Origin of the sequence: Pseudomonas izuensis (assembly GCF_009861505.1) — a bacterium.
GTDB lineage: Bacteria > Pseudomonadota > Gammaproteobacteria > Pseudomonadales > Pseudomonadaceae > Aquipseudomonas > Aquipseudomonas izuensis.
In genome coordinates, this window is the sequence record NZ_WTFT01000028.1 from 57,672 (window position 1) to 114,432 (window position 56,761).

The 56,761-nt window shown below is 58.7% G+C and carries 51 protein-coding genes and 1 pseudogene (2 of these 52 only partly in view); 22 read left to right on the plus strand and 30 right to left on the minus strand.

Features of this window, described 5'->3' with window-relative positions; translation table 11 throughout:
- Positions 1 to 81: the beginning of an alanine/glycine:cation symporter family protein gene (locus GPL81_RS22310; protein WP_160108473.1), read on the minus strand. 1,368 nt of this gene lie to the left of the window's left edge; the window shows 81 of its 1,449 coding nt (coding positions 1–81); it begins with the start codon at positions 79 to 81; the stop codon falls past the left edge of the window.
- Positions 82 to 473: 392 nt separating this feature from the next.
- On the minus strand, positions 474 to 1,898 hold the full coding sequence (gene aspA / locus GPL81_RS22315) for an aspartate ammonia-lyase (protein ID WP_096514181.1): 1,425 nt from the start codon (positions 1,896 to 1,898) through the stop codon (positions 474 to 476).
- Positions 1,899 to 2,078: 180 nt separating this feature from the next.
- Here aspA and GPL81_RS22320 point away from each other — a divergent pair, with 180 nt between their 5' ends.
- The 5 genes from GPL81_RS22320 to GPL81_RS22340 all read left to right on the plus strand — a co-directional run bounded on the left by GPL81_RS22320 (position 2,079) and on the right by GPL81_RS22340 (position 5,905).
- Complete coding sequence (locus GPL81_RS22320) at positions 2,079 to 2,996, plus strand: LysR substrate-binding domain-containing protein (RefSeq protein WP_160108474.1); 918 nt, start codon at positions 2,079 to 2,081, stop codon at positions 2,994 to 2,996.
- A 342-nt stretch (positions 2,997 to 3,338) separates the two neighbouring features.
- Positions 3,339 to 3,830 (plus strand): 5-(carboxyamino)imidazole ribonucleotide mutase, encoded by a 492-nt coding sequence (gene purE, locus GPL81_RS22325; RefSeq protein ID WP_007971731.1) that lies wholly within the window; start codon positions 3,339 to 3,341, stop codon positions 3,828 to 3,830.
- Between the two features lie 11 nt (positions 3,831 to 3,841).
- Entirely contained in the window at positions 3,842 to 4,924 is a 1,083-nt protein-coding gene (locus GPL81_RS22330; RefSeq protein WP_096514183.1) for a 5-(carboxyamino)imidazole ribonucleotide synthase, read from the plus strand.
- Positions 4,925 to 5,035: 111 nt separating this feature from the next.
- Positions 5,036 to 5,281: a GlsB/YeaQ/YmgE family stress response membrane protein gene (locus tag GPL81_RS22335; RefSeq protein WP_019580396.1), complete on the plus strand. Its 246-nt coding sequence runs from the start codon at positions 5,036 to 5,038 to the stop codon at positions 5,279 to 5,281.
- Positions 5,282 to 5,368: 87 nt separating this feature from the next.
- A complete protein-coding gene (locus GPL81_RS22340) occupies positions 5,369 to 5,905 on the plus strand; it encodes a DUF3299 domain-containing protein (RefSeq protein WP_096514184.1) in 537 nt (178 codons plus the stop codon).
- A 118-nt stretch (positions 5,906 to 6,023) separates the two neighbouring features.
- On the opposite strand, the gene GPL81_RS22345 is transcribed toward GPL81_RS22340, so the two are convergent.
- Entirely contained in the window at positions 6,024 to 6,923 is a 900-nt protein-coding gene (locus GPL81_RS22345; protein ID WP_160108475.1) for a D-hexose-6-phosphate mutarotase, read from the minus strand.
- A 69-nt stretch (positions 6,924 to 6,992) separates the two neighbouring features.
- Complete coding sequence (locus GPL81_RS22350; protein ID WP_096514186.1) at positions 6,993 to 7,397, minus strand: acyl-CoA thioesterase; 405 nt, start codon at positions 7,395 to 7,397, stop codon at positions 6,993 to 6,995.
- Between the two features lie 364 nt (positions 7,398 to 7,761).
- Between GPL81_RS22350 and GPL81_RS22355 the strand changes: the two genes are divergently transcribed.
- From GPL81_RS22355 to GPL81_RS22390, 8 genes are all read left to right on the plus strand, one after another.
- The gene (locus tag GPL81_RS22355) at positions 7,762 to 9,060 is read left to right on the plus strand and encodes an MFS transporter (RefSeq protein ID WP_160108476.1); all 1,299 of its coding nucleotides are present in this window, start codon (positions 7,762 to 7,764) and stop codon (positions 9,058 to 9,060) included.
- A 221-nt stretch (positions 9,061 to 9,281) separates the two neighbouring features.
- Complete coding sequence (locus GPL81_RS22360) at positions 9,282 to 10,283, plus strand: phosphate ABC transporter substrate-binding protein PstS family protein (protein ID WP_160108477.1); 1,002 nt, start codon at positions 9,282 to 9,284, stop codon at positions 10,281 to 10,283.
- A gap of 164 nt (positions 10,284 to 10,447) precedes the next feature.
- Positions 10,448 to 12,730, plus strand: coding sequence for an ABC transporter permease subunit (locus GPL81_RS22365; RefSeq protein WP_160108478.1), 2,283 nt, complete (start codon positions 10,448 to 10,450; stop codon positions 12,728 to 12,730).
- Positions 12,731 to 12,745: 15 nt separating this feature from the next.
- A complete protein-coding gene (gene pstA / locus GPL81_RS22370) occupies positions 12,746 to 14,416 on the plus strand; it encodes a phosphate ABC transporter permease PstA (RefSeq protein WP_160108479.1) in 1,671 nt (556 codons plus the stop codon).
- 155 nt (positions 14,417 to 14,571) lie between these two features.
- On the plus strand, positions 14,572 to 15,405 hold the full coding sequence (pstB, locus tag GPL81_RS22375; protein ID WP_160108480.1) for a phosphate ABC transporter ATP-binding protein PstB: 834 nt from the start codon (positions 14,572 to 14,574) through the stop codon (positions 15,403 to 15,405).
- Between the two features lie 71 nt (positions 15,406 to 15,476).
- Positions 15,477 to 16,238, plus strand: a complete 762-nt coding sequence (gene phoU, locus GPL81_RS22380) for a phosphate signaling complex protein PhoU (RefSeq protein ID WP_160108481.1) — start codon at positions 15,477 to 15,479, stop codon at positions 16,236 to 16,238.
- A gap of 168 nt (positions 16,239 to 16,406) precedes the next feature.
- On the plus strand, positions 16,407 to 17,318 hold the full coding sequence (locus tag GPL81_RS22385) for a response regulator (RefSeq protein WP_160108482.1): 912 nt from the start codon (positions 16,407 to 16,409) through the stop codon (positions 17,316 to 17,318).
- A 208-nt stretch (positions 17,319 to 17,526) separates the two neighbouring features.
- Positions 17,527 to 18,423 carry a peptidoglycan DD-metalloendopeptidase family protein gene (locus GPL81_RS22390; RefSeq protein WP_160108483.1) on the plus strand — a complete coding sequence of 299 codons (897 nt, stop codon included), beginning with the start codon at positions 17,527 to 17,529 and terminating at the stop codon, positions 18,421 to 18,423.
- A gap of 114 nt (positions 18,424 to 18,537) precedes the next feature.
- On the opposite strand, the gene GPL81_RS22395 is transcribed toward GPL81_RS22390, so the two are convergent.
- The 3 genes from GPL81_RS22395 to phoB form a co-directional block, all read right to left on the minus strand.
- Positions 18,538 to 19,878, minus strand: a complete 1,341-nt coding sequence (locus tag GPL81_RS22395) for a hemolysin family protein (protein ID WP_160108484.1) — start codon at positions 19,876 to 19,878, stop codon at positions 18,538 to 18,540.
- 124 nt (positions 19,879 to 20,002) lie between these two features.
- On the minus strand, positions 20,003 to 21,289 hold the full coding sequence (gene phoR, locus GPL81_RS22400) for a phosphate regulon sensor histidine kinase PhoR (RefSeq protein WP_246218966.1): 1,287 nt from the start codon (positions 21,287 to 21,289) through the stop codon (positions 20,003 to 20,005).
- Positions 21,290 to 21,370: 81 nt separating this feature from the next.
- Positions 21,371 to 22,060, minus strand: coding sequence for a phosphate regulon transcriptional regulator PhoB (gene phoB, locus GPL81_RS22405; protein WP_034149326.1), 690 nt, complete (start codon positions 22,058 to 22,060; stop codon positions 21,371 to 21,373).
- A gap of 153 nt (positions 22,061 to 22,213) precedes the next feature.
- Between phoB and GPL81_RS22410 the strand changes: the two genes are divergently transcribed.
- On the plus strand, positions 22,214 to 22,597 hold the full coding sequence (locus GPL81_RS22410; protein ID WP_160108486.1) for a COG4315 family predicted lipoprotein: 384 nt from the start codon (positions 22,214 to 22,216) through the stop codon (positions 22,595 to 22,597).
- 89 nt (positions 22,598 to 22,686) lie between these two features.
- On the opposite strand, the gene ubiA is transcribed toward GPL81_RS22410, so the two are convergent.
- Together ubiA and GPL81_RS22420 are read right to left on the minus strand one after the other, a co-directional pair.
- Positions 22,687 to 23,577: a 4-hydroxybenzoate octaprenyltransferase gene (gene ubiA / locus GPL81_RS22415; RefSeq protein ID WP_160108487.1), complete on the minus strand. Its 891-nt coding sequence runs from the start codon at positions 23,575 to 23,577 to the stop codon at positions 22,687 to 22,689.
- On the minus strand, positions 23,577 to 24,140 hold the full coding sequence (locus GPL81_RS22420; RefSeq protein WP_160108488.1) for a chorismate--pyruvate lyase family protein: 564 nt from the start codon (positions 24,138 to 24,140) through the stop codon (positions 23,577 to 23,579). Before GPL81_RS22420 ends, ubiA begins: the two co-directional genes overlap by 1 nt.
- 200 nt (positions 24,141 to 24,340) lie before the next feature.
- On the opposite strand from GPL81_RS22420, the gene GPL81_RS22425 reads away from it, so the two are divergent.
- The 3 genes from GPL81_RS22425 (at position 24,341) to GPL81_RS22435 (ending at position 26,147) form a co-directional block, all read left to right on the plus strand.
- Entirely contained in the window at positions 24,341 to 24,511 is a 171-nt protein-coding gene (locus GPL81_RS22425; RefSeq protein ID WP_160108489.1) for a rubredoxin, read from the plus strand.
- Between the two features lie 17 nt (positions 24,512 to 24,528).
- Entirely contained in the window at positions 24,529 to 25,677 is a 1,149-nt protein-coding gene (locus GPL81_RS22430) for an NAD(P)/FAD-dependent oxidoreductase (protein ID WP_160108490.1), read from the plus strand.
- 194 nt (positions 25,678 to 25,871) lie between these two features.
- Positions 25,872 to 26,147 carry an HU family DNA-binding protein gene (locus GPL81_RS22435; RefSeq protein WP_003195589.1) on the plus strand — a complete coding sequence of 92 codons (276 nt, stop codon included), beginning with the start codon at positions 25,872 to 25,874 and terminating at the stop codon, positions 26,145 to 26,147.
- Positions 26,148 to 26,371: 224 nt separating this feature from the next.
- Here GPL81_RS22435 and GPL81_RS22440 read toward each other — a convergent pair whose 3' ends face one another.
- The 4 genes from GPL81_RS22440 to GPL81_RS22455 all read right to left on the minus strand — a co-directional run bounded on the left by GPL81_RS22440 (position 26,372) and on the right by GPL81_RS22455 (position 34,935).
- Positions 26,372 to 27,061: a DUF2931 family protein gene (locus tag GPL81_RS22440; protein ID WP_160108491.1), complete on the minus strand. Its 690-nt coding sequence runs from the start codon at positions 27,059 to 27,061 to the stop codon at positions 26,372 to 26,374.
- A complete protein-coding gene (tssI, locus tag GPL81_RS22445) occupies positions 27,054 to 30,476 on the minus strand; it encodes a type VI secretion system tip protein TssI/VgrG (protein WP_160108492.1) in 3,423 nt (1,140 codons plus the stop codon). The genes GPL81_RS22440 and tssI overlap by 8 nt, the downstream gene beginning before the upstream one ends.
- 348 nt (positions 30,477 to 30,824) lie before the next feature.
- A complete protein-coding gene (locus GPL81_RS22450; protein ID WP_160108493.1) occupies positions 30,825 to 31,220 on the minus strand; it encodes a DUF6124 family protein in 396 nt (131 codons plus the stop codon).
- A gap of 601 nt (positions 31,221 to 31,821) precedes the next feature.
- The gene (locus tag GPL81_RS22455; RefSeq protein ID WP_160108494.1) at positions 31,822 to 34,935 is read right to left on the minus strand and encodes a metallophosphoesterase; all 3,114 of its coding nucleotides are present in this window, start codon (positions 34,933 to 34,935) and stop codon (positions 31,822 to 31,824) included.
- 688 nt (positions 34,936 to 35,623) lie between these two features.
- Here GPL81_RS22455 and GPL81_RS22460 point away from each other — a divergent pair.
- A complete protein-coding gene (locus GPL81_RS22460) occupies positions 35,624 to 36,007 on the plus strand; it encodes a helicase (protein WP_160108495.1) in 384 nt (127 codons plus the stop codon).
- 96 nt (positions 36,008 to 36,103) lie between these two features.
- Here the strand turns inward: GPL81_RS22460 and GPL81_RS22465 are convergent, their stop codons facing one another.
- The 6 genes from GPL81_RS22465 to exbB all read right to left on the minus strand — a co-directional run bounded on the left by GPL81_RS22465 (position 36,104) and on the right by exbB (position 43,019).
- On the minus strand, positions 36,104 to 37,504 hold the full coding sequence (locus GPL81_RS22465; RefSeq protein WP_160108496.1) for an aminoacyl-tRNA deacylase and HDOD domain-containing protein: 1,401 nt from the start codon (positions 37,502 to 37,504) through the stop codon (positions 36,104 to 36,106).
- 78 nt (positions 37,505 to 37,582) lie between these two features.
- Positions 37,583 to 39,658, minus strand: a complete 2,076-nt coding sequence (gene recG, locus GPL81_RS22470) for an ATP-dependent DNA helicase RecG (RefSeq protein ID WP_160108497.1) — start codon at positions 39,656 to 39,658, stop codon at positions 37,583 to 37,585.
- Between the two features lie 9 nt (positions 39,659 to 39,667).
- A complete protein-coding gene (locus GPL81_RS22475) occupies positions 39,668 to 40,597 on the minus strand; it encodes a hydrogen peroxide-inducible genes activator (RefSeq protein ID WP_160108498.1) in 930 nt (309 codons plus the stop codon).
- A 278-nt stretch (positions 40,598 to 40,875) separates the two neighbouring features.
- A complete protein-coding gene (locus tag GPL81_RS22480) occupies positions 40,876 to 41,625 on the minus strand; it encodes an energy transducer TonB family protein (RefSeq protein ID WP_096514224.1) in 750 nt (249 codons plus the stop codon).
- A complete protein-coding gene (gene exbD, locus GPL81_RS22485) occupies positions 41,622 to 42,050 on the minus strand; it encodes a TonB system transport protein ExbD (RefSeq protein WP_008018275.1) in 429 nt (142 codons plus the stop codon). The genes GPL81_RS22480 and exbD overlap by 4 nt, the downstream gene beginning before the upstream one ends.
- Positions 42,051 to 42,056: 6 nt before the next feature.
- On the minus strand, positions 42,057 to 43,019 hold the full coding sequence (gene exbB / locus GPL81_RS22490; protein WP_160108499.1) for a tonB-system energizer ExbB: 963 nt from the start codon (positions 43,017 to 43,019) through the stop codon (positions 42,057 to 42,059).
- 191 nt (positions 43,020 to 43,210) lie between these two features.
- On the opposite strand from exbB, the gene GPL81_RS22495 reads away from it, so the two are divergent.
- Positions 43,211 to 44,068 carry an SDR family oxidoreductase gene (locus tag GPL81_RS22495; protein ID WP_160108500.1) on the plus strand — a complete coding sequence of 286 codons (858 nt, stop codon included), beginning with the start codon at positions 43,211 to 43,213 and terminating at the stop codon, positions 44,066 to 44,068.
- A gap of 121 nt (positions 44,069 to 44,189) precedes the next feature.
- On the opposite strand, the gene GPL81_RS22500 is transcribed toward GPL81_RS22495, so the two are convergent.
- From GPL81_RS22500 to GPL81_RS22525, 6 genes are all read right to left on the minus strand, one after another.
- Positions 44,190 to 44,930 carry a hypothetical protein gene (locus GPL81_RS22500; protein WP_160108501.1) on the minus strand — a complete coding sequence of 247 codons (741 nt, stop codon included), beginning with the start codon at positions 44,928 to 44,930 and terminating at the stop codon, positions 44,190 to 44,192.
- 67 nt (positions 44,931 to 44,997) lie between these two features.
- Positions 44,998 to 45,378: a RidA family protein gene (locus GPL81_RS22505; RefSeq protein WP_003229509.1), complete on the minus strand. Its 381-nt coding sequence runs from the start codon at positions 45,376 to 45,378 to the stop codon at positions 44,998 to 45,000.
- Positions 45,379 to 45,404: 26 nt separating this feature from the next.
- Entirely contained in the window at positions 45,405 to 47,510 is a 2,106-nt protein-coding gene (spoT, locus tag GPL81_RS22510) for a bifunctional GTP diphosphokinase/guanosine-3',5'-bis pyrophosphate 3'-pyrophosphohydrolase (RefSeq protein WP_160108502.1), read from the minus strand.
- Between the two features lie 57 nt (positions 47,511 to 47,567).
- Positions 47,568 to 47,831, minus strand: coding sequence for a DNA-directed RNA polymerase subunit omega (gene rpoZ / locus GPL81_RS22515; RefSeq protein WP_007921129.1), 264 nt, complete (start codon positions 47,829 to 47,831; stop codon positions 47,568 to 47,570).
- A gap of 167 nt (positions 47,832 to 47,998) precedes the next feature.
- Entirely contained in the window at positions 47,999 to 48,619 is a 621-nt protein-coding gene (gene gmk, locus GPL81_RS22520) for a guanylate kinase (RefSeq protein WP_121104294.1), read from the minus strand.
- Positions 48,620 to 48,631: 12 nt separating this feature from the next.
- Positions 48,632 to 49,495: a YicC/YloC family endoribonuclease gene (locus GPL81_RS22525; RefSeq protein ID WP_096514229.1), complete on the minus strand. Its 864-nt coding sequence runs from the start codon at positions 49,493 to 49,495 to the stop codon at positions 48,632 to 48,634.
- Between the two features lie 267 nt (positions 49,496 to 49,762).
- Between GPL81_RS22525 and rph the strand changes: the two genes are divergently transcribed.
- Complete coding sequence (gene rph, locus GPL81_RS22530; RefSeq protein ID WP_047535109.1) at positions 49,763 to 50,485, plus strand: ribonuclease PH; 723 nt, start codon at positions 49,763 to 49,765, stop codon at positions 50,483 to 50,485.
- A gap of 28 nt (positions 50,486 to 50,513) precedes the next feature.
- Positions 50,514 to 50,882, plus strand: a complete 369-nt coding sequence (locus GPL81_RS22535; protein WP_096514230.1) for a DUF4870 domain-containing protein — start codon at positions 50,514 to 50,516, stop codon at positions 50,880 to 50,882.
- A 159-nt stretch (positions 50,883 to 51,041) separates the two neighbouring features.
- Here GPL81_RS22535 and GPL81_RS22540 read toward each other — a convergent pair whose 3' ends face one another.
- A complete protein-coding gene (locus GPL81_RS22540; protein ID WP_053163881.1) occupies positions 51,042 to 51,821 on the minus strand; it encodes an exodeoxyribonuclease III in 780 nt (259 codons plus the stop codon).
- Positions 51,822 to 51,903: 82 nt separating this feature from the next.
- Between GPL81_RS22540 and pyrE the strand changes: the two genes are divergently transcribed.
- The gene (pyrE, locus tag GPL81_RS22545; RefSeq protein ID WP_011336558.1) at positions 51,904 to 52,548 is read left to right on the plus strand and encodes an orotate phosphoribosyltransferase; all 645 of its coding nucleotides are present in this window, start codon (positions 51,904 to 51,906) and stop codon (positions 52,546 to 52,548) included.
- A gap of 167 nt (positions 52,549 to 52,715) precedes the next feature.
- Here pyrE and argB read toward each other — a convergent pair whose 3' ends face one another.
- From argB to coaBC, 4 genes and pseudogenes are all read right to left on the minus strand, one after another.
- Positions 52,716 to 53,621 (minus strand): acetylglutamate kinase, encoded by a 906-nt coding sequence (gene argB, locus GPL81_RS22550; RefSeq protein ID WP_110965528.1) that lies wholly within the window; start codon positions 53,619 to 53,621, stop codon positions 52,716 to 52,718.
- Between the two features lie 17 nt (positions 53,622 to 53,638).
- Positions 53,639 to 55,015, minus strand: a pseudogene (locus tag GPL81_RS22555) (phosphomannomutase/phosphoglucomutase); the annotation flags it as partial.
- 276 nt (positions 55,016 to 55,291) lie between these two features.
- Positions 55,292 to 55,747, minus strand: coding sequence for a dUTP diphosphatase (dut, locus tag GPL81_RS22560; RefSeq protein ID WP_160108504.1), 456 nt, complete (start codon positions 55,745 to 55,747; stop codon positions 55,292 to 55,294).
- A 5-nt stretch (positions 55,748 to 55,752) separates the two neighbouring features.
- Positions 55,753 to 56,761, minus strand: the 3' portion of a protein-coding gene (gene coaBC, locus GPL81_RS22565) for a bifunctional phosphopantothenoylcysteine decarboxylase/phosphopantothenate--cysteine ligase CoaBC (protein ID WP_121104290.1). 200 nt of this gene lie beyond the right edge of the window; only the last 1,009 of its 1,209 coding nucleotides appear in the window; the start codon falls outside the window, past its right edge — the gene reads right to left on this strand; its stop codon occupies positions 55,753 to 55,755.

The following is a 56,761-nucleotide window of genomic DNA, read 5'->3' on the forward strand; positions in this document are numbered from 1 at the left end:
GATCGTGAAGTAGCTACCGAGCCCGACAATGAGCACGATCAGTACTTTCCCTGAGAGGAAGTCGTTAATGACTTCGAGCATGGATTATTCCTCGCTGTTTTTTGTGTAGGCAAATGCTGCCGGGCAGACACATCGAGTTACACCAGTTGGCGCACGGCACAACAGGTGGGTCGAAGTTCGTCCCGGTTTCATTTCGCGGGTTTGTTATTAGTTCGGGTTTCGCATGGGTTGTGGCCTCGCTACCGACGACCGCTCACGCGAAGAGGGGCGGCACTATACCGATGACAGTACCGTCCGTCTGCACGATTGTGGTGCATTCAATGAAGCGAGTTGCTGCTCTTGTGGGAGCAAAGGTCACGGTGCAGCAAAAAGGGTTAAAAAAAAGGGCCTGGAGAGTGATCTCCAAGCCCTCAAAAGGTGAGAGGTGTCTAGTCCCTCGACCTGGTGAGCGGTGCTACGAGTAACGCGTCGGGTCAGGCTTTAAGCGGAACCAGACGCGGGGCAATCATGTTTTCCGGGCGCAGGATGTCGGCGAGCATCGCGTCGTCGAGCAAGCCTTCTTCGCGCACCAGTTCCAGCACGCCGCGGCCGCTTTCAAGAGCAATGCGGGCGATACGGGTGGCGTTTTCATAGCCGATGTACGGGTTCAGCGCGGTCACCAGGCCGATCGAGTGCTCGACCAGTTCACGGCAACGTTCTTCGTTGGCGGTGATGCCGGTGATGCAGTGCTCGCGCAGCATGTCCATGGCGCGTTGCAGCAGGCGGATCGAGTCGAAGATCTTGAAGGCGATCAGCGGCTCCATCACGTTCAGTTGCAGCTGGCCGCCTTCGGCCGCGATGGTCAGGGCCAGGTCGTTGCCGATGATCTGGAACGCTACCTGGTTCACGGCTTCCGGGATTACCGGGTTGACCTTGCCTGGCATGATCGAGCTGCCTGGCTGACGCGCCGGCAGGTTGATTTCGTTGATGCCGGTGCGTGGGCCGCTGGACAGCAGGCGCAGGTCGTTGCAGATCTTCGACAGCTTGACCGCGGTGCGCTTGAGCATGCCGGAGAACAGTACGAAGGCGCCCATGTCGGAGGTGGCTTCGATCAGGTCGGCTGCCGGTACCAGCGGATGGCCGCTGATGGTGGCCAGGCGCTGAACGGCCAGGTGCTGGTAACGCGGGTCGGCGTTGATGCCGGTACCGATGGCGGTGCCGCCCAGGTTCACTTCGGTCAGCAGCTCTGGCGCCAGTGTCTTGAGGCGTGCCAGGTCTTCGCCCAGGGTGGTGGCGAAAGCGCGGAATTCCTGGCCCAGGGTCATCGGCACAGCGTCTTGCAGCTGGGTACGACCCATTTTCAGGACGTGGCTGAATTCTTCACCCTTGGCGGCGAACGACTGGATCAGGCTGTCGAGGCTGGCCAGCAGCGCGTCGTGACCCAGCAACAGACCCAGGCGGATGGCCGTCGGGTAGGCGTCGTTGGTCGACTGCGCCATGTTCACGTCGTTGTTCGGGTGCAGGTATTGGTATTCGCCCTTCTGGTGACCCATGGCCTCCAGCGCGATGTTGGCGATGACTTCGTTGGCATTCATGTTGGTCGAAGTGCCAGCGCCGCCTTGAATCATGTCCACCACGAACTCATCGTGGAAATCGCCGCGGATCAGACGGGCACAGGCTTCGCTGATGGCAGCGTGCTTGGCTTCGCTCAGGTGACCCAGCTCGCGGTTGGCGTCAGCGGCGGCTTGTTTGACCATCGCCAGGCCGACAACCAGCTTCGGGTAATGCGAAATCGGAACGCCGGAGAGGCGGAAGTTGTTCACCGCTCGCAGGGTCTGGATGCCGTAATACGCTTGAGCCGGTACTTCGAGTACGCCAAGCAGGTCTTTTTCTGTGCGGAATGATGCAGCGGAGGACATGATAGAAATCATCTCGATATGGACCCGGTCTGTGCCGGAACACTGCAAATGCTAGGCTCGTGGAGAATTTTGGGCCAATGCTGTTAAACACTGGCCTATGCATATTCGGCATAATGCCCGTGTGACGCCGCGTTCGCGGCGAGCGTGTGACCTAAATTGGTGCGTGTCCGGGAGGACGTGATGAATCTGGAAAGTAAATGGCTGGAGGACTTCAGTGCCCTGGCAGCCACCCGCAGCTTCTCCCAGGCGGCGGAGCGACGCTTCGTAACCCAGCCGGCCTTCAGTCGGCGGATCCGTAGCCTGGAAGCCGCATTGGGCCTCACGCTGGTCAATCGCTCGCGCACCCCGATCGAGCTGACGGCGGCGGGGCAGTTGTTTCTGGTCACTGCGCGCACCGTGGTCGAACAGCTGGGGGAAGTGCTGCGTCATCTTCATCATCTGGAAGGCGGGCAGGGCGAAGTGATGCAGGTAGCCGCCGCACACTCGTTGGCGCTGGGATTCTTCCCGCGCTGGATTGCACAGTTGCGCAACGAAGGCCTGAACATTGCCACGCGACTGGTGGCGACCAACGTCGGTGACGCGGTGCATGCGCTGCGTGAAGGGGGTTGCGACCTGATGCTGGCGTTTTACGATCCGGATGCGGCAATGCAAATGGACCCGGAAATTTTCCCGTCATTGCACCTTGGCCATACCGAGATGTTACCGGTATGCGCCGCGGATGCCGATGGCAAGCCGTTGTTCGATCTGGAGGGCGAGGGCAGCGTGCCATTGCTGGCCTATAGCGCCGGAGCCTTTCTCGGCCGTTCCGTGAATATGCTGCTGCGCCAACGGGCGCTGCGCTTTACCACCATCTACGAAACCGCGATGGCCGACAGCCTCAAGAGCATGGCGCTGGAAGGGCTCGGCATTGCCTGGGTGCCACAGCTCAGTGTCCGCGCTGAATTGGCTCGGGGTGAGTTGGTAGTGTGCGGCGGTCCGCAATGGCATGTGCCGCTGGAGATTCGTCTGTACCGCTGCGCGTTGGTACGCAAGGCGAATGTGCGGTTGTTGTGGCGTAAGCTGGAGGGCGGTGCAGCCCAGGGCACAACCGGTGCTTGAACACGATGAAAACCCCTGTAGGAGCGAGCCTGCTCGCGATGAGCCTGAGAGCGCCTCGGGGTATCAGGCTTCCAGCGTCATCGTTGACGACCATCGCGAGCGGGCTCGCTCCTACAGGGGGATTTGTGTGGTTCGCTGGCTGACCTTCAGGTCAATAAAACCGGTGCTTTGCGCCGTATGACAGATGGTCGCAATGGGGGCTGTTTATTGGCTTCATTGCGGTATACTGCGCGGCCTTCGGTCGGTTCATCCGGCCATAATTCGTACAATCAAGCCACGCACAATGCGTGGCTTGTTGTTTTTTGACGCGCCTGCGGGCGCCCAGAGAGAAGAGGCACGACGATGAGTGCACTGGTTGGCGTGATCATGGGCTCCAAGTCCGATTGGTCCACCCTTAGCCACACCGCCGATATGCTGGAAAAGCTCGGCATCCCCTACGAGGTGAAAGTGGTCTCTGCCCACCGCACCCCGGACCTGCTGTTCCAGTACGCTGAAGAAGCCGAGGCGCGTGGCATCGAGGTGATCATCGCCGGTGCTGGTGGCGCTGCCCACTTGCCTGGCATGTGTGCGGCCAAGACCCACTTGCCGGTACTGGGCGTACCGGTGCAGTCGGCCATGCTCTCGGGCGTCGACTCGCTGCTCTCCATCGTGCAGATGCCGGCCGGCATTCCGGTCGCCACACTGGCCATCGGCAAGGCCGGCGCGATCAACGCAGCGCTGCTGTCGGCGAGTATCCTTGGCGCCAAGCACCCGCAGTTCCATGCAGTGCTGAAAACCTTCCGTGCTGAGCAGACAGACAGCGTCCTGGAAAATCCAGACCCACGCATCGCCTGAGGTTGTTGACGATGAAGATCGGTGTAATCGGTGGCGGCCAGTTGGGTCGCATGTTGGCGCTGGCGGGGACTCCGCTGGGCATGAACTTCGCTTTCCTGGACCCGGCGCCAGACGCCTGCGCCGCTGCATTGGGCGAACACTTGCGCGCCGATTACGGCGATCAGGATCACCTGCGCCAGCTGGCCGATGAAGTCGATCTGGTGACCTTCGAGTTCGAAAGCGTCCCGGCTGAAACCGTGGCGTTCCTCTCGCAATTCGTGCCGGTTTATCCGAGCGCCGAAGCGCTGCGTATCGCCCGCGATCGCTGGTTCGAGAAGAGCATGTTCAAGGACCTGGGGATTCCGACCCCGGCGTTCGCCGACATTCAGTCCCAGGCTGACCTGGACGCCGCCGTGGCTTCCATCGGTCTGCCAGCCGTGCTCAAGACCCGTACCCTGGGTTACGACGGCAAGGGGCAGAAAGTGCTGCGCACCGCTGAAGACGTGGTTGGCACGTTCGCCGAACTGGGCAGCGTGGCGTGCCTTCTGGAAGGCTTCGTGCCGTTCACCGGCGAAGTCTCGCTGATCGCCGTGCGTGCACGCGATGGTGAAACGAAGTTCTACCCACTGGTCCACAACACCCACGACAGCGGCATCCTCAAGCTGTCCGTGGCCAGCACCGACCATCCGCTGCAAGCCCTAGCCGAAGACTACTCCAGCCGTGTGCTCAAGCAGCTGGACTACGTCGGCGTGATGGCGTTCGAGTTCTTCGAAGTCGACGGTGGCCTCAAGGCCAACGAAATCGCCCCGCGTGTGCACAACTCCGGGCACTGGACCACCGAAGGTGCCGAGTGCAGCCAGTTCGAAAACCACCTGCGGGCGGTGGCGGGTCTGCCGTTGGGTTCGACCGCCAAGGTCGGCGAAAGCGCGATGGTCAACTTCATCGGTAAAGTGCCTGAGACCGAGAAAGTCCTGGCCATCGCCGATTGCCATCTGCATCACTATGGCAAGGCGTTCAAAGTCGGCCGCAAGGTCGGTCACGCCAACCTGCGTTGTGCAGACCGCGAGACGCTGGCCGCGCAGATCCTCAAGGTCGAAGCGCTCATTGCCGAATAAGTAGTTTCATGTGGCAGCGGCGGAACCAATGCGGGACCGCCGTTCTCTCATGGCAGGATGCGAAAGTCTGACTAGGCTTTCGCATAGCCACTTCATTCAGAGGGAAATGCCATGGGAATTATCGGAACCATCTTTATCGGCTTGATCGTCGGCCTGCTGGCGCGGTTCCTGAAACCGGGCGATGACAGCATGGGCTGGATCATGACCATCCTGCTCGGTATCGGCGGTTCGTTGGCGGCCACTTACGGCGGCCAGGCCCTGGGCATTTACCAGGCGGGTCAAGGGGCCGGCTTTATCGGTGCGCTGGTCGGCGCCGTGATATTGCTGGTGATCTACGGCCTGATCAAAAAGAACTGACTCAAGCGACGAAGTCCTCTCGGCTGTGCCGTCCGGGAGGACTAGAATGCTCGGCGATCAATAGTCCTTCCTTTACCGAGCACTTCCATGCGCCGTTTTCTTTTACCGCTTCTTTTCCTGGGCGCGGGCCTTGCCCACGCTGGCGAACTGCCGGAAACCGACTGGCTCGAACTGATGCCAAAGTCGGACCAGAAGGCCCTCGAGGCCATGCCCGAGATCGACCACAACTCCCCCGAAGCCAATGGCACCTTTACCGATAAAGGCGGCATGAAGCAGAGCAAAGGCCTGCCGGCGGTGATGTATTCGACCAAAACCGTGCCATCGATGAACGACAAGAACATCCGCCTGGGCGGTTATCCGGTGCCGTTGGAAACTGATGCAAAGGGCCACAGCACGTTGTTCTTCCTCGTGCCGTATCCAGGCGCCTGCATCCACGTGCCGCCACCGCCACCGAATCAACTGGTGCTGGTGCGTTATCCCAAGGGCTTGAAGCTCAATGATATCTACACGCCGCTGTGGGTCACTGGCACGCTGAAGATCGAGAAGGTCAGCAACGACCTGGCGGACGCGGCGTATGCGCTGGATGCGGCGAAAGTCAGAGTTGTGAAAGAGTCGGATCTTTAGGCATTCAAAACTGTAGGAGCGAGCCTGCTCGCGATAGCGGTCTATCAGTCAACATGGATGTTGAATGTGATGGCCTTATCGCGAGCAGGCTCGCTCCCACATTGGTTTTCGGTGTTGCTTAGAGCGGGGCGCTGGCGATGCGCACGCCCAGGGTGTGGCTCGCACCCGGCGCCAACACCACCACATCCCCCATCACATTCGCCGTTTCAATGCACAGCATGCGCTGCCAGCCATCGTCGGCCATGTCGCTGAATGCCGCGGCGCGGTCGATCCATGGGTTCCAGATCACCGCCGAGCGCGAACCGCTGCTGGTCAGCTCGATCCGCCGTTCCCATGTCGGATCGACGATGCTCAGTTTCGCCGGAGGATCGAGGTAGATGCGGTCAGTCTCGCCGGTAAAGCGCAGGTCGCCGGACTGGGTCACGGTTTTCCAGTCGTCCAGCGTCTCGATGTAATTCAAGCCATCCACGCCTTCGACATGCACGTTGCGCACATCGCTGACGGCGAAGTAGCTGTGCAGCGCCTGACTGATAGTGACTGAATCGGTGCCCTGGTTGTGGCTGGTCAGGCTGATGTGCAGTTGCTCATCCAGACGAATGCTCAACTTCAAGTCCACCTGATGCGGCCAGCCTGGCAGGCCACCTTCGGGGTATGGCAGGAGGAATTCGACCTTCAGGCTTTCGCCCTCGGCTTCAATCCCGCCCAGTTCCCAGTCCATCGCCCGCACCAGCCCATGGGCGCTGGGCGGCTCGTTGCCGACGCGCATCGCCTGCACGCTCTGCGGGTTGCGCGCGAAGTTGCCGAACCACGGCCAGCACACCGGTACACCGGCGCGGATGCTTTTACCGGTCTTGAACACCGCCTCATCGTTGAGCCAGATCACTGGCGGTTCGCCGGCCAATTGATAACTGAGGATGTGCGCACCTTGCTGGGCCACCAGCAATTCGGCCTGACCGTGACGGATGCGCCAGCAGTTCAGTTCATCCAGTTTCACGGCTTCAACGTTGGGCGTGTTCATGGGACAGCTCTCGATCAGTAACAGGACTGCAATGGACCGTAAAACGGTCGCCGGGTTTAACGAGGCTCTTTAGCGGGCGCGAGGCGGCACCGAGCGAGTGCGGCCACTGCCATCGATGGCCACGAACACGAACACCGCTTCGGTGACCTTGCGCCATTCGCTCGACAGCGGATCGTCGCTCCAGACCTCGACCATCATCTTGATCGAACTGCGGCCGATTTCCTGTGCCTGGGTATAGAAGGAGAGCTGAGCGCCCACCGCCACCGGCACCAGGAATGCCATGCGGTCGATCGCAACCGTGGCCACGCGCCCGCCGGCGACCTTGCTGGCCATCGCGGTGCCCGCCAAATCCATCTGCGCCACCAGCCAGCCGCCGAAAATATCGCCAAAGCCGTTGGTTTCGCGGGGAAGTGCGGTGATTTGCAGGGCCAGGTCGCCTTGCGGGATCGGATCTTCTTGTTCGAGCTCTATCATGCCGGGGGTGCCTCTGACCCGTGACTCTTCGTATATATATAGCGGGTGAATAGCCGTCTCGGAAAAACGATTCAGCCCCGAACATACTACGTTCGTCACGTTTTTCGTAAGGCGCCTAAAGGGAAACTCTGCGAAATCGCCTATGAACCTGACAGGCGTTTTCGCACAGCAACCCTTGCAAGCTATTGCACAGTTGCGAGTATATCGGTCGGTAGACTCCGATACGACCGCCCGGTTCTCATTTTGACTGTCAAATACGCGCCTCTATGTGCTTTTTCGAACAATTTGCTATCGTGCCGGACCTGCCCGAGCCCTTGCCAGCGTTGTTGGGGCGGCAGACCTGACTATAAGAGAAGCCCTTGCCATGACCACAGCGCCCTCGAGTATCGCGCAGCCTTCCCAATCAGCACGTCCGTTGACCCGTAGCGACTACAAGACGCTCTCGCTGTCGGCCCTGGGTGGCGCACTGGAGTTTTACGACTTCATCATCTTCGTGTTTTTCGCCACGGTGGTGGGCAAGCTGTTCTTCCCGGCGGACATGCCCGAATGGCTGCGCTTGATGCAGACCTTTGGCATCTTCGCCGCCGGATACCTGGCGCGGCCGCTGGGCGGCATCGTGATGGCGCACTTCGGCGACCTGCTGGGGCGCAAGAAGATGTTCACCCTGAGCATTTTCATGATGGCGGTGCCGACCCTGATCATGGGCCTGCTGCCGACTTATGCGCAGATCGGCATGTGGGCGCCGATCCTGTTGCTGCTGATGCGGGTGATCCAGGGTGCCGCGATTGGCGGTGAGGTGCCGGGCGCCTGGGTCTTCGTTTCCGAACACGTGCCGCATCGGCATATCGGCTATGCCTGCGGCACCCTGACCAGCGGACTGACGGCGGGTATCTTGCTGGGTTCTCTGGTCGCCACGGCGATCAACAGCCTCTACACCTCGGTGGAAGTGGCGGATTACGCCTGGCGGATCCCGTTCCTGCTGGGCGGCGTGTTCGGCCTGTTCTCGGTGTACCTGCGCCGCTGGCTGCACGAAACCCCGGTGTTCGCCGAACTGCAACTGCGCAAGGCACTGGCCGAAGAGGTGCCGCTGCGTGCTGTGCTGCGTGACCATCGTGGCGCGATTGCCATTTCCATGCTGCTGACCTGGCTGCTCTCCGCCGCCATTGTGGTCCTGATTCTGATGACCCCGACCGTGTTGCAGACGGTCTACCATTTCTCGCCAACGACTGCGCTGCAGTCCAATAGCGTGGCGATTGTGTTGTTGAGCTTTGGCTGCATCATTTCCGGTGCCTTGGCGGATCGCTTTGGTGCGGGGCGAGTCTTCGTGTTCGGCTGTGCCGCGTTGCTGGCCAGTTCCTGGACCTTCTACCACAGCCTGGCCGACCATCCGGACTGGCTGTTCCCGATGTACGCCCTGACCGGCCTGCTGGTGGGCACCATTGGCGCGGTGCCGTACGTGATGGTCAAGGCATTCCCGCCGGTGGTGCGTTTCAGCGGCCTGTCATTCTCCTACAACGTCGCCTACGCGATTTTCGGTGGCCTGACGCCGATGATCGTCAGCCTGCTGCTCAAGGAAAGCCCGATGGGGCCTGCTTATTATGTGGCGGTGCTGTGCGGGGTCGGGATTCTGGTGGGTGGCTACCTCTGGAAGAAGGGACGCTAGTTCCGGCCTCTTCGCCGGCAAGCCGGCTCCTACAAGGGTTGTTGTAACGACAACGATCAGCTGTAGGAGCCGGCTTGCTGGCGATGAACGATAACGTGGTAATACGTTGAAACACGGAATACTGGCCTTTCATCCAATTGTCATATTTCAGCCATAGAGTGTTCACACGGCCTGCTGATACTTGGCCCCGAATAACACACCCTATCTGCTAGGAGTAAGGCATGAAACTGAAGCGTTTGATGGCGGCAATGACTTTTGTCGCTGCTGGCGTTGCGACTGCCAACGCGGTTGCCGCTGTTGACCCGTCGATCCCGAGCTACACCAAGACCACTGGTGTGTCGGGCAACCTGTCCAGCGTCGGCTCCGATACCCTGGCTAACCTCATGACCCTCTGGGCTGAGAACTACAAAAAAGAATACCCGAACGTAAACATCCAGATTCAGGCCGCTGGCTCCGCCACTGCGCCACCTGCGCTGACTGAAGGCACCTCCAACCTGGGCCCGATGAGCCGCAAGATGAAGGACACCGAACTGGCTGCCTTCGAGCAGAAGTACGGCTACAAGCCAACCGCTATCCCGGTTGCCGTGGACGCCCTGGCTGTCTTCGTACACAAGGACAACCCGATCCAGCACCTGACCATGGAACAAGTCGACGCGATCTTCTCGTCCACTCGTCTGTGCGGCGCTAAAACCGAAGTGAAAACCTGGGGCGATCTGGGTGTGACCGGCGACCTGGCCAGCAAGCCGGTTCAACTGTTCGGTCGTAACTCGGTATCCGGCACTTACGGCTACTTCAAAGAAGAAGCCCTGTGCAAAGGCGACTACAAGCCAAACGTCAACGAACAACCAGGTTCGGCTTCGGTCGTGCAGTCGATCAGCTCCTCGCTGAACGGCATCGGTTACTCGGGCATCGGCTACAAAACCGCTAGCGTGAAAACCGTTGCTCTGTCGAAGAAAGGCAGCACCGAGTTCATCGAAGACACCGAAGAAAACGCCCTGAACGGCAAGTACCCGCTGTCCCGTTTCCTGTACGTATACGTCAACAAAGCCCCGAACAAGCCTCTGGCCCCGCTGGAAGCCGAGTTCGTGAAACTGGTTCTGTCCAAACAGGGCCAGGAAGTTGTAGTGAAAGACGGCTACATCCCACTGCCAGCCAAGGTTGTTGCAAAAGCACTGGCTGACCTGGGTCTGGCGGAAGGCGGCGCTGAAGTCGCAAAAAAGTAACAAATTGAGTCCGGGGGGCAACCCCAGCGGACTCACCTTGGGGGCGGCAGGAGCTGCCCCCATCCACTTCTGATTCTTTATCCACTGCTGGTTACGCCGGCGGCGGATTTGTTGCGTCACTGCACTGTCATCTTTCTGTCATACAGGATCGCTAGGGTGTGCGAATGAATGATCTGGCCAATTCCAACATGACTACTAATCCCCCCAAGCGAATTGATTTCAATACGCCTGAGCTGCAACGCAAGCGCCGCATTCGCGCGCTCAAAGATCGTCTGACCCGCTGGTACGTCCTTGTTGGCGGCCTTGCTGTGCTGGGTGCGATTACGCTGATCTTCTTCTTCCTTGCCTATGTCGTCGCGCCCCTGTTCCAGGGTGCCAGCCTGACCGCCAAGGACGCCATCACGCCAGCCTGGATGCAAGACGCCGGCAAGCCGCTGATGATCTCCCTTGAAGAGCAGAACCAGGTCGCCATGCGCGTTTCCGACAAGGGCCAGGCGTTGTTCTTCGACATCGACAGTGGCGCCGAACTCAAGCGCGTCGATCTGCCGCTACCGGCCGGCACTACCGTAACGTCCATTGGCGAGGACCAGCCAGGTCACCCATTGGTGGCGGTGGGCTTGTCCAACGGTCAGGCCCTGGTGTTCCGTCACACCTATAAAGTCAGCTATCCGGACGGCAAGAAAACCATCTCGCCGGCCGTTGAATACCCTTACGGCGAAACCCCGATTGCGCTGAACGAAGCCGGCGGTGCGCTGGAGCACGTCAGCCTCAACGCCAACGATTCGACCCTGATGCTGGTCGGTGCCACGGGTTCGCAACTCAATGTTTTGTCGCTGACCAGCGAAGAAAACATGATGACCGGCGAAGTCACCAACGAGCAGAAGCGTATCGACCTGCCGCAGATGAACGAGCCGGTGAAGAACATCTTCGTCGACCCGCGCCAGCAGTGGCTTTACGTGGTTAACGGTCGCGCCCAGGCCGACGTGTTCAGCCTGCGCGACAAGAGCCTCAATGGTCGCTACAAACTGCTTGAAGACGGTGAAGCCCAAGTCACCGCCAGCACCCAGCTTGTGGGCGGTATCTCGCTGATCATCGGCGACTCCAAAGGTGGCCTGGCCCAGTGGTTCATGGCTCGCGATCACGATGGCGAGCAGCGCCTGCAGCAGATTCGCACCTTCCAGATGGGCACCACGCCGATCGTTGAAATCACCGCCGAAGAACGTCGCAAGGGCTTCGTCGCCCTCGATGCATCCGGCAAGCTCGGCGTGTTCCACAGCACCGCGCACCGCACCTTGCTGGTGGATCAGGTGGTCGAAGGCCAGGGCCTGTTCGGCCTGTCGCCACGGGCTAACCGGGTGATCGTGGAAGCCGGCGGCAAGCTGCAACCATTGCTGCTGGACAACCCGCACCCGGAAGTGTCGTGGAGCGCGTTGTGGAGCAAGGTCTGGTACGAGAACTACGACGAGCCTAAATACGTCTGGCAATCGACCGCCGCCAACACCGACTTCGAACCGAAACTGAGCCTGTCCCCGCTGACCTTCGGCACCCTGAAAGCCGCGTTCTACGCCATGCTGCTGGCCGCGCCACTGGCCGTCGCCGCTGCGATCTACACCGCCTACTTCATGGCCCCGGGCATGCGCCGCAAGGTCAAGCCGGTGATCGAGCTGATGGAAGCGATGCCGACGGTGATCCTCGGTTTCTTCGCCGGTCTGTTCCTGGCCCCGTATGTGGAAGGGCATCTGCCGGGCATCTTCAGCCTGCTGATGCTGCTGCCGATCGGCATTCTTGTCGCCGGTTTCACTTTCAGCCGCCTGCCTGAGTCCGTACGCCTGAAAGTGCCCGATGGCTGGGAAAGCGCGATCCTGATCCCGGTGATCATCTTCGTTGGCTGGCTGTCGCTGTACATGAGCCCGTACATGGAGAACTGGTTCTTCGGCGGTGACATGCGCATGTGGATCTCCCACGACCTGGGCATCACCTACGACCAGCGCAACGCACTGGTGGTCGGTCTGGCCATGGGCTTTGCGGTGATCCCGAACATCTACTCCATCGCCGAAGACGCCGTGTTCAGCGTGCCACGTGGCCTGACCCTCGGTTCCCTGGCCCTCGGTGCCACGCCATGGCAGACCATGACCCGCGTGGTGATCCTTACCGCCAGCCCGGGCATCTTCTCGGCGCTGATGATCGGCATGGGCCGTGCGGTCGGTGAAACCATGATCGTGCTGATGGCCACCGGCAACACCCCGGTCATGGAAATGAACCTGTTCGAAGGTCTACGTACCCTCGCCGCCAACGTCGCGGTGGAAATGCCGGAGTCGGAAGTCGGCGGCAGCCACTACCGCGTGCTGTTCCTCTCGGCGCTGGTGCTGCTGTTGTTCACCTTCATCATGAACACCCTCGCAGAACTGATTCGTCAGCGTCTGCGCAAGAAATACTCGTCGCTTTAAGAAAGGTAGAAGTCTGTGAAACAGAACTCCCTGAATGGATGGTTCAAGAGCGGCGCCCCAGGCGTCTGGATCAGCGGTGGCGCGGTGTCCATCGCGGTCATCATGACGATTGGCCTGCTGGCAGTGATTGCCGTGCGCGGCCTGGGTCACTTCTGGCCGGCGGATTTGATGCACGCCAGCTACGACGTGCCGGGCCAGGCCAATCACCTGGTCATCGGCGAAGTGGTGCAGAAGGAAGAAGTGCCACGTGCGCGTCTGAAAAGCGCTGGCCTGCCGGTGCCGGACGAAGGTCCGGAATTCATGACCCGCGAGCTGATCAAGGTCGGCAACCGTGACCTGAACGGCAACGACTTCACCTGGACCGTTGGCGAGTGGCTGACCAACCAGAAAACCCCAGTCGAATTGATGGCGCTGGAGCGTCGCGAATGGGGCAATTTCTACGGCTACCTGGTCAACGTCAAACAGGACGGCAAGGTTATCGCCGAAGGCGAAGCGGCATGGCCTGAACTGCAAGCGCGGATCAACCGTGTGAACCAGCTGGCTACCCAACTCAAGACCCTGGAAAAGTCCGACATCGGTGCGATCAACGCCGGTCTTGAACGTATCCGTCTACATGGTCGCAAGCTGGAACTGGAAGGCAAGCTCGACCCGGCCGCACAAGCGGACATGGAATCCGAGCGTGCCGAACTCAATGCGCGCTATCAGGACATCGAGGCACGTCTGGGTGATCTGCACGCGCAGTTCAACCGCGACAGCCTGACCGCCCGTGATGCCAACGGCAAAGAAATCGAAATCAGCCTCGGTAAAGTGGTTCACGCCTATCAGCCGAACGCCATGGGCACCTTCACCAAGCTCGGTTTCTACTTCAGCAAGGTCTGGGAATTCCTGAGTGACGACCCGCGTGAAGCGAACACCGAAGGCGGGATTTTCCCGGCGATCTTCGGCACCGTGATGATGACCCTGATCATGGCAATGATCGTGACCCCGTTCGGCGTGCTGGCGGCCGTGTACCTGCGTGAATACGCCAAGCAGAACACCCTGACCCGCGTGATCCGCATCGCGGTGAACAACCTGGCGGGCGTTCCGGCCATCGTGTACGGCGTGTTCGGTCTGGGCTTCTTCGTCTATGTGCTGGGTGGCTCGCTCGACCGTCTGTTCTTCCCGGAAGCCTTGCCGGCACCAACCTTCGGCACGCCGGGTCTGCTGTGGGCTTCGTTGACCCTGGCGCTGCTGGCGGTGCCGGTGGTGATCGTGGCGACCGAAGAAGGCCTGGCGCGAATTCCTCGCACCGTGCGTGAAGGCTCGTTGGCCCTCGGCGCGACCAAGGCTGAAACCTTGTGGAAGATCGTGCTGCCGATGGCCAGCCCGGCGATGATGACCGGCATGATCCTCGCCGTGGCCCGCGCCGCCGGTGAAGTGGCGCCGCTGATGCTGGTGGGTGTCGTGAAGCTGGCGCCGTCGCTGCCGGTGGACGGCAACTACCCGTACCTGCACCTGGACCAGAAGATCATGCACCTGGGCTTCCACATTTATGACGTCGGCTTCCAGAGCCCGAACGTCGAAGCCGCGCGACCGCTGGTGTACGCCACGGCGTTGCTGCTGGTGCTGGTGATCGCGACATTGAACCTGTCGGCCGTCTATATCCGTAACCACCTGCGCGAGAAGTACAAGGCGCTGGATAGCTGATTACGCCGCCGCTCCCTGTAGGAGCACAGCTTGCTGGCGATGGCGATTTCAATGACGTCATCGCGGGCAAGCCTTGCTCCCACAAGAGCGGCGCTACCGCAGGCCCTAATGCCAGCGGCCAATTGAACCGAATTTGTTAGCACAGGGAGCCTCCCATGCAGCACGAAGCACATACCCACGGCATCAACATGTCGGCCCTGGGTCGCGACAAACAGAGCCTGAACCTCGAGCAGGAAACCGTGGCCATCGAAGTGCCGGGCCTGAGCCTGTTCTACGGCGAGAAACAAGCGCTGTACGACGTCAGCATGAACATCCCGAAACAGCGCGTGACCGCCTTCATCGGCCCGTCCGGCTGTGGCAAGTCCACGCTGCTGCGGACCTTCAACCGCATGAACGACCTGGTGGATGGCTGCCGTGTCGAAGGCGCGATCAACCTGTATGGCAACAACATCTATCGCAAGGGCGAAGATGTGGCCGAGCTGCGTCGTCGCGTCGGCATGGTGTTCCAGAAGCCTAACCCGTTCCCGAAAACCATCTACGAGAACGTGGTCTACGGCCTGCGCATCCAGGGCATCAACAAGAAGCGCATCCTCGACGAAGCCGTTGAGTGGGCGTTGAAAGGCGCGGCGCTGTGGGACGAAGTCAAAGACCGTCTGCACGAATCGGCACTGGGTCTGTCCGGTGGTCAACAGCAACGTCTGGTGATTGCCCGCACCATCGCCGTGGAGCCGGAAGTGCTGCTGCTCGACGAGCCGTGCTCGGCACTCGATCCGATCTCGACGCTGAAAGTCGAAGAGCTGATCTACGAACTGAAATCCAAATTCACCATCGTGATCGTGACCCACAACATGCAGCAGGCCGCGCGGGTTTCCGACTACACGGCGTTCATGTACATGGGCAAACTGGTGGAGTTCGGCGACACCGACACCCTGTTCACCAATCCGGCGAAGAAGCAGACCGAAGACTACATCACGGGTCGTTACGGCTAGGAAGCTGTTGTTGCTCACTGAACTGACGCTGCGGTCCACCGCACCTTACCGGACGCTCCAAGGACGCCAACATGATTAGCAAAGAAGGCCTTACCCACCACATCTCCCAGCAGTTCAACGCTGAGCTCGAGGAAGTGCGCAGCCACCTCCTGGCCATGGGCGGGCTGGTCGAGAAGCAGGTCAACGACGCGGTGACCGCGCTGATCGAGGCCGATTCCGGCCTGGCCCAGCAGGTGCGCGAGATCGACGACCAGATCAACCAGATGGAACGCAACATCGACGAAGAATGCCTGCGCATTCTGGCCCGTCGCCAGCCGGCGGCGTCCGACTTGCGCCTGATCATCAGCATCTCCAAATCGGTGATCGACCTGGAGCGCATCGGTGACGAAGCGACCAAGATCGCCCGTCGCGCCATCCAGCTGTGCGAAGAAGGCGAAGCGCCGCGCGGTTACGTCGAAGTGCGCCACATCGGTGACCAGGTGCGCAACATGGTCCGTGATGCCCTGGACGCGTTTGCCCGTTTCGACGCCGATCTGGCGCTGTCGGTGGCGCAGTACGACAAGATCATTGACCGCGAATACAAGACCGCCCTGCGTGAGCTCGCGACCTACATGATGGAAGATCCGCGCTCTATCTCGCGGGTCTTGAGCATTATCTGGGTGCTGCGTTCGCTGGAGCGTATCGGTGACCACGCGCGCAATATCTCGGAGCTGGTGATTTACCTGGTGCGCGGCACTGACGTGCGTCACCTGGGCCTCAAGCGCATGAAGGAAGAAGTTGAAGGAACAAGCGGCGAAAACGCTAATGTTCCGGGCAATGCTGACGATAAGTAAGATTGCCCCAGAGAAGCGCCCGGCCCTTTGGCCGGGCGTTTTTATTTGTGGCTTACGAATTCGAAATGCAGCACCCGCGAACGAAAAGTGCCGGCGTGACTGAAGGTTTTTGGCAAAGTGCCATCAGCAAAGCGGTATGCTTGCCGGGATTTTTTAAAGGGGTTATGGATGAGTAAGGTCAGTGTGTTGGTCGTGGACGATGCCTCGTTCATTCGTGACCTGGTGAAAAAGTGCCTGCGTAACTATTTCCCGGGCATGCGCATCGAAGATGCAGTCAACGGCAGAAAGGCCCAGGCCCTGCTGGCGCGGGAAGCGTTCGACCTGGTCCTGTGTGATTGGGAAATGCCGGAAATGTCCGGTCTGGAGCTGCTGACCTGGTGCCGCGAGCAAGACAGTCTCAAGGGCATGCCGTTCGTCATGGTGACCAGCCGCGGTGACAAAGAGAACGTCGTCCAGGCGATCCAGGCCGGGGTCTCCGGCTACGTCAGCAAGCCATTCACCAACGAACAACTGATCACCAAGGTCAAGCAGGCGCTGCACAAGGTCGGCAAACTCGACGCCTTGATAAACACGGCCAGCACCAAAACCGTCCCGGCGTTCGCCAACGATTCGTTGAATGCGTTGACCGGCGGCAAGGCCCCTGTGGTGGCGCCTACTGTCGCTGCGCCCGCTGCCCCAGCCCGTGGTGGCTTGCTCAACAGCCCACCGGTCAAGGCGCCGGTAGCTGCTGCGGCAGCCGGGGGAGGGCGTGGCCAGGGTCAGCTGCGTTTGCCGAACGGCATTCAGCAATGCGTGATCAAGGCCCTGAGCCTCAAGGAAGCGCTGCTGGTGGTCAAACGTGCCGACACCCTGCCGCAAGTGCTCGACAGCGCGGTACTCGACCTTGAACAGGGCGACAACGCCGAAACCGCCCGCCTCAACGGCTACCTGCATGCCATCGTTGCCCACGAGCCGAAGCCCGACAGCGAATGGCTGCAACTGACCTTCCGCTTCGTCGATCAGGACGCGCAGAAGCTTGATTACATTTCGCGATTGATTGCACGCGGGACAGCGCAGAAGCACTTCATTCCTGGCGCTTGATTACGTATCGCCTGTCAGTCCGCCTTCGCGGGCAAGCCCGCTCCCACAGGTCCAGCGAAAATCCTGTGGGAGCGGGCTTGCCCGCGAAGGGGCCATCACCTGCACCACACATCACCCTGATCCGCCCATCTTGAAACATCTGCCGACTACTTGGGTCAATTGCAACTGCTAGGCTCATTCCCAGGCCTTACTCGACAGAACCCTGCCCATGCTCCCGCGCCTGCTGTTCTCCTGTGGTCTTTTCATGGCCTCCACCTCGGCTGTGGCCATGACTATTTACACGTCTACCGATGCCAATGGCGTGGTCTCCTACAGTGATCGCCCCACCAAGGGCTCGCAGGTGTTCGTTTTTCGCGATCGCATGGTCGAGCACCTGGAGCGCCAGGTGTATCTCGATATCAAGAAGCTCAAAGGCATGGACAGTGTGTTTGTACGCAACGACCTGTATGCGCCGGTGGAGATCGAATTGAGTTTCACCGGTTTGAACAATGTCAGCGGCGCACCGAGTCGGCCGATCCGCCGGGTCATGCCGGCACGCAGCAGTATTCGCCTGGCGCTGCTCAAGGCCTCGAAGCCCGGAAAGCCGCTGGTGTATACCCCAAGGTTCGAATACTCCCTGGGTGACCCGTCAGGGACCTCCATGGCCTATCGTTACCCGCTGCCCTGGCGAGGCGGGCCGTTTCGTCTGAGTCAGGGGGCCAATGGCCAATACAGCCACTACGGGCCGAAAAACCGTTATGCCATGGACATCGCCATGCCGGAAGGCACGCCAATCATTGCCGCCCGTGGCGGGGTCGTGGTGAAAACCGAAAACAGCCAGACCGGCCGCGGCACCGATCCGTCGGGCAATTTCGTGCGGGTGCTGCACGATGACGGGACCATGGGCGTTTACCTGCACCTGAAAAAAGGCTCGGTCTGCGTACGCGAGGGGCAGCGGGTGGGGGTGGGCAGTGCGCTGGCGCTGTCGGGCAATACCGGCAATAGCAGCGGGCCGCATCTGCACTTCGTGGTACAGCGCAATACCGGGATGGGACTGGTATCGATTCCCTACCGGTTCAATCAACCGGTGGGGGCATTGCCCAACTTTGCGTTGGGCAAACAATGAGGTGTTGTTTGGGGCGGCGCTTTCGCGAGCAGGCTCGCTCCCACAATGGTATGCATTTCAACTGTGGGAGCGAGCCTGCTCGCGAAGGGATCGAATTGGTTTCAGATCAGTGTATCAATTGAGCATCAACACCTTGGCCAGCACAATCTTCGGTCCTTTCATCTTCTTGATGATGATCCGCAGGCCTTCGACTTCCAGCACCTCTTCCTCTTCCGGCACGCGCTTCAAGCTTTCGTAGACCAGCCCGGCGAGTGTTTCGGCTTCGACGTGGTCCAGGTCGATACCCAGCAACCTCTCGACCTTGAACAGCGGAGTATCGCCGCGCACCAGCAGTTTGCCCGGCTGATACGCGAGAATCCCGCGCTCGGCCTTGTGGTGTTCGTCCTGGATATCACCAACCAGGGCCTCCAGCACATCTTCCATGGTCAGGAAGCCGATCACCTTGCCATCGGCCTCTTCGACCAGGGCAAAGTGCGCGCCGCCCTGACGGAACTGTTCCAGCAGGCTGGACAGCTGCATGTGCTTGGTCACCCGCTCCAGCGGGTGCAGAAGTTCGGTCAGATTGAACTTGGACGGCAGCATCTCCAGCAACGACAGCTGCAGCAGCAGGTCCTTGATGTGCAGCAGGCCGATAAAGGTGCCGGTTTCCTCGTCGAACACCGGGAAGCGGCTGTACTTGTGGCGGCGGAACAGGCTGAACACATCTTCCAGCTTGTCCGTGCTGTTGAGGTAGACCAGGTCTTCGCGTGAGTTGGCCCAGTCGACCACTTCCAGCTCGCCCATTTCCACCGCCGATGCCAGCACGCGCATATCCTGGTCGCTGGGGTCACTGGCGCGACTGGAGTGGAGGATCAGCTTGAGCTCGTCGCGGCTGTAATGGTGCTCGTGATGCGGGCCGGGTTCACCTTGGCCTGCGATGCGCAGGATCTGGTTGGCGCTGGCGTTGAGCAGGTAGATGGCCGGGTACATGGCCCAGTAGAACAGGTACAAGGGCACCGCCGTCCACAGCGACAGCAGCTCGGGTTTGCGGATAGCCCAGGATTTGGGCGCCAGTTCGCCGACCACGATGTGCAGGTACGAAATGATGAAGAACGCGGTGAAGAACGAAATCGCCTTGACCACTTCGGCGGAATCCACGCCCACGGCACTCAGTACAGGGCCCAGAAGGTGCGCGAACGCCGGTTCGCCGACCCAGCCCAGGCCCAGGGAGGCGAGGGTGATACCCAATTGGCACGCCGACAGGTAAGCATCGAGCTGACTGTGTACGGTGCGCAGGATGTGCCCGCGCCAGCCGTGTTGTTCAGCGATGGCTTCGACCCGGGTCGAACGCAATTTGACCATGGCAAATTCCGCCGCAACGAAAAAGCCGTTGAGCAAAACCAGGATCAGAGCGAAAAGAATCATGCCGAAGTCGGCGAATATTGTTGCGAGGGTCAAGCCAGGGGAAGGGTCCATGATGGAGTTTTGCGGGTTCCGTGTATTCGAATGGAAAGAAAAAAGTGCACCTGAAAAAGCAGACGCAAGTCAGCCAATGTAGCGGCTGACTGTGCGATTGCCTAGTGGCGCGTGCTGGCCGGTATCAGTCGGCAGTGCTGATAACCCGGGATTTACTGACCTGAGCAGGGGCGAAATGGCAGGTAAAGGTACTGCCGTGGCCCGGTACGCTGCTGATCTCCATGCGCGCGCGATGGCGCAACAGCACATGTTTGACGATCGCCAGGCCCAGCCCGGTGCCGCCGGTGTTGGAATTGCGGCTTGAGTCGACGCGGTAGAAACGTTCAGTCAGGCGCGGGAGGTGTTTGGCGTCGATGCCGATCCCGGAATCCTGCACGCTCAGGTGCGCGCCTTGCTCATCACCCCACCAGCGAATGCGGATGTTGCCTTCGGCCTGGGTGTACTTCACCGCGTTGAACACCAGATTGGAAAACGCACTGCGTAATTCCGCTTCGCTGCCCTTGAGCAGAATCGTCGGATCGGCTTCCAGGGTAATTTGCTGGTTTTTCTGCCCGGACAACTGCTGCGCATCGCTCTTGATCGATTGCAGCAAGCCATCGATGGCCACCGGCTGGTTGTCCGACGGGTAATCGGTGGCTTCCAGCTTGGCCAGCAACAACAAGTCGTTGAGCAGGGTTTGCATGCGCCCGCCCTGTTGCTGCATTTGCTGCAGGGCGCGGCTCCAGCGCGGGTTCACGTCCTCGACGTTGTCGAGCAGGGTTTCCAGGTAGCCGCAAATCACCGTCAGCGGCGTGCGCAGCTCATGGGACACGTTGGCGATGAAGTCTTTGCGCATTTGCTCCAGCTGATGGATGCGCGTCACGTCACGCACCAGCATCAAATGCTCATTGTTGCCGTAGCGGGTGATGTACAGCTGAATGCGCATCCGGTCGTTGGTCGGCGAAGGGATTTCCAACGGTTCGGCGTAACTGTCTTGCTCGAAGTATTCCTTGAAGCGTGGATGACGCACCAGGTTGGTCACCGGCTGGCCGCTGTCTTGTGGGGTCTTGAGGCCCAATAGGGTTTCAGCGGCGCGGTTCCACCATTCCAGGTTGCCGTCGCTGTCGAGCATGACCACGGCGTCTTTCAATGCCGCCGTGGATTCCTGAACGCGGTCGATCACCGCTTGCAAGCGTCCGCGCACCCGTTGGTCACGGCGTTGCAGGTGGTAGATGCTGTCGAACACCTCGCCCCACAGACCGTAGCCATCGGGTGGCGCTTCATCGGGTTTGTGCAGGCGCAGCCACTCGTGCAGGCGCAGCAGTTGTTTGAGGGTCCAGGCCAGGTAAAGACCCAACCCCGCAGCGAGGCTCCAGCCGTAGTAGCCGGTGATCAAACCGATCACCAGGCAGGCGGTGACCAGCAGCAGCATGTGGCGAATCAGGGTGCCATGCCAGTTTTGGTTCACTTGAGCGTGCGTCCTTGTCTACTTCTAAAGCGGGGAAAGTCCGGGTCAGGCTTTCGTAGAAAAGCGGTAACCGGTGCCGCGCACGGTTTGTACCAGATTTTCGTAGGCATCGCCGAGGGCTTTGCGCAGGCGACGGATATGCACGTCGACCGTGCGTTCCTCAACGTAGACGTTGCCGCCCCAGACCTGATCCAGCAACTGGCCACGGGTGTAGGCGCGTTCCTGGTGGGTCATGAAAAATTGCAGCAGACGGTATTCGGTCGGTCCCATTTCCGCGGGCTTGCCATCGATGGTCACGCGGTGGCCGATCGGGTCGAGCAGCAGGCCACCGACTTCAATCGGCGCCTCGCCATCAGTCGGGCCGGCACGGCGCAGCACGGCCTTCAGGCGCGCGACCAGTTCGCGGGGGGAAAAGGGTTTGGTGATGTAGTCGTCGGCGCCCACTTCCAGGCCCTGGATCTTGTTGTCCTCTTCACCCTTGGCGGTGAGCATGATGATCGGGATATCCCCGGTCAGCTCATCGCGCTTGAGGCGGCGGGCCAGCTCGATACCGGAAGTGCCGGGCAGCATCCAGTCGAGCAGGATCAGGTCCGGTTTGCGGTCGACGATAATGGCGTGGGCCTGCTGGGAGTTCTCTGCCTCCAGGCAGTCATAGCCGGCCATTTCCAACGCAACGGCGATCATTTCGCGAATGGGCGCTTCGTCGTCGACGATCAGAATGCTCCTGCCAACCATGCCTTAATCCTCTTGTCATTTAACTGTCTTGCGCCGCATTAGATAACGGAATTATTGCAGTCGTGTGACAGTATTTTAGCCGCCCGGCGATTGTCACGAACCTGAACTAAGCTCTAATTCTCCGAATCCTGACAACCACAAAGGAAGGTTTCCATGAAACACATTGCTCAATCCTGGAAGGCTCTGCTCGTTACGGCTGCACTAACGCTGCCGACAATGGTTTTCGCTGCCGAGCCGGCGATGATGAAAGACGGGATGATGGTCGATCACAAAGGCATGACGGTGTACACGTACGATAAGGACTCGGGCGGCAAGTCGATGTGCAACGGCGAGTGCGCTGAATACTGGCCGCCAATGATGGCGCCGGCGGGTGCCAAGCCCGAAGGCAAGTGGAGCACGATCAAGCGTGACGACGGTAAGATGCAGTGGGCCTATGACGGCAAGCCGCTTTACACCTTCATGAAGGACAAAAAAGCCGGTGACATGGTAGGCGACAATATGAAAGACGTCTGGCACGTCGTGCACGAGCACAAATAAGCGATTCGCCTGCGCCGTAAACAGTTCGCAGCCTGCCGTCGCTCCATCCCCCTGTTGGAGCGGGTGCAGGCTGCGATCTTTTCCAACGGTCAACGCAACGCGTAATCCAGCACAATCCCGACAAAAATCGCCAACCCGGCCCAGTGGTTGTGCAGGAACGCCTTGAAACAGCGCATGCGGTCCTTGCCTCGGGTGTACCAGAATTCCCAGGCGAAACAGCCCGCCGCCACTGCCAGGCCCAGATGGAACCAGCCACCCAGTTCGAATTTCGAGCCGGCCAGCAACAGGCAACCCAGTGCCAACCCTTGCAGGGTCAGGATGATCGCCCGATCCGCTTCGCCAAACAGAATCGCCGTGGATTTCACGCCGATCTTCAAATCGTCGTCACGGTCGGTCATCGCGTAGTAAGTATCGTAGGCCACCGTCCACATCAGGTTAGCGATCCACAGCAACCAGGCCGCTGCCGGCAGTTCGCCGGTTTCGGCGGTGAACGCCATCGGCATCCCCCAGGAGAACGCCGCGCCCAGCACCACTTGCGGGTAATAGGTGTAGCGCTTCATGAATGGATAACTGAACGCCAGCGCCAGGCCACCGAACGACAGCCAGACCGTTGCCGCGTTGGTACACAGCACCAGCAGAAAGCTCACGCCCATCAGCAACGCAAAGAACACCAGCGCCTCTTTGGAGCTGATCTTGCCACTCGGCAGCGGCCGTTGTTCGGTGCGTTTCACATGGCCGTCGACCTTGCGGTCCGCCCAATCGTTGATCACGCAACCGCCCGCGCGGGTCAGCACCACGCCGAGGACGAAAATCACGATATTGGCCAGCGACGGCGAGCCCTTGCCGGCAATCCACAGCGCCCACAACGTCGGCCACAGCAGCAGATAAATGCCGATCGGCTTGTCCATGCGCGTCAATTGAATGAAATCCCAGGCCCGTGGGTTCAAGCGGTTCAAGGACTTGAGCAGGCTCTGGTACATCAGCAGTTCTCCGGGTGGGCGCGGGCAGTGCTCCATAGGGTCGGCAGGAAAATTTCGGCCACCAGCACGCTCAAGGTGCCACGGTCGAAGCGCGAACGGCGGCCCCACAGCTCAGGGGCCTGAACTTCCGTCGGCAGCCACGCTTGAGGATAGTGGCAAACCTCGATGGCACGGCGCTGGAACGCGTGGTCGCAAAACAACAGTTCCCCCAGGGAGCGGCTGCCCAGTTCGTCCATGTGCAAGCCGTCGCCCTGCAATGCACTGCGCGATGCGACGCTGCGGGCAAACACCCACGCCTGGCCATGCCCGCGCAAATACACCTCGCGCACCCAGCCTTCACTGCCTTCGGCCAGGTCCAGCGCGGCACATTCATCGGCGCGCAAGGTCTGCCAGCCTTCGAACAGCGGCGTGACGCTGAAGCCGTCATTCGACAGACGGGTCAGGCGTCGGGTCAGCGATCCTTCGTCGAACAACCAATCGAGGGTAAACGGGTCAGGAAGGGGCGTCAGCAAGCGTTGAGAGCGCCACGGCGGGGCCGAACGGGGGGATTCTGAGAGTTGCACAATGAGTCATTATTGGCAGCAAAGGAGGCGGCGAGCTTAACATGTCAGCTCATAAATTTGAGTGATCGGGCCGCCCGTTGCGCCGAACAGGCTTGCAACTGCCCGGCCCCATCAGTACAAAACGCACTGAGCCGGACGACAACGCTGCAACCATCGACCGTTCGTGCCAGTAGAAGCCTGAACCCTGAGGAAGTACCTGAATGAAAAAGTGGCAATGTGTGGTCTGCGGCCTGATCTACAACGAAGCCGACGGCTGGCCGGATGACGGCATTGCACCGGGCACCCCGTGGCAAGACGTGCCGGAAGACTGGCTGTGCCCGGACTGCGGTGTGGGCAAGATGGATTTTGAAATGATTGAAATCGCCGCTTAAAAACTGAGGAGTAAGGAATGAACGCACCTGTCGTGATCGTCGGCACCGGCCTGGCTGGCTACAACCTGGCCCGGGAGTTTCGCAAACTCGATACTGAAACCCCGCTGCTGTTGATTACCGCCGATGACGGGCGCTCCTACTCCAAGCCGATGCTCTCCACGGGCTTCGGCAAAAACAAAGACGCCGACGGCCTGAGCATGGCCGAACCGGGCGCGATGGCCGAGCAGTTGAAGGCCGAAGTGCGCACCCACACCCGCATCAGCGGTATCGACCCTGGCCACCAGCGCCTTTGGATAGGTGAAGAAGCGGTGTATTACCGCGACCTGATCCTGGCCTGGGGCGCAGAAACCGTGCGGGTGCCCATCGAAGGTGATGCGGCGGACTGTGTATTCCCCATCAACGACCTCGAAGACTACGCACGTTTTCGCGCCGCAGCGGCCGGCAAGCGTCGGGTTCTGTTGCTGGGTGCCGGCCTGATCGGCTGCGAATTCGCCAACGACCTGACGCTGGGCGGCTATGAAGTGCAACTGGTTGCACCGTGCGAACAGGTCATGCCGACCCTGCTGCACCCGGCGGCGGCCGCTGCGGTTCAAGCCGGGCTGGAAAGCCTCGGCGCACGCTTCCACCTCGGGCCGGTGCTCAATCGCCTGCAACGCGTCGCCGATGGCCTGGAAGCGCACCTGTCCGACGGCCAGGTCATCCTGTGCGACGTAGTGGTCTCGGCCATTGGCCTGCGCCCGCGCATCGACCTGGCCGCTGCCGCCGGCTTGCAGATCAATCGTGGTGTGATGGTCGACCGTCACCTGAAAACGTCCCACGCCAACATCTACGCCCTGGGCGACTGCGCCGAGGTCGATGGCCTGAACCTGTTGTACGTGATGCCCCTGATGAGCTGTGCGAGAGCGCTGGCCCAGACCCTGGCCGGCAACCCGACGGCGGTCACTTACGGCCCGATGCCTATCACCGTGAAAACCCCGGTGTGCCCGCTGGTGGTGTCCCCGCCGCCACGGGGTTCGGAAGGCGTCTGGACGGTCGAAGGGCAGGGTGCCGACATCAAGGTCTTATGCCGCGATGCCAGCGGCAAACTGCTCGGTTATGCCCTCACAGGCACGGCCGTGATGGAAAAACTGGCCCTGAACAAAGAGCTTCCGGCACTGCTGGCGTAAATACCGGTCGTTCTGTCGGAATCACCCCCATGTTGACGTTATAAACGCCGCGCCGATACTGGCGCGGCTCTTCCGTGCGTGCCATCCTCACTCCCGTCTGCCGCAGAGTAGAGCACCTGCGGCGCTTTGGGCGCTGCTCCATAGAGAGCAGCACGGACATAACAACAAAAAACCGTCAAAGGGGCTTCACTAACATGCGCAAACCAGATCTCGCCGCAGCAATTGCTGAAAAAGCAGACCTCACCAAAGAACAGGCCAACCGCGTCCTGAACGCCGTTCTCGAAGAAATCACCGGCGCCCTGCACCGCAAAGACAGCGTCACGCTGGTAGGTTTCGGCACCTTCCTGCAACGCCACCGCGGCGCCCGCACCGGCAAAAACCCGCAAACCGGTGAGCCCGTCAAAATCAAGGCCAGCAACACCGTTGCGTTCAAGCCAGGCAAATCGTTGAAAGACAGCGTTAATCCGTAATACTTATCCCCAACCCGCGTAGCGGGGGAGTGGGAAAAAGAATGGGCACGCCAACCAGGGTTGGGTGCCCATTTTTTGTGCCTGAAACACCGCCCTACCTCTGTAGGAGCCGGCTTGCCGGCGATGGCGTCAGTGAGTGCGCTTGGTCGATTTCTACTATTGCCAGGAGCCTGGTCGTTCATGTGCTCCCGCTATGTGCCCAGCACCGGTAGTGTTGGCACTCCTTACCAACTTCCAAAGGGGATGCCGAATTTTTCGATATAGGCTTTGGACTCTTCTGAAAGTGGTCGATGTTTCCCATTGGACGCGCCCCCGTAGGGGCCTTTGGGATTGATCGTGCCTTGGACGCGGATGACTTCGGTCGGCAATAGGCATTGACCGCCAAGCCATACTTTGGCGATTCCTCCCGGCGCCAAGCCCACTACCACCATGTCTCGATAATCCGTTATCCATTTACCGTCCGCACGGCAAAAGGTTCTCTCACCCTTGAGCATGGTTTTGCGCGCCGATTCTGGGATCTCTATGTACGCTTCATAAGTCTGCGGTTCGGCCATGGACTGCCAGCGTACGTAGACTAAACGAGGTAGGTTCGCGCCCCTTACAAATCGACCTTTTCCTGTTGGATTCTCAAACCATCCCTTTGCATCGCCCTTGAAGTGAGCTGGTATGCCTTTACTTAGCCCTCGGGGATAACCAGTCGATGGGATTCCGCTACCGGCACCTCGAAACACACGCTCATTGATATCAACGACATCCGACGTTTCGATCCAGACCTCCATGTAATCGGGCGAAAAAAATCTGAGACTCCAAGCGTCATAGGGTAATGATCTGTGCCCACCATAAGCACATCCTCCCAAAAACAGCGCGAACAACACTGTAAGGCCTGTCTTGAGCATGGATGAGCGCCTACACATTAGGGTGCACCACGCGAACATAGTTTTCGGCAGGTCGATTGATAAACACGATGTTGAGATCGCTATTGTTCCAGCCTTTGGCAGCATTCCAATTGGCAGAAAGATGGATGTAACGGCGAAAGAGCAATTCCTCTTCGTCAAAGCTCAAGCCGGCGTGGCGGGTGTCACCCAGCGCATAAGCCAACAGTTTTTCGGCAATCGGTTTCAGTTCCAGCGGCAGTGCGTACTTTTGATCCTTTTCCTCAATAACCTTGAACGGGACGTCGTGCCTAGCGCCCAACTCACGCATGATGCGCAGGTAAATCAAGGCCAGATCGTTGTGCACAGTTCGCTCGCTGTGGACCGCCGAGTAGACATTTTTCCACTTGGCTCTATCGCCTTTGACGTTGCGAGTAGACTCTACCGCCCAGGTTTTCACCTCCAGTGTCAGCCCATACAAATTGAGCTGTTCTTGAAGGTGACCCAGTTCTTGCTGGGTCTCGTGATAGGCAAATGATGATCTGGAGGGCACGTAAAGATCTAAGTCGCGGCTACAGCGCGGCTTGCTAAGCAGGACGCGTTCAATGAAGTTCGGGATGTACCCACCACCCAGGTCAGAGTGGACACCGGGCATCACGATATCGGCAGTGTCGGCGCTGTTGAGCGAGAAGTTGTGACGGCGTTCGTCTCGTGCCACCAAATGCACGACTTTTTTTGCGATATTGGGTGCCAGATACAAGTTGAGACCAGGGTTGTTGGCATCGTGGACGCTAAAGTCACCGTCAGCAATGCTGCCTATGGCGGCAGCGGTGTCGAAGATACCGATAAAGTTGATGGATACATCGGTGCGGGCGCGCCAGGCAAAACTCTCGATGAATAGGGATGAGTCGGCTGGCAACAGCTTTGCCAATGGACTTAGTTTTCCTTTCATTACTTCATTGGCAAAGTGCCGTGCGGCAGCGGCACCGCGACTGAAGCCGAAGATATCAAACTCGATAGACTCAACTTTTCGGTTGGGATTTGCCCGTTCGAATAGTCGGATTTCACGAAGGATTTGTGCTGGACTTTGCGTAACTCTTGCCAATACCCCATGGGCGCCTACGCCGGTTGCCTGTGAAAAACGTGAATCCTCTTCACCATTGTTGGTGCCGATACCTTCCAGATAAACGGGGATGTACCCGATGTTTTCGTTATCAGCCAATAGCCGCTCCCTGTCATCGGTGTACAGGTCATACAGCTTCGCCACATTAGTCGTGTCATTCCCATAGCTGTCGTCCGGCGTATTCCCTTGACCGTCATACCCATGCGCCTGGCAAAACTGCCGAATATCCTCCGCCTCCTCCAGCAGATTCACATCTCGCGCATAACACCCAGCCACCTTCTCACTGTTGGACCGGTTGTTCCCGGTGCCATCAAAAAACACCCCGATTCGCAACGTAATTCCTTCTTCTTCGACCTCTTCTTCCTCTTCCTCCAGTTCAGCCGACTCTTCCTCTTCCTCCGACGCAGGCGCAACGGATACCAACACGCCCGCGGCTGCCCCTTGCAGTAATGTATGCGCAATCGTACCCGGCACCGGAGCACCACCGAGATCAATCTTGGTACTGCTGAAAATACCCTCGGCGCTGAGCACGATGTGCTGACCGCCGACCTTGATACAAAGGCTCTCACCCCCATCGATCACTAGGTGTGTACCTGCCTTGATGTGCACGTGCTCACCGGCTTCGACGACCGACGTTCCATCGACTCTCGCGTGCCGGTCGCCAGCGACATGCAGGTAGTCGTTGGCGTTGACCTCGACCTTGCGATCCGACATGACCGTGCGATGCTCTTCAGCCTCCAGCAGCGTAATACTGTTGCCCTTGATGGTGACTCGACGCTCGTTGCCCACCTCCAGCCGGCTGTCGTGTCCAATCTTCTGTTCCATATCCCGCTGCGCCCGCAGGTGGATCAACTCCTGTCCGGCGCGGTCTTCGAGGGAGAGTTCGTTGTAGCCGCCGGTGTGCGGTGAGCTGTGGCTGCGCAGTACGGTTTTGGTTTTATTGGCGGGCAAGGGGTAGGGCACCGGCGTGCGCTTGTTCGGCAGGCAACCGGTGATCAATGGATAGTCCGGATTGCCTTCCAGGTAGGTGACGACCACTTCCATGCCGATGCGCGGAATGGTCACCGCGCCGAAATCCTGGCCCGCCCAGCCGGTGGAAACCCGAAGCCAGCAACTGCTGTGTTCGTTGTTGAGTTCGGCGCGGTCCCAGTGGAACTCGACTTTGACGCGGCCGTACTCATCGCAGTAGATCTCATCGCCGGCGGGCCCAGTGACACGCGCGGTCTGGCAAACCAGCGGTGTTCGTTGCCTATGCAGCGGTGGTCGATAAAACACGTCCCAGGGGATGGCGCTGAAGCTGTTGCGGTAACCCTGGGTAAATCCGTCCTCAGGTTCGGTGGCACCGGTGAATGCCTCTTCCAAGGCCTGAGGCTGTTTACCCGTGTGGGTCACGCTGATCAGCAGCCATAGATCGTTCCAGGTTTTTCGTGGGTGTTGCGTCAGACCAAAAAGATGGCCGCTGCGCAGGTTCGGTTGGTCGCTTTTGCCTTCGGCCAATTGGTAGTCGGCGCGGTGCCGTTCCAATGCCTGCCGGGCGAGCTGTTTACCGTGTTTTTCGCTCTCGCTGAACAACGGATAACGATAGTCCTCAAGCGCAGGATTGAGTGCGCTGGTATAGCGACTTTCCAGCAAATGGCTCGGGCATTTCAGGTCGTATTCACGGTGTGTGGTACTGCTGGTACGCGTGTTGAAACGCAGGGAGAAATGACTGACGACCGGATGCTCCGCCACCATGCCGGAGTCATCCAGAAACGGGGTTTCGCTCAATTGGGGGAAATAAGATTGGTCGTCGGTAAACACCAGCAGATGACCTTCGCGGGAATGCTGGTGATGCCACGCGATGCCGTCCTCGGCGCACAGGCGCTGGACGAACTCGAAATCACTTTCCCCGTACTGGGTGCAATAGTCGCGTTTGGCACTGGTTCGCACGTGAAAGCGATAGGTGTCGGCCTGAATGCCATGCCGCTTTAGCACCTGAGCGATGATTTGCGGCACCGTCAGGTCCTGAAAAATCCGCTGATCGCGGCTGAACTGCAAGTAGTGGAGGGCGGGCACCAGATGCACGCGATAGCGGCTCAGGCGCTGGCCGACTTCATAGGCGCCCACCCCTTCGATATGGCCATGCAACCCTTCGCCATGAAGTCCGAACCGCAGAAAGGCTGGTTGGCCAAGCAGGCCTTCCAGATCGATATCGCGGTACTCGCTGACCAGCTCGACGACAATCGAGTACAACGAACTGATGGTCTCAGTGCCTTCAAAGGCCAGCACTTTGAAATCGTTGTGAACGGAAGGGATTTCGAGCGTGAAATGGGCTGCATTGGCCGGAGCGAACATACGCTTATCCTTTTGCTTTTCCGTGGCTCGTCCTTGAGCCGAATGAGAAAACGAAACGTGAGGCGCTTGCTGAGTCGGGATTGAAGCTGTGTTAAATGCTGAAACACGCTAACAAGGCATTGGAAGGGTTGATGTAGGAAAGCTCGCCTGCTTTGGTCGGAAACGTCCCTCTAATTCGGAATGTTGCGTCGGTAATGAGCAACGGCACGCTTGTCATATTTTTGCTTGGATTTTTCCTACAGTTGCGGCGTGTTTCATTGTGATTTGTAGCCTAGCAATGTGATTCTTATCCGAAGAAAAAGCCCGATTGTTAGTGCTACCAATCGGGCTTGTTTACTGCTTGGCGAGTTAGCAGGTTCGGCTTTGTTGTTTGGTGAGAATCGCCGCCATTTCCGGTTCATCCAGATGATCCAGCGCTCGTTCCACCAGTAACTGCACCCCGTCGGCCATGCGGCTGAGCGCCAGGGCTATAGAGCGGCGTGAACCGTCCACATCGTCGGCGAGGTCGGCAGCGATGGCGCTGATGGACAGCAGATCTTCCGAGGCATTGGCCAGAAGTGCTTCAGTGTTGATGTCCGGACAGACACTGAAGAGTTGGCCGTTACGTTTCGGTGGTTTCTTTTCGGTTGGAGGGAAGTGATGGTCGAGTGCGCGTTCGGCGGCTTCGTGGAGCTTCTTTGAATCAATGCTTTCGTACGGCGATGTCGGATCGTTTTCCGGCGGGTTGGGCGTTACTTTGAACATGATTTTCAACTCCCTAAATTGAGCCGCTTACTCTTCGCTACTAAACGAAGGGTGGTGGCTGTACGCAGGTTAGTAGACCGGGGGAGTTAGCAAAACCGGCGCACCCGAAGGCGCCCTACGCACAGCCACCATGAGTGCAGGTATAGGAATACCTGACTAAAGGGAGCGCCATGCACCTTACTAACAACCCGTGGGCTACTAAACCCGATCACCGACAATCAGTGATGCGAATCAAGTTACCGAGCGGTTCCAAGGCGCACAAGCCGGCGGATTCTGGCGCAACCGTAGGCAACGGCGCAAGGAATTGTAGCTTTCAGGAAATGACTTTGAGCGCGGTTAAACAACGCGGTCGAATTGTGTTTAATTAACGAGAGAGGGGTCTACGCTGTCTGAAAGCCTCGAAAAATTAGCTTTACATACAACGTCTTTCTAGGGTTACGCAATCGTTAACAGTGCAGTTAGCGTGGGGGTTAAAACATTTTTCGCCAAAACGCTTCAAGCGAATTTCTAGCGCTCAGGACTGATCTGTGGCTGCGGTATGGACGTCTATGGGTAAAGGGGCAGTTTCCCTGCCCCTTTGTTCATGACGCCTTTTTTTGGGCTAGGCGATGTCTAGTTCTTCGAGGTTAGATGCTCGTTTTTCATCTATATGCTGTAGGAATTTTCCTTTCATTACTGATCGCTCACTATTCGATGATCCACGGAGGACATTGAATGCATCGCCTATACAGTCCCTTATCGCGTCTAGAGTGTTAGTTGGAGCTTCAAAGTAGTACAGCGTTAATAGCCTTATAAATATCGCTTGCGTGATAATGTTGTTTGCACCAGCTTCTTTGAGTAGCTTGCGTATTGCTAGTATGCTGCGTTTGTTTAAGTTCTCTATAGTCAACATTGTGGCTAGAAAACTAATGCATTGGCTCGAGTTATTTGCTTCAGCCAGAACGAAGTTTTCAAGTTTTGGTGTGGCTAACGACTCTGCCATTAATGATGCAACAAGTTGTGGGATCATCAGTTTTGCAAAGCTCTTAAATTGAGTTGGTGTAAGCGACCCAAATTGAGTAGGAAGTTCACCCTGAAAGTCGTCTGGATCCGTTTCATTAAGATAATTTGTTGTTGATACAATAATTTTTGACCATAGTATAAGTACGTCATTGAGGCAAGATTTTTTTAGTTCGACGTCATCGATTAGTTCGCTGTTTCTCAATATGTTTGAGTAAGTTTTTAACGAGCCAATAAAGTGCATTTGAGTTGAAAGTGGAGCCGCCGGATGCCTTTGTCTTGCATGGTCGTGATCAATAGAAGCTTTTGATGGCATCTCTGCATCTTCAATAAATTTTGCTCTGTGATTGTCATCAACCGGTGTATTTAAAAAATCATCCTCTATTTTTATGAGCGTTTCTTCCTGGTTAAAAATGCCCTGCTCTTTGCCGTGGGCCTCAAATAGTGTTATGTCAATTTCGAATTCGGATGATATTAACAGCTGTTCACAGCACTCTTTTGCCTTAATAAGAATGTCCTTTCGAGCTCGGTGCAACCCTGTTAGTAGGTCAAGCTCGATTGTGTATTTTGCAATGGAAGCCGGTGTGAGAACTTTCGCTAATTTTTCTGTGTTTTCTGCGAGTTTGTTTGCTAAAAAGAAAGCTCTGAAGCAATCAAATTTAAACATGATTTTTTGATTGCTCTCATACAATAACCCTTTTCTTAGCAGCTCCTCGGTGAATCCTCTTGATGGGTCCGCGAGGCCTCGTTTTTTGAAATACGAAGAGACAAATATTTCAAATTCATTTGAATCTATCCGCTCGACACTTTCCTCATCCATGGTTGTAGAAAGCTCAGAGAGAAAATGTGATTGAATATTCGAATCATAATTTGAGCGTGATTTTGACTCTGTGAATTTTTCCAATAAGCCGAAAATTAGAGCCTCTATGGCTGAGGCTTGGTTTATAAGCTTTGCTGAAGGCTGTTGCTCTATGACCCAAAGCAGTATGGAAACTAAAAAAGGTGTTTGTGGTACATTTAGCTTTGATAGCAGTTTTTTTATAAGTGTAAATTTCTCATCTGCGTTTTGATCATGTTCGCCAAACCATTTTCGGACTAGTTCTTTTGTTTGTTTTCTCTTAAATGAGTGTATATATATAGGAGTTGGATTTTTGCTAAGAGAGGGAAGTTTTTCAAGGCTTAGATTGTCTTGTACTTCTTCATTGGTTGCTAATATGTAGCGTGGTTCAGAATATTTCTCTCTAAATTCCTCGATTAGTTTTCGATGTGCTGCATTGTGGATGTTGAAGCTATCAAAAATGACAAGTGCTTCGCCGTTTTCTAATAAGCTAATGAGGTCTTTTTTGGTGATTTCATTTCCTATAAATTCAATTGCTTGGGTAATTATGGCTGCGATAGTTAGCTTGTGTAGTACTGATATGTCAATTAAAAGACCTACCCTAGCATTGCCGTGGAACTCCATGAACTGGTTAACGGCAATATGATTGAGCAATGTCGATTTACCGGACTCTCTTTTCCCAATAAATAAAATATCTATTTTTTCTTGGGATAAACTGTGCAGGCTCACAAACTCATCATTGTCTTTCGTATCTAAGTTCTCGCTGGCGGCTAGATTTTTTTCGCTTTTTTTTGCAAGTGGCGGTTCAACAAAAATTGAAGATAAGCGTTTAGGTGCAACTTCGGAGGCCGAAAAAGACAGAAGTTTTGAGTTGGCCTTCTCTAACGCTGCATTTATCGCGGTGCTGGAAATAGCAGTCTTTGATGTGCCATTTCTTTGCGATATATTTATTTCGTAAACACCGTTTTCGGCGAATCTTGGAGAAATATCAAACACATTTCTTTCATTGTAGTATTCGCGCGCTTCTAATCGCCATGTATTGGTTTCGTGGCAAATGTCGATTATGGAGTAACCATTAAAGTGCTCTCTGCTCTCGTAAATACAACCAGTATTGCTAATTAAGAGGTTTCCTAGCGTCGATGTTGTATGGCCTGCGTTATTGTTATGGTTGTGTCCGCATAATAGAGCATCGAAGTTGCTCGCTATCACTCGTTGGATTTTATTTTTTTCATCGGGTGCAAGCCAGTCTAAAGTATGGTGCATCATGGCGATTTTTATATCGCAGTCATGTATTTCTTCTAGTGATAGTTCAACCTGTCGTTCGCCAACATATAGATTGTTTCTATCTTTGCTGCCTCCACCAGTGGTTCGCCATGTACTATTTAGTGAAGCTATACCTACTTGCACAGAACCTATGTTTAACTTTTTTGTGGTGAATAGTATGTTGTCTTTATATGTTGATGAATCTAGTTTTTTTGAGAGTTCAATATATCCATCTAAATGCCCCCAGATCGCCGTATAGCCCTTGTTGACTAGGCTTTCTATTAATTTGTTTGCGTCTTCAGAGCTTTTTATGCTTGAAAATATAGGCTCGTATATTTCTTCTCTCGATTTAAGGTTTATGTCGTGATTTCCAGGGCAGCATAAAAATTCGGCTGCTGAGTTTGTTGAGTTTATTATTTTTTTTATGACGGTTTCTTGGGCTGAAATTGCTGCTTTGGAGGTGTCACCTCTATTGGCAATATCTCCGGTACATAATATTGCATCGATCTTTATTTTGTTATTTGCCGCTGTTATGTCTTTGCATAATGCATCAATTGTGCGGGCGTGGTCGGCACTATTAGTTATATGTAAGTCGGAAATATGTATAATTCGCATTATTCGATTCCTTGATTAAAATTCCAGTTTTTAACTTCTGAGGTGTCTGAGGTAAGACAAGGCGCGTCGAGACTTGGGTAGTTGGTCCGCTGAGTACTTGGAGTTTTGTAAGCGGTGAAAAGGTGGGTTGTCGTGCTATCCACGCAACCCGTGAACGTTAATTTGCAGAATTCGATATGCATGGAATCCCATCTCGTTGCCTTTTTAAGGCCTGCTTGGAATCTCGCCGTCTGAGACGGATTTCCTTGTTATCAATAGTTCTTGGGCAGCGTAGAAATCGGCGCCCAATATGCTGGCTCAATGCTAGTACCGATTGGGTAAATTACCTAATGAGCAGCGAACAGCGCAAGTTGTCGTACGTTAAAAACTGGTTGATTACGATACCCAGGGACTCTGCTCGCTTGCTTGGTATTGCTCAACGTTGAGTCAGTTGAAAAAGGGCAGCCGAAAATGTGGGAAAAGGGTGTAGGCAGGTCGGAGCAAAAGAGGAGGCAGCTAGGTGATTTATGCAGAGTAAAATCATCACCTGTATGCCTCGAACGCCGTAAAAATTTATATTTAGTCAATGACTTGGTAGTCAACACCTTCAAAAACACAGCCATCTTCTTCCAACGCAACTCGTTAGTGGCGTTCCTGTTTTAAGTCGCTAAACTGCGCCAGCCGTTCATTTTTCTTTTGAGGCTTGCGCATGAAATTTCGTTTTCTGCTGTGGATGCTGGGCTTGCTGATGGGCAAGGCCAGTCGGACCAATCCTGCGTTTCAGCAGCAGTTGGGTGACAAGGAGTTGGTGTTTCAGCTGCAGACCCTGGACGGGAAAGTGGCTCGGCATTTCCGGGTGAAGGATCAGCGCATCACCAGCAAGTCAGGCGTGTATGCCGAGCCTGCGTTTGCGATTGCCTTTAAAGACGCCGCGTATGGCTTTGCCACGATGCAGGCGAAGAACAAGCAGCTGGCGTTCATGACGGGGATTCAAGACAAGTCGATTCAGATCAAGGGCAACCCGGCGCTGGTGATCTGGTTTCAGGGGCTGACCAAGTATTTGAAGCCGAAGAAGGCCAAAGCCAAGGTTTAAGGACTGTCAGTAAGTCCGAGTTGAATTCTTCGCGAGCAGGCTCGCTCCCACAGGGAATACCTAACCTCTGTGGGAGAGAGCCTGCCCGCGAAGCTTTTAGGGCTGGCTGAATTGCGAGGCCAGTTCGCGTAGCAGCACTTCGGCTTCGAGGACTTTGCTGACGACGTCTTCCGCTTTGGCGCGGGTCAGGCCGAGGCGGTCGAGCAGGGCGTCGGGGATGTCTTCGTCCGGGCCGGAACCGATGCCACGGCTGCGCAGAAGGCGCACGGACAGGCACACCAGGTTCGGGTATTCGGCGTAGTCGCCGTCGTAGCCCGGGTCGTGCTGGAAGCGCAGTGCGGTGGACAGTTCATCGGGCATGTCCCAGAAGCGCATCAGCCAGGCGCCGATCTGTTCGCGGCTGATGCCCAGCAGGTGTTGCTCGATGTAGCTGTGGCACAGGTGCGGGTTGACCTCCAGGTGACGGCAGATCAGCGAGAAGTGTGGCGGGAACACGTGGGCCAGCAGCAGGTAGCCGAAGTTGTGCAGCAGGCCCGCCAGGTAGGTCAGGCCGGCTTCCGGGCGCTGGGTGCGCGGCATGGCGCGGGTCAGGCCTTCGATGACGGCGGCGGTGTAGATCGATTGCTGCCAGTACGGCGTGCTGTGTTGCGGGTGGTCCTTGGGTAGGCTCAGGGTTTTGCCCAGGGCCAGGCCCAGTGCCAGGTTGATCACCAGGTCGAAACCCAGTACCCGCACGATGGCGTCTTCCACTGAACGAATCTTGCCCGGCGAGGCGTAGTACGGCGACGCTGCCCAGCTCACCACTTGCGCGGCCAGCGCCGGGTCGGTTTCGACCACGCCGGTGATGTCGTCGATGGTGGCGTTGGGGTCGACGCGCAGCTTGATGATCTTCTGTGCGGTTTCGGCCAGCGGCGGAATTTCGATGGTCGCTTCCAGGCGTTGCTGGATGCGCCGCGCGGTGAACGCTTGAACGGCCTGGGTGATTTCCTCGCGGTCATCGTCGGGGCGGTCGAGGTTGGGGCGGATGCTGCTCAGGGCTTCGCCGAAGTTGGCGGCGCTGGCCTTGTTGAGCATGGCCTTGAAGGCTTCGCTGGTGATTTCCAGCAGCACGCCCGGCTCGCCCGAATTGACCAGCACCGTCGGCTCGCGCAGCAGGCTTTCTTCATACAGGCACGGCGAGCTGGTGAGGGCGGGCAGACCCGGCAGCAAGCTCAGGCTGTGCTTGCCGAGCATCTTGACCAGGCGCTCGGTCGGCACGGCGGTGAGGCGACGGCCAGTGAGTTCGGTGAGGCGGTTGAGGTCGAGCAACTGACTCTGCGGGAACAGCACCATCAGCGCGCCGACGGCGTCATCGAGTAGCACCGCCTGGACCTTGCGCGCCGGGTTCAAGCCGTGATGGTCGAGGACTTCTTCAAAGGCAATGCCCAGTTTGCCCAGCAGCAGCCGAATAACCGACGGAGCGTGCGGGGAGGCGGGTGCGAGGGCAACTTCGGTCATGGTCTGTATCCGGACTAAAACAATTGCAGGAGTATACCCAGCTTGCTCAAACCCATCCTCCAGAAACTGCGACGGTGCTCACACTTGGCCGTATTGCTGCCCGTGGCGCAGCCAGCGGTCGAGTAGCGGGCTGACGTGGTCCGGCCAGCGTTCCAGCAAGGCTTGTGCGGCGTCGCGAACAGCGGGCAGCAGGTCGGCATCGCGCATCAGGTCGGCGACCTTGAATTGAAGCAGGCCGGTCTGCCGCGTACCGAGCATTTCGCCGGGGCCGCGCAGTTCGAGGTCTTTTTCTGCTATGACAAAACCGTCGTTGGTTTCGCGCATGATCCCAAGCCGTTGACGGCCGATCTGCGACAACGGCGGATGGTAAAGCAGCACGCAATGGCTGACCGCGCTGCCCCGACCGACGCGACCGCGCAACTGGTGCAGTTGCGCCAGGCCCAGGCGTTCCGGGTTTTCGATGATCATCAGGCTGGCGTTGGGCACGTCCACACCAACTTCGATCACGGTGGTCGCCACCAGCAGCTGCAAATTACCGGCCTTGAACTCGGCCATCACCGCGGCTTTCTCGGCGGGTTTCATGCGCCCGTGGATCAGCCCCACTTTCAACTCGCCGAGGGCGGCGGTCAGGTCTTCATAGGTGGTTTCGGCGGCCTGGCACGTCAGCTCTTCCGACTCTTCAATCAGGGTGCACACCCAATAGGCCTGGCGCCCTTCTGCACAGGCGCTGCGCACCCGCTCGATCACTTCGACCCGTCGGGTGTCGGTGATCAGCACGGTGTTGACTGGGGTTCGGCCGGGCGGCAATTCGTCGAGGATCGAGGTGTCGAGATCGGCGTAGGCGCTCATGGCCAGCGTGCGCGGGATCGGTGTCGCGGTCATGATCAGCTGATGCGGACACATCCGCCCGCCGACGCCTTTCTGCCGCAAGGCCAGCCGCTGTTGCACGCCGAAGCGGTGTTGTTCGTCGATGATTGCCAGCGCCAGGTTCTTGAACTGCACTTCGTCCTGGAACAGCGCATGGGTGCCAACCACCATCGGTGTGCCATTGGCGATCTGCTCCAGCGCGGCCACGCGATTTTTGCCCTTGAGCTTGCCGGCCAGCCACGCGACCTCGATGCCCAGCGGTTCGAGCCAGCGCTTGAAGGTGATGAAGTGCTGCTCGGCGAGAATCTCGGTGGGCGCCATCAGCGCCACTTGATAACCCGCCTCCAGGGCCTGTAGTGCGGCGAGGGCGGCGACTACGGTTTTGCCCGCGCCGACATCGCCCTGAATCAGCCGCAGCATGGGCTCGCGCTGGCTCAGATCGTAGGCGATTTCATTTCCGACCCGTTGCTGCGCACCCGTGGGGTTGAACCCGAGGTTGGCCAAATATCTGGCCGGCAGTTGCGTCGCTTTCGGCATGGCCGGCGCGCGCAGCGAACGCATGCTTTCGCGCAGGCGTTGCTGGGACAGTTGATGGGTCAGCAGTTCTTCGAACGCCAAACGGTGCTGTGCCCAGTGATGCCCGAGGGCCAGCTCATCGACGTCGGCATCGGCCGGCGGGTTGTGCAGGTAGCGGATCGCATCGGCCAGCGGCGCCAGTTGGTAGTCACGGGCCAGTTCGTTCGGCAGCCAGTCGGGCAGGCTGGAGGGGCCGAGCAACGTCAGGGTTTGCAGGCACAGTTGGCGCAGGCGTTGTTGCGTCAGGCCCTCGGTGAGCGGGTACACCGGGGTCAGGGTTTCATCCACGGGCGGCGGTTCGTCGCCGGTAATGGCGCGGTATTCCGGGTGGTAGATTTCCAGTCCTGACGCACCGGGCCGGGCTTCGCCGTAGCAGCGAATCCGCGTGCCGCGCTTGAGGCCTTCTTTTTGCGCATTGCTGAAATGGTAGAAGCGCAGGCTGAGCCCGCCGGTGCCGTCCTGCAGACGTACCACCAGGCTACGGCGCCGACCCATGACCACGTCGGCACCGCTGACGGTGCCTTCGATCACGGCATCTTGCCCAGGGCGCAGCGCGCCAATCGGAACCACGCGGGTGCGGTCCTGATAACGCAGCGGAAGGTGAAACAGTACGTCCTGGAGATTTTCCAGGCCGACCTTGGCCAGTTTCTCAGCCATGGCTTCGCCGACACCCTTGAGTGCCGTCACGGACACTTGCGACAACTCGGTCATGACGCTTGCTTAGCCCGCCACCACCTGCGCGGACGGCTTGGCCACCGAGCACAGGCGAATGGAGTCAGCGAGGATTTCGATTGCCTTGGGCCGCGGGAAACTCGCGCGCCAGGCGATGGCCACGGTGCGATAGGGCGTGGGTGCCGACAGCGGCCGGACTTCGATCACGCCGGGCGCATAGTGATGGCTGTCGACCGCCGACAGCGGCAGGATCGAAATGCCGAGGCCGGACGCGACCATGTGGCGGATGGTTTCCAGTGAGCTGGATTCCACCGTGGTGTGCTTGGCGCCGTCGTTGCCTTTGGTCAGGGTCGGGCAGGCTTCCAGCACCTGATCGCGGAAGCAGTGGCCTTCGCCGAGCAGCAGCAGGCTCTTGTCGTTGAGCAGGTTGGCGTCGATGGAGTCTTTTTGCGTCCACGGGTGCTGGGCCGGCATCAGGACGTAGAACGGCTCGTCGTAGAGTTGCAGGGTCAGCACGTCGGCTTCATTGAAGGGCAGGGCGATGATGATCGCGTCGAGTTCGCCGTTGCGCAGTTTGTCGCGCAGCACATGGGTGAAGTTTTCTTCGATGTACAACGGCATCTGCGGGGCGACCCGGTGCAGTTGCGGAATCAGGTGTGGAAACAGGTACGGGCCGACGGTGTAGATCGCGCCGACTTTCAGCGGTGCAGTCAGCTGGTTCTTGCCAGCCTGGGCCAGTTCGCGAATGCCCTGGGCCTGCTCCAGGACTTTTTGCGCCTGGGCCACAATGCCTTCGCCGACCGGAGTCAGGCGCACGGCGCTTTTGCTGCGCTCGAAAATCAGCACACCGAGTTCGTCTTCAAGCTTTTTCACGCCCACCGACAGGGTTGGCTGGCTGACGTGGCAACGCTCGGCCGCGTGGCCGAAGTGCTGCTCTTGGGCGAGGGTAACGATGTAGCGTAATTCTGTGAGGGTCATAGCAAAGCGTCCATGAAGATGCGAGCCAAGCATACCGGCTGCAATCGATAGACGCACGTTATCAGAAGGTATGTGTCGGGTGACACCGGGCAATGTGGGTTTGCCGCTGGCAGATATGCGAAAGGCACCTTTCGGTGCCTTCCTGAAATCCTGTAGCCGCCACAGAACCTGTAGGAGCAAAGCTTGCTCGCGATGAAGCCATAACACTCACCATTTTCGGTGACTGATATACCGCTATCGCGAGCAAGCTTTGCTCCTACAAGAGATAGTGGTGTTGCTTAACGTCGGTGTTTGTCTATGGAGTAGACAAAAGGTGCAACGATTTCGATGGAGCCGTTGGTGAGCATGTGCGCCGGTGGTTTTGGCAGCGGCTGGGCGCGGCGGATCATGTCCAGGGTGGCCCGGTCCAGATCGGCAGTGCCTGAGGCGCCCACCAGCTCGAATGACAAGACGTTACCGTCGGCATCCACCACGAAACGCAGGCGGTTCATGCCTTCCTTGCCCCGTGCCTGTGCACTGGCCGGGTACTTTTTGTACTTCTGCAGGTGCGCGAGCAGGGTGCCTTCCCAGCTGGCCTTGGCGGCGACTTGGGCGGCAGAGGGGCCAGGCGCAGGCGCGGCGGATTTTTCGGTTGGCGCTGGCGTCGGCGGTGCTTCGCTCGGCTTGGCCTCGGACGGTTTCTCCTTCGGCGGCTCGGGCTTTTTCTCCACAGGCTTGGGCGGTTGAGGCTTGGGCTTGGGTTTGACCGGTTTCGGAACGGCGATCTCGGCCTTCGGCGCTTCGGCGAGTTTCGGTATCGGCAGTTCTTCTACCGGAGTCGGCGGCTGCGGTGGTGTGACGACCTTTGGCGGTGCAGGCGGTGGCGGGGCAGGAACCGGTGCCAGCTCGACCATCATTGCCTGGGGCGGCAATTGGATGGGCGGGCGGGCCGTCCAGTTCACGGCCAGCGCGATGGCCAGCGCGTGAACACCCAGCACCACGGCCAGGCTACCGCTGTAACGCGTCAGCTTATGGCGCGTCGTGATCATTTCTTGACTGCCGACTCGAGACCGACCAGACCCACCTTCAGGTAACCGGCCGAGCGCAGGTTGTCCATCACGCTCATCAGGTCGCCGTAATCCACGCCTTTATCGGCCTGGAAGAAGATCGTCGTGTCTTTCTTGCCCTGGGTCTTGGCGTCGAGCGTGGCGCCGAGTGCTTCGGCTTTCACTTCGTCTTCGCCCAGGAACAGGCGTTGGTCAGCCTTGACGCTGAGGAACACCGGCTTTTCTGGCCGCGGCGCCGGTTTGGCGGTGGACGCAGGCAGGTCGACCTTGATGTCCACGGTGGCCAGCGGAGCCGCCACCATGAAGATGATCAACAGCACCAGCATCACGTCGATGAACGGCGTGACGTTGATTTCGTGGTTTTCGGACAGATCGTCGTCTGCCCCTTCTTTCAAATGCAGGCCCATGGCCGATTACCCCACTTTCACCATGTGCGGTTGCGAGCTGCGCTCAGGCTGGTGATCGAGGTCGCGGCTGACCAGCAGCAGGACTTGGGCCGACGCGTCGGACACCTGCGCCTTGTAACCGGCGATGGAGCGGGCAAACACGTTGTAGATCACCACCGCAGGAATCGCCGCGACCAGACCCAGTGCGGTCGCCAGCAGGGCTTCAGCGATGCCGGGGGCCACGACGGCGAGGTTGGTGGTCTGGGTTTTGGCAATGCCGATGAAGCTGTTCATGATGCCCCATACGGTACCGAACAGGCCGACGAACGGCGCGGTGGAACCGATGGTGGCAAGCACGCCGGTGCCGCTGCTCATGTTGCGACCGCAGGCGGCCACCAGGCGCTCAAGGCGGAAGCTGACGCGTTCCTTGATGCCTTCTTTTTCGCGGCTGTTGACCGACAGGCGCATCTCTTCGAGAGCGTCGTGCACCAGCAAGTTGGCGAGTGTGCCTTCCTTCGCCGCGGTGACGCTGGCTTCTTTGAGGGAGGCGGACTTTTTCAGGTTGGCGATTTCACCGCGCAGGCGACGCTTGGCGCCCATCAGCTCGAAGCCTTTGGCAATCCAGATGGTCCAGGTGATGATCGATGCGATCGCCAGGCCGATCATCACGATTTTCACGATGATGTCGGCATTCTTGTACATGCCCCACGGCGAAAGGTCGTGCGCCATGCCCAGGCTGTTGTCGGCTTCGAGGACTTCAGGAACGTCTGCGCCGAGGCCTTCCTGAGCAGGTGCTGCCTGGGCCGGGGCGGTCGCTGCCGGAGCGGTGTGGTCAGCTGCAACCGGTGCGGTGGCGGCCGGGGTGGCAGGCGCTTGGGCGTCAGCGAACGCCGCGGTTGGTGCCAGCATCAAGCTGAGCAACAAGGCGGCCACCGCGCTCCAGGCGCGACGTCGTTTGGTTGGCGAAGCGGAGAGTTGATTACGTGTCATGCTGGGCCGGACCTGAGAGAAAAAAACGATTGATATGTTCTTCCAGGCCTCGAAGCCCGAGAACAAAAGTGGGGCGCATTATTGCAAGTAATTCTTGTTAACAAAAGTAATAGAGTCTCTTTTTTTCCTGTATTGCTAGCCGCTCGTCCATTGCCAGCGCTAGTCTGTCCGTTTCCAAGGGGAGTTTTCTGATGTCCGCGCCTTCTGTTTTGATCGCCGGTTGTGGCGATGTCGGCAGCCGCCTGGCCACGCAATTATTGGCTGCGGGGTGGGAGGTTCATGGCCTGCGGCGCGATGTTTCGCGCCTGCCCGAAGGCGTGATTGGCGTGGCTGGCGACTTGTTCAGCAAAGACTGTCCAGAGACCTGGCCAATCGGTGCCGTGGATTACCTGGTGTATTGCGCGGCCGCCTCCGATCACGACGAAGCCGGTTACCGCGCAGCCTATATCCAGGGTCTGCAGCATGTGCTGGAGTGGCTGGACGACTATGGGCAGGTGCCCGACCGCCTGCTGTTCGTTTCCAGCAGCAGTGTTTACGGTCAGCAAGAGGGGGAGTGGGTCGACGAGACTTCGCCGGCCGTGGCGACTGGCTACTCAGGGCGTGTGATGCTCGAAGCCGAACAGATTGCCCTGAAGAGCGGCATCCCGGCGAGCGTTGTGCGGTTGACCGGCCTCTACGGGCCCGGTCGCGAGCGGTTGTTGACTCAGGTGCGCCAGGGTTACCGCGTGGCGGTCGATCCACCGTTGTACGCCAACCGGATTCATGCCGACGACGCGGCAGGCTTGATGGCGTGCCTGCTTGAGGCGGATCGGCGTGGCGTGGCGCTGGACGACATCTATATTGGCGTCGATGACGCGCCGGCAGCACTGGCGGATGTGGTGGGCTGGTTGCGTGAGTATCTGGGTGTGACTGAGTGGGCAGACGACGCCAGCGTGCGCCGCACGGGGAGCAAGCGTTGCAGCAATGCGCGGGTAAAGGCGTTGGGTTGGGTGCCTAAGTATCCGAGCTTCCGCGAAGGCTATGCGGCGATCCTTGAAGGACGCTGCTGACTTTGTAGGAGCGAGCCTGCTCGCGATGAGGCCATAACATTCAACATCATCGTTGACTGTTACACCGCCATCGCGAGCAGGCTCGCTCCCACATGGGATCTTCTTTGCAGTTAGATCCGGGTTACTGCTTTTCCAGCAACCACTTGCGATCACCCGGTGTGAACTGTGGCATTTCATCCGCCAAAGCGGTATTCACGACCTGGAAGATTTCCAGCTCCTTGCCTTTGCGCGCAAAGATCCATGGATTTCCTTGTCCGTTGAGTTGCAGCCACATGTTGTCGTTGCCACCGCTCATCGAGGCACAGTCACCCGCCAGACACAGGGCATAACGGTCGGTGCCCGGCAAACCGGTCACCTGGCCATCGGCCTGGAACTGCACGGTATTGCCCTCGCCGGGGCCGCTGATGACTTTCCAGCTACCGCCCATGTAGGCCGAGTACAGCGCACGTTCGAAACTGGCGCCGATCGGTGCGCCATCCGGTACCGGGATCAATGCGCGATCGAAGACCTGGGCGGGCTCGTTTTCGCTCGCAGCCTGGTTCAATTGTTTGCCAGCGCGTTTCAGCTCACTGCCGGAACTGCCGTAAAAGTCGATTTTCCAGGCTCCGGACTCTTCGCCCAGCAACTTGCCGTCGACATTTTCAAAACCATTGGTGTAACGGGCCTGACCGGCCTTGGTGTTGACGTCCCACTCCAGGTTCGGGCCATAGGCCTGGAGCGCTTCACGCAGGGGGACGCCCTTGGAGGCAGCATCGATCGCCACCTGATTGATCCAGGTGCCGCTGATATCTCGGTCGGCAGGGTTGCTGGCACAACCGCCCAAAAGCAGGGCGAGCAGCGAGAGAGCAAGCGCTTTGCGCATGGTGGAATCCTTTCAAGCTTTCTTTACAGCAGAGCAGTCGGCGCAGCCCTAGGCTGCGCCGGACACATTACTCGATGACCAGGATGGCATCCATTTCAACCTGCGAACCCTTTGGCAGGGCCGCTACGCCGATGGCGGCGCGGGCTGGGTAAGGCTGGTCGAAGTACTTGCCCATGATCTCGTTGACCTTGGCGAAGTGGCTCAGGTCGGTGAGGAAGATGTTCAGTTTGACGATGTCCTTGAACGAACCACCGGCGGCTTCAGCCACGGCTTTGAGGTTCTCGAAGACCTGGACGGTCTGGGCTTCGAAGCCTTCGACCAGTTCCATGGTTTTTGGGTCCAGAGGAATCTGACCCGACATGTAAACGGTGTTGCCAGCCTTGATCGCCTGGGAGTAAGTACCGATGGCGGCCGGGGCCTTGTCGCTGGTGATAACAGTCTTGGTCATGGATGACTCCTTGTAATTGATGGGGGCTACGCGCGCATGCGGGTGATGCGGATCACCCCGGTCAGGGCGCGCAGTTTCTTGATCACGCGGGCCAGGTGCACGCGGTCGTGCACGCTGACCACCAGTTGGACCACGCTGATGCGACCATCGCGTTCGTCCATGCTGATTTTTTCGATATTGCCATCGGCCGCGTTGACGCTGCTGGCCAGCAGGGCGATCAGGCCGCGCTGGTGTTCCAGCTCGACGCGCAGTTCGACATTGAATTCGCCGGTGACATCCTTGGCCCACGAGAGCTGGATGCATTTTTCCGGGTTGTGGCGGATTTCGCTGATGTTGCGGCAGTTGTCCAGGTGCACGACCATGCCTTTGCCCGCGGACAGGTGGCCGACAATCGGGTCGCCCGGGATCGGTGTGCAGCACTTCGCGTAGCTGAGCACCAGGCCTTCGGTGCCGCGAATCGCCAGCGGACCTTCCGGGCTCGGCAGCTGTTCGCCTTCGCCGAGCAACCGGCGCGCCACCACATAGGCCATGCGATTACCCAGGCCGATGTCTTCCAGCAAGTCTTCGATCAGCTCCAGGCGATACTCGGTGAGCATGGCCTTGACGCGCTCGAGTGGAATTTTTTCCAGCGAGCTGTCGAAACCATTGAGGACTTTGTTCAGCAGGCGTTCGCCCAGGCTGATGGACTCGGAGCGGCGTTGCAGTTTCAACGCGTGGCGAATGTGCGTACGGGCCTTGCCGGTAACCACGAAGTTGAGCCAGGCCGGGTTCGGCCGTGCGCCGGGGGCGCTGACGATCTCGACCGTGGAACCGCTTTGCAGAGGTTCGGACAGCGGCGCGAGACGACGATTGATCCGGCAGGCAATGCAGCTATTGCCCACGTCGGTGTGCACCGCGTAAGCGAAGTCGACCGCCGTGGAGCCTTTGGGCAGCTCCATGATCCGGCCTTTGGGCGTGAACACATAGACCTCGTCCGGGAACAGGTCGATCTTCACGCTTTCGATGAATTCCAGCGAGTTGCCGGCGCGTTGCTGCATCTCCAACACGCCTTTGACCCATTGGCGGGCGCGGGCGTGGGTGCCTTTTGGCTGCTCGTCGCCGCTGGATTTGTACAGCCAGTGGGCGGCGATGCCGTTGTTGGCCATCTCTTCCATTTCACGGGTGCGGATCTGGATCTCGATCGGAACACCGTGCATGCCGAACAGCGTGGTGTGCAGCGACTGATAGCCGTTGGCCTTGGGGATCGCGATGTAATCCTTGAAGCGCCCCGGCAACGGTTTGTACAAATTGTGAACAGCACCCAGCACGCGGTAGCAGGTATCGACCTTGTCGACGATGATCCGGAACGCATAGACGTCCATGATCTCGTTGAAGGCCCGACGCTTGCCGCGCATTTTCTTGTAGATGCCGTAGAGGTGTTTCTGACGACCGCTGACCTCGCCCTGGATGCCATCGATAGCCAGGCAGTGGCTGAGGGACTCTTCGATCTTGTTGACGATTTCCTTGCGGTTGCCCCGGGCGCGTTTGACGGCCTGGTAGATCCGCGCGGAACGCATCGGGTGCATGGCCTTGAAGCCGAGGTCTTCGAATTCTATGCGGATCGCGTGCATGCCCAGCCGGTTGGCGATGGGTGCATAGATTTCCAGGGTTTCCTTGGCGATGCGCCGACGCTTTTCGCCGGACAGCACTTCCAGCGTGCGCATGTTGTGCAGGCGGTCAGCCAGCTTGACCAGGATCACGCGAATGTCGCGGGCCATGGCCATGGCCATTTTCTGGAAGTTTTCAGCCTGGGCTTCGGCCTTGGTCTCGAAGTTCATCTGGGTCAGTTTGCTGACCCCGTCGACCAGTTCGGCCACGGTTTCGCCGAACTGCGCTTGCAGCGCTTCCTTGGCAATACCGGTGTCTTCGATCACGTCATGCAGCATGGCTGCCATCAGGCTCTGATGGTCCATGTGCATGTCGGCAAGAATATTCGCCACCGCAAGAGGGTGCGTGACGTACGCCTCACCGCTACGGCGACGTTGGCCGTCGTGAGCTTGTTCGGCGTAGAAATACGCTCGGCGGACCAGATTGACCTGGTCCTTGCCGAGGTAGGCCGATAAGCGATCGGCGAGGGCGTCTATGCTCGGCATGATGTCTCCTGCCACAAGCTTTGTTCCCGCGCCGTGCTACGTCGACCAGGCATAGGCTTAGACGGCCTCGTTGGACTCGTCCTCGAATGCAGCAAAAAGCGGTTCATCTTCAACGATTTCGGCTTCGGCGATAGCTGCGTAGTCGATCAGGCCTTCAGCGATTTCACGCAGGGCGACGACGGTAGGCTTGTCGTTTTCCCATGCTACTTTCGGCTCTTTGCCGCCGGTGGCCAGTTGACGGGCACGCTTGGTAGAGAGCATGACCAGCTCAAAGCGGTTATCCACGTGTTCTAGGCAGTCTTCAACGGTTACGCGGGCCATGGTCTTCCTCGTAGCAAATGCAATATGCGCGCTGCCCGGATGGGCGAGCGGACTCAACAGTTTAAAAAATCACCAGCGATTAGGGAAGCGCTGATTTTTTGACCAAGCCCTTCAACGCGCTGCAAGTGCCAATGTAAAGCCCTTGCAACGGTTTTGGGAAGAGCTGATTAACCGAGCAATTCAGCCAGCAATTTGCCGAAACGCACCTGTTGGCGCTTCTGTTGCAGCTGATTGGCGCGGAAAATCGCCTTCAGGTCGTGCAGGGCGTGGGCGAAGTCATCGTTGATGATCAGGTAGTCGTAGTCGACGTAGTGGCTCATTTCGCTGACGGCTTCACGCATGCGGCCGTCGATGATCTCGTCACTGTCCTGGCCGCGGTTGGTCAGGCGTTGGTGCAGGGCCTGGAGCGACGGCGGCAGAATGAAAATCGAGCGTGCCTGCGGCATCAGCTTGCGCACTTGCTCGGCGCCTTGCCAGTCGATTTCAAGGATCAGGTCGTGACCTTCGTCCAGTGTCTGCTGCAGGCGGCTTTGCGAGGTGCCGTAAAAGTTGCCAAAGACTTCGGCGCGTTCGAGGAAGTCGCCGTGCTCGCCCATCTTCACGAACTCTTCGCGGGTCACGAAGTGATAGTTCACGCCGTCCACTTCACCGGGGCGCATGGCGCGGGTGGTGTGGGAGACCGAAACGCGGATCTCCGGATCGGCGTCGGTCAGGGCCTTGACCAGGCTGCTCTTGCCCGCGCCCGATGGCGCGGAAATGATGTACAGGGTGCCAGTGCTGTGGGTCATGTCGGGTATGCCTTACTCAATATTCTGCACTTGTTCGCGCATTTGCTCGATCAACACCTTGAGGTTGACCGCCGCTTGTGTGCTGCGCGGGTCGAAGGCTTTGGAGCCCAGTGTGTTGGCTTCGCGATTGAGTTCCTGCATCAGGAAGTCCAGGCGCCGACCGGCAGCGCCGCCGGACTTGAGCACCCGACGTACTTCGATGATGTGAGTGCTCAGGCGATCCAGTTCTTCGGCGACGTCGCTTTTTTGCGCGAGCATGACCATTTCCTGCTCCAGGCGCTGCGGATCCATCTCGGCCTTCATGTCGGCAAAGCGATCGAGCACTTTCTGGCGCTGGGTGGCGAGCATCTGCGGTACCAGTTCGCGCAGGGTCACCACGTCTTCTTCAATCGACGTCAGGCGATCGTCGATCAACCGCGCCAGCTCCGCGCCTTCGCGCTCGCGACCGGCCTTGAGCTCCTTCAGGCCTTGGTTGAACAGCGCCAGTGCTTCGGCGTTCAAGGCTTGCGGATCAGTCGCGTCGCCCACCAGCACGCCGGGCCAGGCCAGGACTTCGAGCGGGTTCAGCGCTGCCGGATTTTTGATCAGGCTGGCGACAGTCTCGGCCGCCGCGACCAGTTGTGCGGCGCGTGCCTGGTCCACTTGCAGCGGTTTGCCGGTGTTTTCTTCGGTGAAGCGCAGGGTGCATTCGAGCTTGCCCCGGGACACGCCCTGGCGCAGCGCCTCGCGCACAGCGCCTTCGAGGTCGCGAAAGGACTCCGGCAAACGCAGGTGGGGTTCCAGGTAGCGGCTGTTGACCGAGCGCAGTTCCCAGCTCAGGGTGCCCTGGACGCCGGCTTTCTCGACGCGGGCGAAGGCGGTCATGCTGTGCACCATGGAGGTACCTCGCAATGCAGATCGGCCCGGAACGGACATTCCGGCAACCCGATATCAATGAATTTAAGCCGACTGGCAGCAAAGGCGCAGGATTGTAGCGCAGTGGCGTGGGTGCGCCCAAACACACGGTGTGACAAAGGGCTGCAGACCGTCGGCGACGGGCTGTTCAGAGCCCTCGGTCGTCGGAGGATTTTTTTAGAAGTGCCCAGGCGCGGCTGGCAGCTCTATAATGCTCCGCAGTTTTCCGTCCCCGTACAGGTATCCCTTATGAAACGTCCAAGTGGTCGCGCTGCCGATCAGCTCCGCTCGATCCGCATTACCCGCAACTACACCAAACACGCCGAGGGATCTGTACTGGTCGAGTTCGGTGATACCAAGGTCATCTGCACCGTCAGCGTCGAAAACGGCGTGCCGCGCTTCCTCAAGGGGCAGGGTCAGGGTTGGTTGACCGCTGAGTACGGCATGCTCCCGCGCGCCACCGGCGAGCGCAACCAGCGCGAAGCGAGCCGCGGCAAGCAGGGCGGTCGTACCCTGGAAATCCAGCGCCTGATCGGCCGTTCCCTGCGCGCTGCGCTGGACATGTCCAAGCTGGGCGACGTCACCCTGTACGTCGATTGCGACGTGATCCAGGCCGACGGCGGCACTCGTACCGCGTCCATCACCGGTGCCATGGTCGCTTTGGTCGATGCCCTGAAAGTGATCAAAAAGCGCGGTGGCCTGAAAGGTGGCGACCCGCTGAAACAAATGATCGGCGCCGTTTCGGTCGGCATGTACCAGGGTGAGCCGGTACTCGACCTCGACTACCTGGAAGACTCGGCTGCCGAGACTGACCTGAACGTGGTAATGACCAGCACTGGCGGCTTCATCGAAGTCCAGGGTACTGCAGAAGGCGCGCCGTTCCAGCCTGAAGAGCTGAACGCCATGCTGGAACTGGCGAAGAAAGGCATGAACGAAATCTTCGATCTGCAAAAGGCTGCACTGGCTGACTGATCGGATTGCCACGGACAAGGAGGACGCCATGAGTGACGAGCAACAGCTGCTTCCCGCCCCAAGCAAAGAGGTTCGGCAGTGGGCGATGTTTTGTCACTTGTCCGCCTTGCTGGGGATCTGGATTCCGTTCGGCACGCTGATCGGCCCTTTGATTCTGTGGCAGATGAAGCGCGAGATGGACCCGTTCATCGATGCTCAAGGCAAGGAAGCGCTGAACTTCCAGATCACCGTCGCCATTGCGTCTGCGATCTGCTTCCTGCTGATGGTGGTGATTATCGGGTTCTTCCTGTTTGGCTTGATTGCCATCGGCGCGCTGGTCTTGACCATCATCGCGGGTGTGAAAGCCAATGAGGGTTTCCCTTACCGTTATCCGTTCACCTGGCGATTGATCAAATAGTGACCACGGTCCTGTAGGAGCAAAGCTTGCTCGCGATCCAGGCGCCGCGGTTCATCAGATACACCGCGTCATCGTTCATCGCGAGCAAGCTTTGCTCCTACAGAAAACAGGCGTCCACAAAAAAGCCGACATTGCTGTCGGCTTTTTTGTATCTGACGCTTAGATGGTCAGCGTCCAGTCGTAGTCCACGATCAGCGGTGCGTGTTGCGAGAACCGCGGCTGACGTGGCAAGCGTGCGCTGCGTACGAAGCGGCGCAGGCCCGGAGTCAGCAGCTGATAGTCGAAGCGCCAGCCCAGGTTGAGCATTTCGGCCTGTTCGTTGTCCGGCCACCAGCTGTACTGATCGCCTTCGCGGCTGACTTCACGCAGGGCATCGACGTAACCCATGTTGCCGACAATCTCGTCCATCCAGGCGCGTTCAGGCGCCAGGAAGCCCGGGGATTGCTGGCTGTCGCGCCAGTTCTTGATGTCCAGCTTCTGTTGCGCCACATACAGCGAGCCACAATAAATGTACTCGCGGCGTTTGCGCCGTTGCTTGTCCAGGTACTTGGCGAAATCGTCCATGAGCTTGAACTTCTGGTTCAAGTCTTCATCGCCGTTCATACCCGATGGAAGCAACAGGGTTGCAATACTGACTTTGTCGAAATCGGCTTGCAGGTAGCGCCCGTAGCGGTCGGCCGTCTCGAAACCGAGACCGCTGATGACAGCCTTCGGTTGCAACCGCGAATACAAAGCCACGCCGCCTTGGGCAGGGACTTCAGCATCGCAGGCATAAAGGAAGTAGCCATCCAGTTGGAAGGCTGGGTCATCCAGTTCAAAGGCGGAGGCACGGGTGTCCTGCAGGCAGATGACGTCGGCATTCTGTGCTTGCAGCCAACTGAGCAAACCTCGCTCGACTGCAGCCTGAATACCATTGACGTTCACACTGATGATCCGCATAAATGGCCCCAAAAATCGCGTGCGTGTATGATACACGGCGTCAAGCTAATTAGCTAAATCCGTGGTATTTGGGGTTTTTTTCATGCAAGCGTATCAGCGCGATTTCATTCGTTTTGCCATCGATCGCGGCGTTTTGCGCTTCGGTGAGTTCACCCTGAAGTCCGGGCGCACCAGTCCTTACTTCTTCAATGCGGGCCTGTTCAACTCGGGTTCGGCCCTGGCGCAGCTGGGGCGTTTCTACGCCGCAGCCATTGCCGAGAGCGGCATTCCCTTCGATGTTCTGTTCGGTCCGGCCTACAAGGGCATTCCCCTGGCGGCGACCACTGCGGTGGCACTGGCCGAACATCACAACCGTGACCTGCCATGGTGCTTCAACCGCAAGGAAGCCAAGGCTCACGGCGAAGGCGGCAGTCTGGTTGGCGCACCGCTGACTGGCGACGTTTTGATCATCGACGACGTGATCACCGCCGGCACCGCCATCCGTGAAGTGATGCAGATCATCGCTTCCCAGGACGGGGCCAAGGCTGCCGGCGTGTTGATTGCGCTGAACCGTCAGGAGCGTGGCAACGGCGAGTTGTCGGCGATCCAGGAAGTGGAGCGTGACTTCGGTATTCCGGTAATCAGCATCGTTTCGCTGAACCAGGTGCTGGAATTCCTGGCTGACGATCCGCAGCTCAAGCAGCATTTGCCTGCCGTCGAAGCGTACCGCGCCCAATTCGGCGTTTAGCCGCGGACCTGTGGGAGCAAGGCTTGCCCGCGATTGATGCGCCGCGGTGTGTCAGTGGCACCGCGTTATCGTTCATCGCGGGCAAGCCTTGCTCCCACAAGGAACAGCGAACACAAAAAGACCCCGCTCAGCCAGGCTGAGCGGGGTCTTTTTGCATGCGCTTGCGCTTAGTGACGCTTGCGATTGCTGATCAGGGTGCCCACACCGGTGTCGGTGAAGATTTCCAGCAGGATCGCATTCGGCACGCGGCCGTCGATGATCAGCGAGCTACCCACGCCGCCCTGGACCGCTTCCAGCGCGCAACGGATCTTCGGCAGCATGCCGCCGTAGATGGTGCCGTCGGCGATCAGATCGTCGACCTGCTGCGTGCTCAGGCCGGTCAGGACCTTGCCCGACTTGTCCATCAGGCCGGCGATGTTGGTCAGCAGCATCAGCTTCTCGGCCTTCAGCGCTTCAGCCACTTTACCGGCTACCAGGTCAGCGTTGATGTTGTACGACTCGCCGTTTTCGCCAACGCCGATTGGAGCGATCACCGGAATGAAATCGCCTTTGACCAGCAGGTTCAGCAGGTCGGTGTTGATCCCGACCACTTCGCCGACGTGACCGATGTCGATGATTTCCGGCTGGGTCATCTCCGGGGTCTGGCGGGTGACGGTGAGTTTCTTGGCGCGAATCAGCTCGGCGTCTTTACCGGTCAGGCCGATGGCGCTGCCGCCATGACGGTTGATCAGGTTGACGATGTCCTTGTTGACCTGACCGCCGAGGACCATTTCTACCACGTCCATGGTCGCGGCGTCGGTGACGCGCATGCCGTCGACAAAGTGGCTCTCGATCGACAGGCGCTTGAGCAAGTCACCGATTTGCGGACCGCCGCCATGAACCACGACCGGGTTGATGCCGACGGCTTTCATCAGCACGATGTCGCGGGCGAAGCCGGTTTTCAGCTCCTCGCTTTCCATCGCGTTACCGCCGTATTTGATCACCAGCGTCTTGCCGACATAGCGGCGAATGTAAGGCAGCGCTTCGGACAGGACCTTGGCGGTGTTGGCGGCGGCTTCGCGTTCGAGGGTCATTCAGGGCTCCGGGTGAATCAGAACGGTAGTTGGAGATCAGGTGCAACACGCTTCAACTGGACATGGAAGACGTCCTTGATGCGTTGCAATTCAGCCTCGTCATCGGCCTCGAAGCGCAGCACCAGCACCGGTGTGGTGTTGGAGGCGCGAACCAGGCCCCAGCCTTTGGCATAGTCGACTCGCACGCCGTCAATGGTGGTCAGGTCGGCGCCTGTGCCCCACTGCGCGTCGTGCAGTGCATCAATGATGCTGAATTTGCTCTCTTCGGTCACATGGATATTGATTTCCGGCGTAGAAATATCGTTCGGGAAGGTGGCGAACAGCTCTTCCGCGGTGGATTTTTCCTTGCTGAGGATCTCGAGCAACCGCGCGGCGCTGTAAATGCCGTCGTCGAAACCGAACCAGCGCTCCTTGAAAAAGATGTGTCCGCTCATTTCGCCGGCCAACAGGGCGCCGGATTGTTTCATTTTCTTTTTGATTAACGAGTGGCCGGTCTTCCACATTAGCGAGCGGCCGCCGTATTCCTTGATGAGCGGGATCAGGCGACGGGTGCATTTGACGTCGAAGATGATCTCCGCGCCAGGGTTGCGCGCCACGACGTCGCGGGCGAACAGCATCAGCAGGCGGTCCGGGTAGACGATGCTGCCGGTGTTGGTCACCACGCCGACGCGGTCACCGTCGCCGTCGAAGGCCAGGCCGATGTCAGCCTTGGTTTCCTTGACCTTGTTGATCAGGTCCACGAGGTTTTCAGGCTTGCCCGGGTCCGGGTGGTGGTTCGGGAAGTTGCCATCCACTTCGCAGAACAGCGGGATGACTTCGCAGTTCAGCGCTTCGATCAGTTGCGGGGCGATCACGCCGGCCGCGCCGTTGCCGCAGTCGACGACTACTTTCAGGCGGCGGGCCAGTTTGATGTCCTGGACGATTTCGGTGTTATAGCGGTCGAGGATCTCGACCTGGGTGATGCTGCCCTTGCCGCTGCTCAGGTCGTTGTTCTTGAGTCGGTCGTGCAGGGCCTGGATCTGCTCGTTGGCCAGGGTGTCGCCGGCAATGACGATTTTGAAGCCGTTGTAGTTCGACGGGTTGTGGCTGCCGGTGAGCATCACGCCGGATTTGCCGGCGAGCACGTTGGCGGCGTAATACAGCGCAGGCGTTGGCACCAGGCCAACGTCACTGACGTGGCAGCCGCTGTCGGCGATGCCTTTGATCAGTTGCGCGACCAGTTCCGGGCCGGACAAGCGGCCATCGCGACCAACAGACACGTTCGGTTCGCCTTGGGCCAGGCTTTGCGAGCCGACGGCGCGGCCGATCCAGTAAGCGGTTTCAGCGTTCAGGAATTCCGGCACGGTGCCGCGAATGTCATAGGCGCGGAAAATGCTGTCGGGGAACTTGGGTGCGATTTTGGCCGGGGTGTTCATCTGTGGAAATGCTCCATCTCGAAAGTGGCTGGACAGGACGCCGAGTCATTCGACGGCAGGTTCAAACTGAAGGGTATGACGGCGTTTTCCACAGAGAGTTCGTGGTGTGAAAGGGCCATGACGCCCCAGAGGGCAAGGGTTTGGCCAGGTAGCGCCTTGATTTTCGGTGCTGAGCCTTGCAGATGACAATTTGAATTTTGTGGCGGGGGGGGTTGGGGNNAGCTTGCCCCCCCGCCACAAAAGAGCGTGACTGGATCAACGGGTACCGGTATGACCGAAACCGCCAGTGCCGCGCTCGGTTTCAACAAACTCTTCAACCATCTCGAAGTGAGCCTGCACCACCGGCACCAGCACCAGTTGTGCCAGGCGCTCGCCGACCGGCATGGTGAATTCGGTCTGGCCACGGTTCCAGCACGAAACCATCAATGGGCCCTGGTAATCCGAGTCGATCAGGCCGACCAGGTTACCCAGTACGATGCCGTGTTTATGGCCCATTCCCGAACGCGGCAGAATCAGCGCCGCCAGGTTCGGATCACCGATGTAGACCGACAGGCCGGTAGGGATCAGCACGGTTTCACCCGGCTTGATCACGGTGTCCCGTTCCAGCATGGCGCGCAGGTCGAGGCCGGCGGAGCCCGGTGTGGCGTATTGCGGCAGCGGGAATTCGGTACCGATGCGTGGGTCGAGGATCTTGGCTTGCAAAGCGTGCATGTAAATTAAACCTGGTTCAGTCGTTCAGCGATAAAGGTGATCAGCTGGCGAGCAATCTTGCTCTTGCTGGTCTGGGCGAAAAGTGTGGCGTGTAGCTGGCGGTCGATCACGCTGCAGGCGTTTTCTTCGCTGTTGAAGCCAATGCTCGGGTTGGCAACGTCGTTGGCGACGATCAGATCGAGATTCTTGTCTTTCAACTTGCGGGCAGCGTAGTCGAGCAGGTGTTCGGTTTCGGCGGCGAAACCAACACTGAACGGGCGGTCAGGGCGCGTGGCGATGCTGGCCAGGATGTCCGGGTTGCGCACCATTTGTAGCAACAAGCCGTCGCCGTTCGTAGGATCTTTCTTGAGTTTTTGTGGCGCGACGACTTCCGGGCGGTAGTCGGCGACCGCAGCGGAGGCGATGAACAGGTCGCAAGGGATCGCAGCTTCGCAGGCGGCCAGCATGTCGCGGGCACTGACCACGTCAATGCGGGTGACGCGATCCGGAGTCGGCAGGTGCACCGGGCCCGTGATCAGGGTCACGCGGGCGCCGGCCTCAACAGCGGCTTCGGCCAGGGCAAAGCCCATTTTTCCGGAGCTGTGGTTGGTGATGTAGCGCACCGGGTCGATGTTTTCCTGGGTCGGGCCGGCGGTGATCAGCACGTGTTTGCCGGTCAGCGCCTGGCGCTGGAAGCAGTCTGCGGCGAGTTGGGCCAGATCGGTGGCTTCGAGCATGCGACCCAGGCCGACATCGCCGCAGGCCTGGCTGCCTGAGGCCGGTCCGAAAACTTTCAGGTCACGGCTTTCAAGGGTTTGCAGGTTGGCTTGGGTCGCCGGGTCGCGCCACATGGCCTGGTTCATCGCCGGGGCAACCGCGACCACCGCGTCGGTGGCCAGCACCAGCGTGGTCAGCAGGTCGTCGGCAATGCCTTGGGCCAGCCGGGCAATCAGGTCGGCGGTGGCGGGGGCGATCAGCACCAGGTCGGCCCATTTGGCCAGCTCGATGTGGCCCATGGCTGCCTCGGCCGCCGGG

Coding starts and splice junctions, on each gene's coding strand:
- aspA (WP_096514181.1), bottom strand. CDS start 1,898: ATGTCCTCCGCTGCATCATTCCGCACAGAAAAAGACCTGCTTGGCGTA.
- GPL81_RS22320 (WP_160108474.1), top strand. CDS start 2,079: ATGAATCTGGAAAGTAAATGGCTGGAGGACTTCAGTGCCCTGGCAGCC.
- purE (WP_007971731.1), top strand. CDS start 3,339: ATGAGTGCACTGGTTGGCGTGATCATGGGCTCCAAGTCCGATTGGTCC.
- GPL81_RS22330 (WP_096514183.1), top strand. CDS start 3,842: ATGAAGATCGGTGTAATCGGTGGCGGCCAGTTGGGTCGCATGTTGGCG.
- GPL81_RS22335 (WP_019580396.1), top strand. CDS start 5,036: ATGGGAATTATCGGAACCATCTTTATCGGCTTGATCGTCGGCCTGCTG.
- GPL81_RS22340 (WP_096514184.1), top strand. CDS start 5,369: ATGCGCCGTTTTCTTTTACCGCTTCTTTTCCTGGGCGCGGGCCTTGCC.
- GPL81_RS22345 (WP_160108475.1), bottom strand. CDS start 6,923: ATGAACACGCCCAACGTTGAAGCCGTGAAACTGGATGAACTGAACTGC.
- GPL81_RS22350 (WP_096514186.1), bottom strand. CDS start 7,397: ATGATAGAGCTCGAACAAGAAGATCCGATCCCGCAAGGCGACCTGGCC.
- GPL81_RS22355 (WP_160108476.1), top strand. CDS start 7,762: ATGACCACAGCGCCCTCGAGTATCGCGCAGCCTTCCCAATCAGCACGT.
- GPL81_RS22360 (WP_160108477.1), top strand. CDS start 9,282: ATGAAACTGAAGCGTTTGATGGCGGCAATGACTTTTGTCGCTGCTGGC.
- GPL81_RS22365 (WP_160108478.1), top strand. CDS start 10,448: ATGAATGATCTGGCCAATTCCAACATGACTACTAATCCCCCCAAGCGA.
- pstB (WP_160108480.1), top strand. CDS start 14,572: ATGCAGCACGAAGCACATACCCACGGCATCAACATGTCGGCCCTGGGT.
- phoU (WP_160108481.1), top strand. CDS start 15,477: ATGATTAGCAAAGAAGGCCTTACCCACCACATCTCCCAGCAGTTCAAC.
- GPL81_RS22385 (WP_160108482.1), top strand. CDS start 16,407: ATGAGTAAGGTCAGTGTGTTGGTCGTGGACGATGCCTCGTTCATTCGT.
- GPL81_RS22390 (WP_160108483.1), top strand. CDS start 17,527: ATGCTCCCGCGCCTGCTGTTCTCCTGTGGTCTTTTCATGGCCTCCACC.
- GPL81_RS22395 (WP_160108484.1), bottom strand. CDS start 19,878: ATGGACCCTTCCCCTGGCTTGACCCTCGCAACAATATTCGCCGACTTC.
- phoR (WP_246218966.1), bottom strand. CDS start 21,289: ATGCTGCTGCTGGTCACCGCCTGCCTGGTGATCGGTTTGATCACCGGC.
- phoB (WP_034149326.1), bottom strand. CDS start 22,060: ATGGTTGGCAGGAGCATTCTGATCGTCGACGACGAAGCGCCCATTCGC.
- GPL81_RS22410 (WP_160108486.1), top strand. CDS start 22,214: ATGAAACACATTGCTCAATCCTGGAAGGCTCTGCTCGTTACGGCTGCA.
- ubiA (WP_160108487.1), bottom strand. CDS start 23,577: ATGTACCAGAGCCTGCTCAAGTCCTTGAACCGCTTGAACCCACGGGCC.
- GPL81_RS22425 (WP_160108489.1), top strand. CDS start 24,341: ATGAAAAAGTGGCAATGTGTGGTCTGCGGCCTGATCTACAACGAAGCC.
- GPL81_RS22430 (WP_160108490.1), top strand. CDS start 24,529: ATGAACGCACCTGTCGTGATCGTCGGCACCGGCCTGGCTGGCTACAAC.
- GPL81_RS22435 (WP_003195589.1), top strand. CDS start 25,872: ATGCGCAAACCAGATCTCGCCGCAGCAATTGCTGAAAAAGCAGACCTC.
- GPL81_RS22440 (WP_160108491.1), bottom strand. CDS start 27,061: ATGTGTAGGCGCTCATCCATGCTCAAGACAGGCCTTACAGTGTTGTTC.
- tssI (WP_160108492.1), bottom strand. CDS start 30,476: ATGTTCGCTCCGGCCAATGCAGCCCATTTCACGCTCGAAATCCCTTCC.
- GPL81_RS22450 (WP_160108493.1), bottom strand. CDS start 31,220: ATGTTCAAAGTAACGCCCAACCCGCCGGAAAACGATCCGACATCGCCG.
- GPL81_RS22455 (WP_160108494.1), bottom strand. CDS start 34,935: ATGCGAATTATACATATTTCCGACTTACATATAACTAATAGTGCCGAC.
- GPL81_RS22460 (WP_160108495.1), top strand. CDS start 35,624: ATGAAATTTCGTTTTCTGCTGTGGATGCTGGGCTTGCTGATGGGCAAG.
- GPL81_RS22465 (WP_160108496.1), bottom strand. CDS start 37,504: ATGACCGAAGTTGCCCTCGCACCCGCCTCCCCGCACGCTCCGTCGGTT.
- recG (WP_160108497.1), bottom strand. CDS start 39,658: ATGACCGAGTTGTCGCAAGTGTCCGTGACGGCACTCAAGGGTGTCGGC.
- GPL81_RS22475 (WP_160108498.1), bottom strand. CDS start 40,597: ATGACCCTCACAGAATTACGCTACATCGTTACCCTCGCCCAAGAGCAG.
- GPL81_RS22480 (WP_096514224.1), bottom strand. CDS start 41,625: ATGATCACGACGCGCCATAAGCTGACGCGTTACAGCGGTAGCCTGGCC.
- exbD (WP_008018275.1), bottom strand. CDS start 42,050: ATGGGCCTGCATTTGAAAGAAGGGGCAGACGACGATCTGTCCGAAAAC.
- exbB (WP_160108499.1), bottom strand. CDS start 43,019: ATGACACGTAATCAACTCTCCGCTTCGCCAACCAAACGACGTCGCGCC.
- GPL81_RS22495 (WP_160108500.1), top strand. CDS start 43,211: ATGTCCGCGCCTTCTGTTTTGATCGCCGGTTGTGGCGATGTCGGCAGC.
- GPL81_RS22500 (WP_160108501.1), bottom strand. CDS start 44,930: ATGCGCAAAGCGCTTGCTCTCTCGCTGCTCGCCCTGCTTTTGGGCGGT.
- GPL81_RS22505 (WP_003229509.1), bottom strand. CDS start 45,378: ATGACCAAGACTGTTATCACCAGCGACAAGGCCCCGGCCGCCATCGGT.
- spoT (WP_160108502.1), bottom strand. CDS start 47,510: ATGCCGAGCATAGACGCCCTCGCCGATCGCTTATCGGCCTACCTCGGC.
- rpoZ (WP_007921129.1), bottom strand. CDS start 47,831: ATGGCCCGCGTAACCGTTGAAGACTGCCTAGAACACGTGGATAACCGC.
- gmk (WP_121104294.1), bottom strand. CDS start 48,619: ATGACCCACAGCACTGGCACCCTGTACATCATTTCCGCGCCATCGGGC.
- GPL81_RS22525 (WP_096514229.1), bottom strand. CDS start 49,495: ATGGTGCACAGCATGACCGCCTTCGCCCGCGTCGAGAAAGCCGGCGTC.
- rph (WP_047535109.1), top strand. CDS start 49,763: ATGAAACGTCCAAGTGGTCGCGCTGCCGATCAGCTCCGCTCGATCCGC.
- GPL81_RS22535 (WP_096514230.1), top strand. CDS start 50,514: ATGAGTGACGAGCAACAGCTGCTTCCCGCCCCAAGCAAAGAGGTTCGG.
- GPL81_RS22540 (WP_053163881.1), bottom strand. CDS start 51,821: ATGCGGATCATCAGTGTGAACGTCAATGGTATTCAGGCTGCAGTCGAG.
- pyrE (WP_011336558.1), top strand. CDS start 51,904: ATGCAAGCGTATCAGCGCGATTTCATTCGTTTTGCCATCGATCGCGGC.
- argB (WP_110965528.1), bottom strand. CDS start 53,621: ATGACCCTCGAACGCGAAGCCGCCGCCAACACCGCCAAGGTCCTGTCC.
- dut (WP_160108504.1), bottom strand. CDS start 55,747: ATGCACGCTTTGCAAGCCAAGATCCTCGACCCACGCATCGGTACCGAA.